Raw genomic sequence first — 57,671 nt, 5'->3', positions numbered from 1 at the left:
ATCAACACCTCGATTTCCTTGCCCACGCGGGCTTGCAGGCGCGCGGCGCTGATGGCCTGCTGGTGGGCCATGAAGCGCTCCCAGCGCTCCTGCTTGATGTCGTCCGGCACCGGCTCGGCCAGGAGATTGGCGGGTGCGCCCTCGACCGGCGAATACTGGAAGCAGCCGACACGATCCAGCTGGGCTTCGGTGAGCCAGTCGAGCAGATACTGGAAATCCTCCTCGGTTTCGCCTGGGAAGCCCACGATGAAGGTCGAACGAATGACCAGCTCCGGACAGATCTCTCGCCATTGCTTGATGCGGGCCAGGGTCTTGTCTTCGAAGGCCGGCCGCTTCATGGCCTTGAGCACCTTGGGGCTGGCGTGTTGGAAGGGGATGTCCAGGTACGGCAGGATCTTGCCAGCTGCCATCAGGGGGATCAGCTCATCCACATGAGGGTAGGGGTATACATAGTGAAGACGCACCCAGACACCCAGGGTCGAAAGGGCTTCGCACAGCTCGGTCATGCGGGTTTTCACCGGCTGGCCGTTCCAGAACCCGGTGCGGTACTTCACGTCCACGCCATAGGCGCTGGTGTCCTGGGAGATCACCAGCAGTTCCTTCACGCCCGCCTTGACCAGGCGCTGGGCCTCGTCCAGCACGTCACCCACGGGCCGGCTGACCAGCTTGCCGCGCATGGAAGGGATGATGCAGAAGCTGCAGCTGTGGTTGCAGCCTTCGGAAATCTTCAGGTACGCATAATGACGTGGAGTCAGCTTGATGCCCTGAGGCGGCACCAGGTCGATCAGCGGATTATGGTCCTGCCGGGGCGGCACCACTTCATGCACCGCGGTGACCACCTGCTCGTATTGCTGCGGCCCTGTCACCGCCAGCACACTGGGATGCACGTCACGGATGGCGCTTTCCTCCACGCCCATGCAGCCGGTGACGATCACGCGGCCATTCTCGGCGATGGCTTCGCCAATCACTTCGAGCGATTCGGCCTTGGCACTGTCTATAAAGCCACAGGTGTTGACCACCACCACGTCGGCGTCCTGGTAAGTGGGAACGACCTCGTAGCCTTCCATGCGCAGTTGGGTCAGGATCCGCTCCGAATCGACCAGGGCCTTGGGGCAGCCCAGTGAAACGAAGCCGACCTTTGGAGTGGCGGCGGGCGGAGTGACAGTAGACATGACTAACCTCGGTGTGGGGCAAGGCCGTGGCCGGGCCCAGGTGCGCGCTGAGCGCGTCTGATCAAAAAGTGCGCAATTCTAGCGATGCGCGCGCGGCAACGCCAGTGCTAAACCAGGGAAATATGACCAGCGCTGCGCTATGCTTCGCCCCCGCGCGCAGGCTGGCACCAGTCACGCTGCGCGCCAGGGTCATAACTACCGCACGGCCAGAAGGCCGGCTCAAAGGGCAGTAGGAGAGGTTGATGGTTCAGGCAAGCAATGAGGCTGGAGGCGGGCATGCCGCGAAGCCGCTGAGTTTGATCGTGGCGGCGGTCGGCGTGGTCTACGGGGATATCGGCACCAGCCCCTTGTATACCTTGAAGGAAGTCTTCATGGGCGGTTATGGCGTCAGCGTCAGCCATGAGGGCGTCCTGGGCGTGCTGTCGCTGATTTTCTGGGCACTGATCTGGGTGGTATCGATCAAGTACGTCCTGTTCGTGCTGCGCGCCGACAACCAGGGCGAAGGCGGCACCATGGCCCTGCTGTCCCTGGCCCGGCGCGCGGTGGCGGGCTATCCGCGCATCGGCGCGGTCATGGTGGGCTTCGGTCTGGTGGGGGCCGCGCTCTTCTACGGCGACAGCATGATCACCCCGGCCGTGTCAGTACTTTCGGCGGTAGAAGGGCTGGAATTGGCCTTCGACGGGGTAGAGCACTGGGTGATTCCCATTGCCTTGGTGATTTTGATCGGCCTGTTCGTATTGCAGAAACACGGCACCGCCCGAATCGGCAAGCTGTTCGGCCCGATCATGGTGTGCTGGTTCCTGGCCCTTGCCGCGCTTGGCATCTTGGGGATCTCCCACCATCCCGAAGTGCTGCAGGCGATCAACCCGCTGTGGATGGTGCGCTTCTTCATCAGCCATCCGGGTATCAGCGTCGCCGTGCTGGGAGCGGTGGTATTGGCCTTGACCGGCGCCGAGGCGCTCTACGCCGACATGGGCCATTTCGGTCGCAAGCCCATCGCCCGCGCCTGGTTCGCGCTGATCCTGCCCGCGCTGGTGCTTAACTACTTCGGCCAGGGCGGGCTGTTGCTGGAAAACCCGGAGGCGGCGCGCAACCCCTTCTTCCTGCTGGCGCCGAGCTGGGCGTTGATTCCCCTGGTAGGCCTGTCCACCCTGGCGACGGTGATTGCCTCCCAGGCGGTGATTTCCGGTGCCTTCTCCCTGACTCACCAGGCCATACAGCTGGGCTATATCCCGCGCATGCATATCCAGCACACGTCCAGCAGCGAGCAAGGCCAGATCTACATCAGCGCGGTGAACTGGTCTCTGATGGTGGGCGTTATCCTGCTGGTGCTGGGCTTCGAGTCGTCCAGCGCCCTGGCGTCCGCCTACGGCGTGGCTGTGACCGGCACCATGCTGTGCACGACCGTACTGGTGTCGGCCGTCATCCTGCGCCTGTGGAAGTGGCCGGCCATATTCGCCGTGCCACTGCTGTGCAGCTTCCTGCTGGTGGACATGCTGTTCTTCGCCGCCAACGTGCCGAAGATCTTCCAGGGCGGCGCCTTCCCAGTGCTGGCCGGGTCCGTGTTGTTCATCCTCATGACGACCTGGAAGCGGGGCAAGCAGTTGCTGGTGGAGCGCCTCGATGAAGGCAGCCTGCCGCTCCCTATCTTCATTGGCAGCATTCGGGTCCAGCCGCCCCATCGTGTGCAGGGCACTGCTGTATTCCTGACCGCGCGCCAGGACGCGGTACCTCATGCGCTGCTGCACAACATGCTCCACAACCAGGTGCTGCATGAGCAGATCGTACTGCTGACCGTGCTGAGCGAAGACAGGCCCCGGGTGCCGGCGCAGGAACGCGTCGAAGTCGAAGCGTTCGGCGAAGGCTTCTATCGGGTGATCCTTCATTATGGATTCATGGATGAGCCGGACGTGCCAGGGGCTCTGGCGCTCTGCCAGCTGGAAGACCTGGACTTCGGTCCCATGCGGACTACCTATTTCCTCAGCCGGGAAACCGTGATTCCGTCACGCTTGCCAGGCATGGCCCGCTGGCGGGAGGGGCTGTTCGCCTTCATGCTCAAGAATGCCAACGGCAACCTGCGGTTCTTCAGGTTGCCGCTGAACCGGGTGATCGAACTGGGTACCCAGGTAGAGATGTAAGGCTGTCCTGAACGTTCAACCGGTGGGAGCCAGCGCCAGCTGGCGAACGAGGCTCCCCCGGGCGGTCAGGAACCCTTGCGCTGGTTGATCGCCTGGATCAACCGCTGCGCCAGCGCGGGGTAGTTTTCGTCGAAGTGGTGGCCGCCCGGCAGTTGCAGCTTTTCACCGGTATGGGTGGCTGCGGTACAACCACTTTCATCGGCCTCTTCAGCGCCGTAGACACAGAACACCTTTGCGCTGGGCACCTTGGCCAATTCCTCTCCGGTGGGAGCTTCCTTGCCTTCCTGGCCCAGCCAGCCTTCCACCTGTATCTCGAAACTGCCGCTGCGGGCAAAGGCGAGCAGGATCATGCTGTCGACCCGGGCCTGGTCGGCGGCCGGAAGGCGGTTGTAGATGGCAGGCAGTACGTCGGCGCCGAAGGAATAACCGGCCAGCACGAAGCGCTTGGCGCCCCACTTCTGGCGGTAGTAGTGCATCAGCTCCATCAGGTCCTCGGCGCTTTCTTCAGGCGACTTGTGCTGCCAGTAGTAGCGCAAGGTATCGATACCCACCACTGGATAGCCGGACTTGGCCATGTCCTCGGCAACTTCCTTGTCCAGGTCGCGCCAGCCACCATCGCCCGAAAGGAACAGGGTCACGGTGTCGTTAGGCTTGCTGGGCACTTCCACCACCGGCATCTTCAAGCCCTTGTGGTCATCGCCCAGAATGGCTTGGGCCAGTTGCGTCTTGAGTAACTGCGGTAGCTTGACATCATAGTCGCTGATGCTGTTCTGGGCATTGGCCTGGCCACGTACGAAGCTCGCGCTGACGTCGTCCGGCCAGTCGTTCCAGGCCACGGACCATTTGCCATGGGGCGCGCTTTTAGGCACCTCTCTCTTGCAGCCGGGTTGTTCCACGGTGAAATCCACCGACACCGCCCGCGCCTTGTCATTGCTCTGTCCAGCCAGCCACTGCCAGGCCAGGGACGCTCCCGGGCCGATGCCGCCGACGACATCAGGCGTGGCATCGAGCTGCGCGAGCGCCGCTTCGAAGGCCTTGCCCTGGGCAATGCAATCATCCTTGGGCAGGGTCACCTGAAGAATGCGCACCGCGCCCGAGCGGCTCAGGTCTGTAAGCTGTCGCTGGGTCAATGCCTGGTCGGCCGGAACCGCCACTGCCATCACTACCTGGGCGCGCTGGCCCGGTGTCGCCAGGGTCGCGTCACTTCCATCGCTCATTTTCAAGGGTTGCACCGTGGCCGGCGGAACCGGGCGGTTGAGCCACCAGAACACCAGCCCGGCGGCCACTATCAAGATCAACAGCGCGATCAGCGCCAAGCGCCAGTAACGTCGAATCATCAGCGTTTCACCAATCCGGTCAGGCCACCCGCGATCAGGGCAGCGGTGTCAGCCAGGGCCACCAGCGGATCGAGACCCGCCGGTACGGCCATGTAGCGGGGTTCCCAATCCGGCTGGAATTTATCCTTGAACCGGCGAAGCCCCTGGAAGTTGTAGAGTTGCTCGCCACGACGGAACACCATCGAGCCCAGGCGTTGGGTCAGGGGCGCGCCGCGCCGGGGCTGCAGGCCTGAGAGCGGGACCATGCCCAGGCTGAAGCGCGCATAGCTTTGCTGTTTGTAATGCTGGATCAGGCCTACCATCATGAACTCCATGGTCAGCTTGGGTGCTTCCGGGTGGGAACGCATCAGGTCCAGGCTGGCCAGCTCGTGGCTGTGAGTTTCCAGCAGGTTGGCGAACGCGACCGGACGCCCCTGGAAGTGGATGATCACAATGCGGAAGTGCTTGAGATAATCAGGGCTGAAACGGCCGAGGGAGAAGCCTTTTTCCCGCACGTTCTTACCCGACAGCCAGGCATCCGATATCACCTTCAGTTCATCCAGCGGCGCCGTGCCGGGTTCGTAGATATCCATGCTCAGGCCATCCCGGGTGCCTCGATTCCAGGTATAGCGCAGGTCTTTCATTTCCTTGCCCTTGGCGTCCAGGTCGAAGCGGCGCAGGTCTACCCGGGCCTCCTCGCCCAGCTTGATGGCGGTGAGGCCGATATCCATGTAGAACGGCAGGTTTTCCGCGCGCACCTGATAGAACACCGGGCGTGCATGATGGAAGTCGCACAGGTCCCTGAACTGCCAGATCATTTCGGCCCGGGGCTGGGTCGGCCCAATGGGGTCGTACAGGGCTACCAGGCTGCGGCCCCGGCGTGCGTACATCAGGAAGGCCTTGTCCTCGGGATGGAAGAGAAGCGCCTTGTCACCTGTCAAGGACAGGCCGCCATCGGGCTGGTGAGAGGCCATGAGAATGCGATGAGCCCGCTCCAACTCTTCCTGGCTGGGCAGGTGGATCACCGGGCGCGCCGTGCGCAGCAGCCAGGTCAGCGCCACTATCACCAGCAATACCGCGCTGCCCAACGCCGAGCGCAGACCCCGAGGCGCATCGGCGTCCAGGGTGAACTGCCACCAGAGGCGATTGTTGTAAGGCACGTCCTGGTAGGCGAAGAACAGCAACCAGATGGACGCGCCCACCACGCAGGCGGCCGCCATGAGGTAGAAAGGCGACAGGGGCAGCTCCATCAGCCGGCTGGGGCGATAGAAAGCACGCCTGAACACCGCCAACAGGGAGGCGGTGAGGATCAGCACGGTGGCCTCTTCCCAATCGAAACCCTTGAGCAACGACAGCAGGGCACCCGTCAGCAGCAGCACCATGGTCAGCATCCAGGCCGCTGAAAGACGACGCCGCAAACCTTGAGCCAGCAGCAGGCAAAGCACCCCTACCAGGCTGGCTGCGAAGTGCGAAGCGTCGATGAGGCGGTGAGGAAGCAGGAAGCCCATGTGTCTCAGGCGGGTATCGATCTCAGGGGTGGCGCCGGAAAACAGCAGCACCATGCCTGAGAGAAATACCAGCACCGCCAGGATGGGGGCTGCCAGGCCGGACGCCACGCGTATTGCCTGGCGGGCGAAAAGCACACGTTTGGCCTCGGTTGCCAGCAACAGCAGGCAGGCAACGAGGAAGGGCAGCATCACATAGATCAGGCGATACAGCAGCAAGGCGGCGGCCAGGGGGGCGGCGCCCAGCTGATCGGCGAAGGCGGCCAGCAGGATGGCCTCGAACACCCCAACGCCACCTGGCACATGGCTCAATACCCCGGCGGCCAACGCTAGCAGATAGACCAGCAGGAAAGCGCCATACGGCGGCGCTTCGGGAAGCAGGCAATACAGCACAGCGGCCGCGATAGCGACGTCCAGGGCCGTGATCACCAGTTGCAGGAGGCACAACCGCAGGGAGGGCAGGCGCAGGGTGCCACGGCCGGCCCGCACGATCAGATTGTGCGGGAAAGGCTGAGCCGAGGCCCGGCGTCGATAGACGCCGACCGCCAGGCCTGTGGTCAATAGCAGTATGGCCGCGGCCAGCGCGCCGAGTGCTCCCGGTGACAGGCGCAGTGCGGTGGAGGCGGCCTGGAGGTCGCTTAGGCACGCCAGGGCAGCCAGTGGTGGCAGGGCGCATCCCAGCGAAAGGCTTGCAAAGAGGGTCATCCGCGCGACTTCCGCCGGCCCTGCGCCAAGGCGGGCATAGAGGCGATAGCGCACCGACCCACCCGACAACAGTGACAGGCCCACGGCATTGCCTATGGCAAAGGCCGTGAAGCCGCCCATGACCAAGGCTTTGGGCGCAAGATTGGCACCGGCGTAGCGGGCTGCCGACCATTCGTAGCCCAGCAACACCACAAAACCCAATGAGGTGAAGCCAAGCGCCGCCAGCAAGGCGCTCGTAGGCGTAGCGGCAATAGAGTCATGAAGGGCGTACAGGTCCATGTTCACCAGCATGCGGCGGCATGCAATGAGCGCGATGGCGAACAGGACGATGGTCAGGCCAATGCCGAGCGGCTGACGGTACTGGCTCAAGCGCTCTATCCAGCGTAGGCGAGCAGGCGGAACGGGAACGGGTGACGTTACGGTATCGTTTACTTCGGACATTTCAGGGCGCATCAATGACCTCGCCTATTGAGCGCGACAGGATGGAGGTATCCGGCCAACTTACCAATCCCCACAAAATGAAATTTTTGCGAATAATGGCGGTGTTCCGGATCTCGACCTCATGCTGAACGGCAGGCTGCAAGCAAACATTGTCCAGACAGCTGTGCACAGTAGGTTGGCACAGGCATAAAAAAAGGCCACTTTTTCAAGTGGCCTTTCTTCGATTGGTTGCGGGAGCCGGATTTGAACCGACGACCTTCGGGTTATGAGCCCGACGAGCTACCAGGCTGCTCCATCCCGCGTCTGTGGTTGCGCATTATAGGGGTATTCTTTTCCGTGTCAAGGCACTGGTATGGTTTTTTAACCTTCCACACCAAAGCCATGTTCGGTAGCCAAAAACAAGGCCACTTTTTCAAGTGGCCTTTTTCAATTGGTTGCGGGAGCCGGATTTGAACCGACGACCTTCGGGTTATGAGCCCGACGAGCTACCAGACTGCTCCATCCCGCGTCTGTGGGGCGCATTCTACGCACATGGACAAGCTTGTCAATCTTTACTTTGGAAAAAAAGCTTGTCACTCAACAATTTAGCCAGGTTGGGCATGTCGGAGCGCCGGCAGTACAAGCCGAGGAAGCCTGGATACTGTATATTCATTCACTGGTAACAACTGGTTTCGTTCGGTCATGGCGCAACGGAAAATCCTTCATATCGACTGCGACTGCTTCTATGCGGCCATCGAAATGCGCGACGACCCCCGCCTGGCAGGCAAGCCGCTGGCCGTGGGCGGGTCGGCGGACCGGCGCGGCGTCATCGCTACCTGTAATTACGAAGCGCGCGCTTACGGAGTGCGCTCGGCCATGTCCTCCCGCCATGCCCTTAAGCTGTGCCCGGACCTGACCATCGTGCGGCCGCGTTTCGATGCTTATAAAGAGGCGTCCCGAGAAATCCACGGGATCTTTCAGCAATACACTGACCTGATCGAGCCATTATCGCTCGACGAGGCCTATCTTGACGTTACCGACTCCACCCATTTCCAGGGCAGCGCCACCCGTGTCGCTCAGGCTATCCGTCAGGACGTCGCCAGGCGCCTGCATATCACGGTGTCTGCCGGGGTGGCGCCGAACAAGTTTCTTGCCAAGATCGCCAGCGACTGGCGCAAACCCAATGGGCTGTTCGTCATTACGCCGGATCAGGTCGAGGCATTCGTTGCCGAGTTGCCGGTCTCCAAGCTGCATGGGGTAGGGAAGGTGACTGCCGACAAGCTGGAGCGGCTCGGTATCCAACGTTGCTCGGATCTACTGCAATGGTCGCGCTTGAACCTGCTCCGCGAATTTGGCGGCTTCGGCGAGCGTCTGTATCAGCTGGCCCGAGGCGTTGACGAGCGCCCCGTGCACGTGGATAGCCGACGCCAGTCGGTCAGTGTGGAAAACACCTACGATGAAGATCTTCCGAGTCTGGACGCCTGCCTCGATAAGTTGCCAGCGCTGATGGAGACACTGGCCGGGCGCCTGCAGCGGCTGGATGACGGGTATCGCCTGGGCAAGCCCTTCGTGAAAGTGAAATTCCATGATTTCACCCAGACCACGCTGGAGCAGGCCAATGCCGCGCGCGACCTTGACAGCTACCGTAGCCTGGTCAGCCAGGCTTACGCCAGGGGCAGCAAGCCCGTTCGTCTGTTGGGAATAGGCGTGCGCCTGGAAGACCTGCGCGGCGCCCTGACGCAACTGGAGCTGTTCGACTTAGGCCTGTAGGTGGAAAAGCTGCCGAATTCAGTCTCTGTCACTTGCCTTTCGCTAGCTGGCGCGCGCTCCCACCAAGCGCCACGACCAGCCAGCGTTTACAGATCGACCGCGCGCCCGGCGTCCTTGGCTAGGGCCTTGATGAAGTCCCGTTGCAGCTCCGGGTCGTTGTGTGTCAGCTCTAGCAAGCTCTGTTGGAGGTCGTTGGCTTCATCTTCCAACCCCAGCTGTGAAAGCCGCTTGACCCTGTACACCCACTGGCTTACCTCGTCGTCCTCCAGGTCGTCGTAGATCAGCTTGTGGGCTTCCACCAGCTTGACGCGCAAGGCCGGGCTCAATTGCACAATGGCATCGGCGCGGGAGGTGCCGTCGTCATCCTTGGCTACCAACACGAGCCGCGTCACGTCATGCAACTCCTGGTCCGCGAAAGGGGCATCCAGCAGGTTAAGCCGCAGGTACCCCTTGCGGTCGGTGTTCAAGGCATACACCTCGGACCCGGCGGTGACCTCCAGGGGCTTTTCGGCCCAAGGCTCGATCGTGACTTCCTGGCGCTTGTCCTTCTGGATTTCCTGTGTGGCGGCCAGGTTCTGTTCGGCGCGGCCGTTGGATTGGGTGTTCATGAGCGGATTGAGCCCGGCGAACCCGTAGTTGATCCAGCCATGAGTGACGTTTTCAGGCAGCCGCCCCAACAGCACCACGTTGAGGGCGTTGGCCGCCACGCCGGCGACCACGGCCACCGCGCCCAAGGGTACTTCGTAGAGCTCGCGCCAGGGCTGGTAAGGGGTATAGCGGTCGTAACGGCGAGTGACCTCGAAGTCGGTGACCTCGAACGTAGCCTGTTCGGTAACCCGAATTCGCCGCTGGGGCTGCTCCAGCAGAGCATCCCCGGCATCGATGGCCAGGTGATGCTCGATGGGCTTGCGCTCGGTACGGGCTTCGAGCTCGCTGCGCTGGGACATCTGGTTGGCACAGCCGGCCAGCAGGCAGGCGCCGCACAGGGCGACGCCACCAAGCCACCGCATACTAGGTGTCGACATGAACGCGTTACCTGTAATCAGCGGCCCAGCCGTGCCTGCAGGAAGGGCAGGGTCTCGGCGATGTCCAGGCTCTGGGCTTCGCTTTCAGTCCGCTGCTTGTATTCCAGCTTGCCTTCGGCCAGGGAGCGATCACTGATCACGATACGGTGCGGGATGCCAATCAGTTCCATGTCCGCGAACTTGATGCCCGGGCTGGTCTTCTTGTCGCGATCGTCGAGCAGTACGTCGATCCCGGCGGCGGTCAGCTGCCGGTAGAGCGTATCGGTGGCTTCGCGCACCTGCTCGGTCTCATAGCGCAGCGGCACCAGGGCAACCTGGAAGGGCGCCAGGGTATCGCTCCAGATGATGCCACGCTCGTCGTGGTTCTGCTCGATGGCGGCGGCGACCACGCGGGATACCCCGATACCGTAGCAGCCCATGGTCATCGTGACTGGCTTGCCGCTTTCGCCGAGCACCTGAGCCTTCATGGCTTCGCTGTACTTGGTGCCGAGCTGGAAGATATGGCCCACCTCGATGCCGCGCTTGATCTCCAGGGTGCCTTGGCCGTCCGGGCTAGGGTCGCCTTCGACCACGTTGCGCAGGTCCGCCACTTCCGGCAGCGGCAGGTCACGCTCCCAGTTCACGCCGAAATAGTGCTTGTCATCGATGTTCGCGCCCACGGCGAAGTCGCTCATCATGGCCACGGAGCGGTCGACGATGCAGGGCAGGGGCATGTTCAGCGGGCCCAAGGAACCCGCGCCGGCACCGATGGCCTCGCGCAGTTCCGCTTCACCAGCCATTACCAGCGGGCTGGCTACCAGAGGATGGTTGGCGGCCTTGATCTCGTTGAGCTCGTGGTCCCCACGTACCACCAGGGCAATGAGCTTGCCCGCCTCGGCGGCATGCACCACCAGGGTCTTGACGGTTTTCTCGATGGGCAGCCCGAACTTCTCCACCAGCGCGGCGATGGTCTTGGTGTCCGGAGTGTCTACCAGGCTTAGCGCCTCGGTGGCCGCGCCGCGAGCGCTTTCCCGCGGCAGCGCCTCGGCCTTTTCGATATTGGCGGCATAGTCCGAGCCATTGCTGAACACGATGTCGTCCTCACCGGAGGAGGCCAGCACATGGAACTCGTGGGAGCCGGCGCCGCCGATGGAGCCGTTATCGGCCTCGACAGGGCGGAAATTGAGGCCCAGGCGGGTAAAGATGTTGCAGTACGCCTGGTGCATGCGGTCGTAGGTTTCCTGCAGGGAAGCCTGGTCCGCATGGAAGGAATAGGCGTCCTTCATGATGAATTCGCGACCGCGCATCAGGCCGAAGCGTGGGCGAATCTCGTCACGGAATTTGGTCTGGATCTGGTACAGGTTGATCGGCAACTGCTTGTAGCTGTTCAGTTCGTTGCGGGCGATGTCGGTGATGACCTCCTCATGGGTAGGGCCAGCGCAGAAATCACGGGCGTGACGGTCCTTGATGCGCAACAGTTCGGGGCCGTACTGTTCCCAGCGACCGGATTCCTGCCACAGTTCCGCCGGCTGGATGCCGGGCATCAGGACCTCCAGGGCGCCTGCCGCGTTCATTTCCTCGCGCACGATGGCTTCCACCTTGCGCATCACCCGCAGGCCCATCGGCAGCCAGGTGTACAGGCCGGAGGCGAGCTTGCGAATCATCCCCGCGCGCAGCATCAGCTGATGGCTGATGACCACCGCGTCGGACGGGGTTTCTTTCAGTGTGGCGAGCAGGAATTGACTGGTGCGCATGGTAGGCCGTGTCGGTTGCTGAATTCAGATATAGCTGGGCATTGTACGGAGCAAGCGGCGCCAAAGAAAAGCCCGGCGCGGAGGCCGGGCTCTTCAGGCGTAGCAGACCGCCGGGTCGATTACAGGATCGAGATCGGGTAGTCGACGATCAGGCGGAACTCGTCTACATCACCGTCGGCCTGGTCGTCATTGCCACGATGCCAGGCTTGGCGGATACGGAACGACAGGTCTTTGGCTGGGCCTGTCTGGACAACGTACTTGGCTTCGACGTTGGTTTCATGGTGCTTGCCGTCGTCGCCGTACAGACCGGCATATGCACCATCGACATCAGCGCCGCTACCATCGATATCATAGCCATAGGCGTAGCGGGCCATGAAGCTCAGGCCTGGAACGCCATAGGAAGCGAGGTCCAGGTTGTATTGCAGCTTCCAGGATTTCTCGCCCGGGGCGTTGAAGTCCGAGTACTGGATGGAGTTGGCCAGGAAGATCGAGTCGCCGCCCTTGTTGTTGTCACCCACGCCGATGTAGTCGAAGGGCGTGTCGCCGTTAACTTTCTGGAATGAAAGGGTCAGGGTTTGGCCAGGCAGGAAGGCGTAAGCGGTGGACAACGAGTAGGTATTGTTGTCGATGTCGCCAGCGTTGGCGCTGCCTTCGTCGGTTGTACGATAGTAGTTGACGTCGAAGGTCAGGGACTGATCGCCACTCAACGGCAGAACATAGTTCACGTTGCCGTAGTATTGATCCCAGATGTCTTCAAGCTTGGAGCCGTAAACGCCCACGCTCAGCTGGTCGTTGATGGCGTAGCGGCCACCGAGGTAGTCGGCGCTTTTGGCCGAGACACCGGCGTAGTTGGCCCAGAGTTCGCCGTCACGATTGTTGCTGTTCTGGCTGGTGGACGAGTAGAAGTGACCGGCTTCCACATCGAGACCCTGAAGCTCGCTGCTCATCAGGGTGATACCCGTTGCAGTCTGCGGGTTCAGACGGCTGCCGCCCACGGCGAATACCGGGCTGGTGCTCGGCTGTTGATCGCCGATCTTCAGCATGGTCTTGGAGATGCGGAACTTCGCGGCAACGCCAGCCTTGCTGTAGTTGCTATGGTTGTCGCCGTCGGAGTCCACGGTCAGGTTGCCCGACCCCGAGTAGCGATCCGGGCCCCAGAGCTTCAGGCCGCCGTAGGCGAACGCGTCGATGCCCACGCCGATGGTGCCGGTAGTGAAGCCGGAGCTGTAGACACCCTGGATGCCTTGGGTCCAGTCGCGCTGGTCCTGGCCCGCATTGTGGCCACGGTTGAAGTAATAGTTGCGAAGCAGCAGGTTCAGGGTGCTGTCTTCAACGAAGCCCTTGGCTTCGGCCTGATCGCTTACGAAAGCCTCGGCCATGGCCAGCTGCGAGGTCGCCGCCGCGGTAACTGCCAGTGCGATTGCGCTCCACTTCATCACTCTCATCGTGACTTGCTCCTTTGGTTTTAGTAGGTCCCGCCGGCCGCTTGGATTTTTATCAGGTCGGCTCTTGCTGTTCTCTCGGGCGCGAGTCGATCACGCCTGCCTGGTTGTTCTGCGATTCGGCCAGGGCGCCCGTTGTCGGGTCGAGGCCCATATGCCGTCGCGTTCAATCTGTTGCCTGTCGATTCGCCGGCCTGCGCTTGGCAGCCTGGCGGGCCTGACAACCCTTGCCCCTATGGCTTGGCAAAGAGATAGCAACATCTGTGCTCAAATCGGTCGCCGCCTCACATTTTTTTCACTTTTGGTCGTCGGCCACAGGAAAACCCTTGAAACCACGGGGTCTAAACCCCCTTGTTTGGCCCCTTGACAGCTTATGCGCTTTAAGATGGTGCTCTCTGATATCTCACAACAGTGTTACCAATGTCACGTTACTCGTTGATGGATAACGTTTCGCTCGCACTGATAAGTGCCGCTGTGTGCCTTTATGGTGCGAAAAGTAGCACGTGCTCCGAGAGGCTAGCCCAAAGTCCGAACAAGGCAAGGCAGTGCGCTATTACGAACCTCTGGAACCTCTGGCCAGCCGATATTCGGCATGTCTGCGGTATGCTGAAGAAGCGTCAGCCAGACGCGCCTACTAGGTAGAGGAGACCTGACCTTGTTCGAACTCGATGCCCGCTTGCAAGCCGATACCTGGGTGCTGGGGGACTTGCCCCTATGTCGCCTGCTGCTGAGCCGGGACGCCAATTACCCTTGGCTGATACTGGTGCCTCGCCGCGAAGGAATCAACGAAATCCATGAGCTTACCGCCGAAGACCAGCTGCAGCTGGCCCGCGAGACAGCGCTACTGGCACAGCGGCTCAAGGGCCTGCTAGGCGCGGACAAAATGAACGTGGCCGCACTCGGGAACGTGGTCCCCCAGCTTCATGTGCACGTAGTCGCCCGGTATGCCACCGATGTGGCATGGCCTGCCCCGATTTGGGGCAAGTCGCCCGCGCGGCCCTATGACGAAGCGGCGCTCGCGGCCCTGAAAGCGCGACTCAAGAGCATGAGCATCGAGGGTTTACAGTGGGAGGAGGGGGTATGACGCTGGAGAGCCGTGTGACCGAGCTGGAAACTCGCCTAGCCTTCCAGGACGATACCATCCAGGCCTTGAACGAGGTGGTAGTGGATCAACAGCGTCAGCTGGAGCGGCTGGCCCTGCAGATGGGGCAACTGATCGAGCGGTACAAGGAACTGGCTGGGCAGTTCGAGGAAGGGGGCGAGGAACCGCCGCCCCCTCATTACTGATGTGACATCAACGCCCGGGTGCGGCGGCGATGACGTCTTCGGCCTGCAGGCCCTTGTCGCGATTCATCACGGAGAACTCGACACGCTGCCCCTCGACCAGAACGCGATGACCTTCGCCCCGGATGGCCCGGAAGTGCACGAAGATATCATCCCCCGAGTCACGGGAGATGAAGCCGAAGCCCTTGGATGTGTTGAACCACTTCACGGTGCCGGTATCCCGGTTGGCCGGGTTGTAGCTGACCGGCGGCGCGGCCACGTGACGCTTGGGGCGGCTCGCCGCGAGCTGCAGCACCGCGGCGGCGAGCATGGACAGCAGTCCCAGCCAGGCGGCCGGCTCGCCGCCCACCAGTGGCATGGGCGCGTACAGCACCAGTGCCTGCAGTACCGCCGCCAGTACCAGCAAGGCACTGACGAAGCCTTGCAGCGTCTGTCGCGGCGTGTGTTTCCATTGAGGAATCAAGGGCGCGAACAGCAGGTTGCCCAGCCCGATGAACGCCAGGTGAAAGGCATCTGACTGGGACAGGTAGGGCAACGCATCCGGCAGGACGCCGGGAAGGGCAGCCAGCAGCAAAGCGCCGATGCCCGTGAGCAGATGAACGGTTTTCAACATGGTTATGACTCACAGTTTTCCAGAGGATCAAGAAGCGCCAGCCCCCGCAGCGTGCCGATGGCAACAGAACGGAAGACGACCGGGAGGGGTTGGGCCTATGCATCAGCGCACCGCCCGCAAGCCACCGCATGGAACGAGAAAAAAAGCGGCGACTCGAAGGGATTGGTAACGCGCTGGTGACACCGGGCTATTTAACAGGAAACTGGCCGCCAGACTCAATTCAATCTGGACTGGCCCGTGGCCCGCAGCCTGTCTTGGCCGCTTGTGACAAAAGCGCGCCGCAGCGAAGGGCTGCGGCCCGACGGACGGCTTGCTACAGTAGCCGGCGCACCGGTAGACATCTTTCCATACACAAGGGGAACCCCATGGCAATTGATATCGGCATCAGCGAAGAAAATCGCAAGTCCATCGTCGAGGGTCTGTCGCGCCTGCTGGCAGACACCTATGTGCTGTACCTGAAAACCCACAACTTCCACTGGAACGTGAGCGGGCCGATGTTCCGCACCCTGCACCTGATGTTCGAGGAGCAGTACAACGAGCTGGCCCTGGCCGTGGACTCCATCGCCGAGCGCATCCGCGCGCTGGGCTTCCCAGCGCCGGGCACCTACTCCACCTATGCGCGGCTTTCCTCCATCGAAGAGCCGGAAGGCGTGCCAGCCGCCGAGGACATGATCAAGCAGTTGGTGGCCGGCCAGGAAGCGGTAGTGCGCACCGCGCGCAGCCTGTTCCCCCTGCTGGACAAGGTGAGCGATGAGCCTACCGCCGACCTGCTGACCCAGCGCATGCAGGTGCATGAGAAAACCGCATGGATGCTGCGTGCCATGCTCGAACAGAAATAAGCAGCGGCTGCTGCCTGGCGGCCCTTGTGCCGCCAGGTGGCGAATTTTCAGCCCCTAGTTGCCGTCCTTTCCTACCCTTTTCTTTGCCGCTCTCTCTCCTTCCCGGCCTTCGCTAGCGCTTTCATAAGCCTGCGGTGCGCATGGCGCTGCGTGTCATACAGCCAAGGAAGGTGTCCTATGTTCATCAAGTGCTCCACGACTGGCGGCTGTCCGGCTGCCAAGCTCGCCCTCGATCCGTTCCGCAAGGATTTCGACATGGCGCTGGCCAGGCCCGTCGCTCGATCAGTGCGGCTCAATGGCTTCGCTACCTGCCTGCGCCTGGAGCGGGTGTACTGGAACATCCTGCAGAGCATGGCCGAGCGAAACCAGTGTACGGTGAGCCAGTTGCTTTCCTATCTCGACCGGGAGGTTCACCTGCGCCATGGTGGGGTCAAGAATTTCAGCGGTCTGGTCAGGGTGATCTGCGTTGCCTACGCGTTGGAACGGGCCGGCCTCCCGGCCGCCAGGCGGGAGCCGATAAACGTAGTCAGCGAATGAACCCGTAGCGAGGAGCTTGCAGGAGGGCGCGGTTAAGCAGATATAATTCCGGGTTTGAGCCACCCGCGCCACGTGCGCCACGTTCTAGCCGAGCAACCGCAAGATGCCCCTCTACAATTATCAATGCGAAAGCTGTGACCACTCGTTCGAGGCCATGCAGAAATTCAGCGACGCGCCCCTGGTCGACTGCCCCGCATGCGCGGCACCCAGCCTGAAGAAGGCAGTGTCCCGGGCGGGCTTCCGGCTCGGCGGCACGGGCTGGTACGAGACAGATTTCAAGACCGGCGCCAAGAAGAACCTGGCCGGCGCCGACAAGGCCGACTGAGTTGAACCCCTTGGCCGGGTGCTGCACACTGCCGGTGACGCGGCCCCGCCTGAACACGACTGACTATAAGTGAACCGACCATCATGATGCGCAGCCACTATTGCGGCCAACTGAACGAGAGCCTGGAAGGCCAGGAAATTACCCTCTGCGGCTGGGTGCACCGCCGTCGTGACCATGGCGGGGTGATCTTCCTCGATATCCGCGATCGCGAGGGAATGGCCCAGGTGGTCTTCGATCCGGATCGCGCGCAATCCTTCGCCGCCGCAGACCGCGTGCGCAGCGAATACGTGGTGCGCATCAGCGGCAAGGTGCGCCTGCGTCCGGCCGGCGCGGTCAACCCGAACATGGCCTCCGGCGCCATCGAGGTACTGGGCTATGAGCTGGAAGTCCTCAATGAATCGGAAACTCCTCCGTTCCCGCTGAACGAATATTCCGACGTTGGCGAGGAAACCCGCCTGCGCTATCGCTATATCGACCTGCGTCGCCCGGAAATGGCCGACAAGCTGCGCCTGCGCTCGCGCATCACCAGCTCCGTGCGCCGCTTCCTCGACGAGAACGGCTTCCTGGACGTGGAAACGCCGATCCTTACTCGCGCCACGCCTGAAGGCGCGCGCGACTATCTGGTGCCCAGCCGCACCCATGCGGGCAATTTCTTCGCCTTGCCTCAGTCGCCCCAACAGTTCAAGCAGCTGTTGATGGTCGCCGGCTTCGATCGCTATTACCAGATCGCCAAGTGCTTCCGTGATGAAGACCTGCGGGCCGACCGCCAGCCGGAATTCACTCAGATCGACATCGAAACCAGCTTCCTGGACGAATCGGAGATCATGGGCCTGACCGAAGCCATGATCCGCCAACTGTTCAAGGACGTGCTGAACGTCGAGTTCGGCGAATTCCCGCACATGACCTACGAGGAGGCGATGCGTCGCTACGGCTCGGACAAGCCGGACCTGCGCATTCCGCTGGAACTGGTGGACGTGGCCGACCAGCTCAAGGGCGTGGACTTCAAGGTGTTCAGTGGCCCGGCCAATGATCCCAAATGCCGAGTCGCTGCCCTGCGCCTGCCAGGCGGCGCGAGCATGCCGCGCAGCAAGATCGACGACTACACCAGGTTCGTCGGCATCTACGGTGCCAAGGGCCTGGCCTACATCAAGGTCAACGAGCGCGCCAAGGGCGTCGAGGGCCTGCAGTCGCCTATCGTCAAGAACATTCCGGAAGAAAACCTCAACGTGATCCTCGATCGCGTGGGCGCCGTCGATGGCGATATCGTCTTCTTCGGCGCGGACAAGGCCAAGATCGTCAGCGAGGCACTGGGCGCCTTGCGCATTCGCCTGGGCACCGACTTCCAGCTGCACACCTGCGAATGGGCACCGATGTGGGTCATCGATTTCCCCATGTTCGAAGAGAACGACGACGGCAGCGTCAGCGCCGTGCACCACCCGTTCACCGCGCCCAAATGCTCCCCGGCCGAGCTTGAGGCAAACCCGAGCGGCGCGTTGTCCCGGGCCTATGACATGGTGCTCAACGGCACCGAGCTGGGCGGTGGTTCCATCCGTATCCATCGCAAGGAAATGCAACAGGCGGTGTTCCGCCTGCTGGGTATCGACGCGGCGGAGCAGGAAGAGAAGTTCGGCTTCCTCCTCGATGCGCTCAAGTTCGGCGCACCGCCCCATGGCGGACTGGCCTTCGGCCTCGATCGCCTGGTGATGCTGATGACCGGCGCCCAGTCCATTCGAGAGGTGATCGCCTTCCCGAAAACCCAAAGTGCCGCCGACGTCATGACCCAGGCGCCTGGTGCGGTCGATGCCAAGGCACTGCGCGAGCTGCACATTCGCCTGCGCGAGCAGCCCAAGGCCGAGTAAATCGAGCAGGCGCCTCGGCGTCGCTGGCAGTACCCTCGCGCCCCCGCCGCGTCATACGCGCGGGGGCGGTTTTGTAATGAATACGTATCGGAGTCTTTATGGCAGGTCATTCCAAGTGGGCGAACATCAAGCACCGCAAAGAACGCCAGGATGCCAAGAGGGGCAAGATCTTCACCAAATGGATTCGCGAGCTGACCGTGGCGGCCAAGCAGGGTGGAGGTGACCCCGCGTCCAACCCGCGCCTGCGGCTGGCCCTGGACAAGGCCCTGGGCGCCAACATGAGCCGGGAGATCATCGACCGCGCCATCGCGCGCGGGGCGGGCTCCACCGAAGGCGAGAATGTCGAGGAACTGAGCTACGAAGGCTACGGCCCTGGCGGCGTGGCGGTCATGGTGGAAGCCATGAGCGACAACCGCAATCGCACCGCCGCGGCCGTTCGTCATGCATTCAGCAAGTGCGGCGGCAACCTGGGTACCGATGGTTCGGTGGCCTACCTGTTCGAGCGCAAGGGGCAGTTGAGCTTCGCCCCGGGCGTGGATGAAGAGGCCCTGACCGAGGCGGCCATCGAGGCCGAAGCGGACGACGTGGTCAGTCATGAAGATGGCTCGGTGGACGTGTTCACCTCCTTCGCCAGCTTCTATGCGGTACGTACCGCATTGGAAGCCGCCGGTTTCAAGGCCACCGATGCCGAGATCATCATGGCGCCGAGCACTCAGGCCGAGCTCGACCGCGAAGGGGCGGAAAAAGTGCTCAAGCTGCTCGACATGCTGGAGGACCTGGACGACGTTCAGAACGTCTACTCCAACGCCGCCATCGCCGATGACATCATGGAACAACTCGGTTGAGCCTGATCCTGGGCATCGACCCCGGTTCGCGGATCACCGGCTATGGCGTGGTGCTCGATCGCGGGCTCGGGCGCGGCTGCGAGTATGTCGCCTCCGGATGTATCCGAACCGGTAGCGGCGAGCTGCATGAGCGCCTGCAGGTGGTGTATCGCAGCGTGCGCGAGGTCATCAGCGTTCACGGGCCCGTCACCATGGGTATCGAGCGCGTATTCATGGCCCGCAACGCCGACTCGGCGCTCAAGCTGGGGCAGGCCCGTGGCGCTGCCATAGTCGCGGCGGCGGAGGAGGGGCTGGAAATTGCCGAATACTCCGCCACGCAGGTCAAGCAGGCCATCACCGGCACGGGCGGGGCCAGCAAGGAGCAGGTACAGCTGATGGTGATGCATTTGCTCAAGCTGACCACCAAGCCGCAGATCGATGCTTCCGATGCCCTGGCCATTGCGCTGTGCCACGCGCATACCCGCTCCAGCCTGGTGCCACACGGACTCAATACCGCGCGAAGCCGGGGCGGCCGTCTCAGGCTATAGCGGCAGCATTCGCTCAAACTTTTTCATTTGCCGATGCCTGCCATGCTGCGATCATGCGCGCAGGCTCGTTAACAGCCCCGGTTCCCTGCAGGGGCTCCGGTATCTCAGGACTCGATCGTGATCGGACGCTTGCGCGGCACCCTGGCGGAAAAACAACCGCCGCACCTTATTCTCGACGTCAACGGCCTCGGCTATGAACTCGAGGTGCCCATGACCACGCTTTATCGCCTGCCGCCGGTCGGCCAGGCGCTGACGCTGCACACCCATCTGGTGGTCCGCGAGGACGCCCAGTTGCTGTATGGTTTCTACGAGCGCCGGGAGCGCGAACTGTTTCGCGAGCTGATTCGTCTCAACGGCGTCGGCCCCAAGCTGGCCCTGGCCCTGATGTCCAGCCTGGAGGTGGACGAGCTGATCCGCTGCGTCCAGGCCCAGGACACCAGTGCCTTGGTCAAGGTGCCAGGGGTTGGCAAGAAAACCGCCGAGCGCCTGCTGGTCGAGCTCAAAGATCGCTTCAAGGCCTGGCAGACAGTGCCGGCGATGTTCGAGCTGGTGCCCGACGACGGGCCAATCGCCCGAGCGCCGGTGGCCACGGCGGAAACGGACGCGGTCAGCGCGCTCATTTCGCTGGGGTACAAGCCGCAGGAGGCCAGCAAGGCCGTGTCGGCGGTGAACGAGAAGGGCCTGTCCAGCGAAGACCTCATCCGCCGGGCGCTCAAGGGGATGATCTGACGTGATTGAAGCCGACCGCCTTATTTCCGCCAGCGGGCGCGACCGTGAAGAACAGCAGGACCGCGCGATCCGCCCGCTCAAGCTCGCCGAGTACATTGGCCAGCCTGTGGTGCGGGAACAGATGGAACTGTTCATCCAGGCCGCGCGCGGGCGGTCGGAGTCCCTGGACCATACCCTTATCTTCGGCCCGCCTGGGCTGGGCAAGACGACCCTGGCCAACATCATCGCCGAGGAGATGGGCGTTTCCATCAAGAGCACTTCCGGGCCTGTGCTCGAGCGGCCTGGTGACCTGGCGGCCATGCTGACCAACCTCGAACCCCATGATGTGCTCTTCATCGACGAGATCCATAGACTGTCGCCCATCGTGGAGGAAGTGCTCTACCCGGCCATGGAAGACTTCCAGCTGGATATCATGATCGGCGAGGGGCCGGCTGCGCGGTCCATCAAGCTGGACCTGCCTCCCTTCACCCTGGTAGGCGCCACCACTCGCGCCGGCATGCTGACCAACCCCCTGCGGGACCGTTTCGGGATCGTCCAGCGCCTGGAGTTCTACAGCGATGCGGACCTGGCCACCATCGTCGGCCGCTCCGGTCGTATCCTGGGCCTGAACATCGACCCTGACGGCGCTTTCGAGATCGCCCGGCGCGCCCGGGGCACGCCACGTATCGCCAATCGTCTCCTGCGTCGGGTCAGGGACTACGCCCAGGTGCGTGGCAAGGGTGAAATCAGCAAGGCGGTCGCGGACCTGGCCCTGAACATGCTCGACGTGGACGAGCGAGGCTTCGATCACCAGGACCGCCGCCTGCTGCTGACCATGATCGAGAAGTTCGACGGCGGCCCCGTCGGCGTGGACAACCTGGCCGCCGCCATCAGCGAGGAACGTCATACCATCGAGGATGTGCTCGAGCCTTACCTGATCCAGCAAGGCTACATCATGCGTACGCCCCGTGGGCGCGTGGTGACTCGGCATGCCTACCTGCATTTCGGGCTCAACCGCGCCGAGCGTTCCGAACCGGGCTTCGAGGACGAGAACCCATGAAAGGGCTCGGTGGCGCTGATCGAATCGGCGATTCCATGGTCCTAGGGGCAGATGTGACGGTTGCTTTGTCCAAGGCCTCCAAGTCATTGAAAAAACAATTGCCAGGCCGGATTGGCAACCCAGGGAGTTCGCACTAGAGTATGCGCGCGCAAAACGGGCTTGCGCCGTTCGTTCATCGTTGTCGCGTGTACTACGAGGACACCGATGCCGGCGGCATCGTTTATTACGTCAACTACCTCAAGTTCATGGAACGGGCACGCACCGAGCGTCTGCGCGAGCTGGGCTATGTGCAATCCGTGCTGGCGGCGGAAAACCTGCTGTTCGTCGTTCATTCCAGCGAGGCCCGCTACCACGAGCCGGCGCGACTGGACGACGAATTGCACGTCAGCGCCCAGGTGTGCGAACTGAACCGCGCCAGCCTGCGCTTCGTGCAGCAGGTCAGGCGGGCGTCGGACGATCGCCTTCTGTGCGAGGGCCGGTTCCTGGTGGCGTGCGTGCGCGCCGACAATTTCAAACCCCGAGCCATTCCACCCGCCATGCGCGCGGCATTCGCCGAAGACGATGGCTTGGGTACAACTAAAGAGCAGGAGAACCAGCGTGGAAGCTAACGCCGTCGACCATACCTCCATGTGGAGCCTGGTCAGTAACGCCAGTATCGTCGTTCAACTGGTGATGCTGATCCTGGTGGCCGCTTCGGTCACCTCGTGGGTCATCATCTTTCAGCGCAGCAACCTGATCAGGGCGGGGCGTCGCGCCCTGGATACCTTCGAGGAACGTTTCTGGTCGGGCATCGACCTTTCCAAGCTGTATCGCCAGGCCGGTAGCAACCCGGACCCTGACTCGGGCGTGGAGCAGATCTTCCGCGCCGGCTTCAAGGAATTTTCTCGCCTGCGGCAGCAACCAGGCGTGGACCCTGACGCGGTCATGGAAGGCGTAGGCCGGGCCATGCGCGTGGCCATCTCCCGCGAGGAAGAAAAGCTGGAGCAAACCCTGCCGTTCCTGGCGACCGTGGGTTCCACCAGCCCCTACATCGGCCTGTTCGGAACGGTCTGGGGCATCATGAACTCTTTCCGCGGCCTGGCCGCGGTGCAGCAAGCCACCCTTGCTACCGTGGCGCCGGGAATCGCGGAGGCGCTGATCGCCACCGCCATCGGCCTGTTCGCCGCCATCCCGGCGGTAATCGCCTACAACCGCTTCTCGGCGCGTAGCGAAACCCTGATCGGCCGCTACTACACCTTCGCCGACGAGTTCCAGGCGATCCTGCACCGCAAAGTGCACACCAGCGAAGAGTAAGCAGGTATTTCCCATGGCTCGAGTTCGGCAAAAACGCAAGCCGGTGGCCGAGATGAACGTAGTGCCCTACATCGACGTGATGCTGGTGCTGCTGGTCATCTTCATGGTTACCGCTCCCATGCTCAACCAGGGGGTGAAGGTTGACCTGCCCAAGGTGTCCAGCGAGGCCCTGCCCCAGGACAACAACACCCAGGTGCTGACCATCTCCATCAAGGCGGACAAAACCTACTATTGGAACCTGGGTAGCGAGGTCGATACCGACAAACAGATGGCCAAGGCCAATACCTTGCCGCAGATGACCCAGGCCGTGACCGCGATCATCAACCAGGGCAATGCCAACGGCAAGAAGACCCAGGTGTTCATCCGGGGCGACAAGTCGGTCGACTATGGCGCCGTCATGGGCGCCATGGGTGGGCTGCAGAAGGCCGGTGTCGGTAACGTCGGCCTGATCACCGAGGCCCCGTGATGCGACATCGAGAGCATTCCGCCTCGGAAAACTACTTCTGGCCCACTGTATGGGCCGTCGCGCTGCATGCGCTCATCTTCGGCATGCTGTTCGTCAGCTTCGCCATGACGCCGGAACTGCCTCCGGCCAAGCCTATCGTCCAGGCGACCCTCTACCAGCTCAAGTCCAAGAGCCAGGCCACCACCCAGACCAACCAGAAGCTTGCGGGCGAGGCGAAGAAATCCGCCGCGCGCCAGACCGAAGTCGAGCAGATGGAAACCAAGAAGGTGGAGCAGGAGGAGATAAAGGCGGCGGAACAAAAGAAAGCCGAGGCCGCTCAAAAAGCCGAAGCCGCCCGCCAGGCCGACGAAGCCAAGAAAGCCGAGGCCGCCGCCAAGGCCGCTGAAGCCGCCAAGGCCGCGGAAGCGGCGAAGGCTGCCGAAGCCGCCAAGGCCGCCGAGGCGAAGAAAGCCGAGCAGGCCGAGATCGCCAAGAAGAAGGCTGCGGAAGAAGCGAAGAAAGAGGCCGAGGAAGAGGCCAAGAAGCAGGCTGCCGAAGAGGCCAAGAAGAAAGCCGCCGCCGATGCCGCCAAGGCTGCCGAGGAAGCCAAGAAAAAAGCCGCGGATGATGCCAAGGCCAAGGCCGCCGAGGAAGCCAAGGCCAAGGCTGCGGAGGAGGCCAAGAAAAAGGCCGCCGCCGATGCCGCGAAGAAGAAGGCCCAGGAAGCGGCCCGCAAGGCTGCCGAAGACAAGAAAGCCCAGGCGCTGGCGGACTTGCTGTCCGACACGCCCCAGCGGCAGCAGGCGCTGGCCGATGAACAGGGAGACGAGGTCGCTGGCAATTTCGATGACCTGATTCGTTCGCGCGCCGCCGAGGGTTGGGCACGGCCACCATCGGCGCGCAAGGGCATGACGGTTGTGCTGCAGATCAACATGCTGCCTGATGGCACCATCACCAACGTCAGCGTGGCGAAGTCCAGTGGGGACGCCCCCTATGACAGCTCCGCGGTGGCGGCGGTGAAGAACATTGGTAGGTTGACGGAAATGCAGGGCATGAAACCCAGCGACTTCAACCAGTACCGCTCCTTCAAAATGACATTCACACCTGAGGATCTTGCGTTGTGATTAATCTTCTTCGAGGCCTGCTTGTCGTGCTCTGTTGCGCGGCGGGCCTGGCCCAGGCCGACGAAAAAAACATCATGGTCACCAGCGGCACCGACCGGGCGACGCCCATCGCCGTGGTGCCCTTCGGGTACCAGGGTGGTGCGCTGCCCGACGACATGGCGCAGATCATCGGCGACGACCTGCGCAACTCCGGCTACTACGCGCCCATTCCACGGCAGAACATGATCAGCCTGCCGTCCCAGCCCAGCGAAGTGATCTTCCGGGACTGGAAAGCCCTGGGCGCCCAGTACCTGATGGTGGGCAGCATCGTGCCAGCTGGCGGCCGTCTTCAGGTGCAATACACCCTGTTCAACGTGGCCACGGAACAGCAGGTCAGCACCGGTAGCGTAAGCGGTGGGGTAGACCAGCTGCGCGACATGGCTCACTACATCGCCGACCAGTCGTTCGAGAAGCTCACCGGCATCAAGGGCGCCTTTTCCACTCGCATGCTCTATGTCACCGCCGAGCGTCTGGGTGGCAACAACGTGCGCTATACCCTGCAGCGCTCGGACTACGACGGCGCACGCGCCGTGACCCTGCTGCAGTCCCGTGAGCCGATCCTGTCGCCGCGCTACGCGCCCGATGGCAAGCGTATCGCCTACGTTTCCTTCGAGCAGAAGCGTCCGCGCATCTTCATTCAATACGTGGACACCGGCCGTCGTGAGCAGCTGACCAACTTCGAAGGCCTGAACGGTGCGCCGGCGTTCTCTCCGGACGGCAATCGCCTGGCGTTCGTACTGTCCAAGGATGGCAATCCGGAAATCTACGTGATGGACCTGGGCAGCCGTGGCCTGACCCGAGTGACCAACAGCCCGGCCATCGACACCGAACCTTTCTGGGGCAAGGATGGCTCTACGCTGTACTTCACGTCCGACCGCGGTGGCAAGCCACAGATCTACAAGACCAGCGTGGGTAGCGGCAATGCCGAACGGGTGACCTTCGTTGGCAACTACAACGCGAACCCGAAACTGTCGGCGGATGAAAAGACGCTGGTGATGATCCATCGGCAGGACGGCTTCACCAATTTCAAGGTGGCTTCCCAGGACCTCGTCCGTGGTAACGTCAAGATTCTCACGGACTCCAGTCTTGATGAGTCGCCCACTGTTGCGCCCAACGGCACCATGGTAATCTACGCCACCCGCTCGCAGGGCCGGGGAGTCTTGATGCTCGTGTCGCTAAATGGCCGCGTGAGGCTCCCGCTTCCTACCGCTCAAGGCGAAGTCAGAGAACCGTCCTGGTCCCCTTACCTGAACTGACGCGGCGCACAACGTTACACTTAACACACTGGGGTTCATTAGGAGTTTCACGATGGAAATGCTGAAGTTTGGTAAATTCGCTGCGCTGGCCCTGGCCATGGCCGTGGCTGTAGGTTGCTCCTCCAAGGGCGGTGACAACGCTGGTGAAGGCGCTGGCGCCGGCGCCGTAGACCCGAACGCTGGCTACGGTGCAAACACCGGTGCCGTCGACGGCAGCCTGAGCGACGAAGCCGCTCTGCGCGCTATCACCACCTTCTACTTCGAATACGACAGCTCCGACCTGAAGCCGGAAGCCATGCGTGCCCTGGACGTCCACGCCAAGGACCTGAAAGCCAGCGGTGCTCGCGTCGTCCTGGAAGGTAACACCGACGAGCGCGGTACCCGCGAATACAACATGGCGCTGGGTGAGCGTCGTGCCAAGGCCGTTCAGCGTTACCTGGTTCTGCAGGGCGTTTCTCCTGCTCAGCTGGAAATCGTTTCCTACGGTGAAGAGCGTCCAGTCGCTACCGGCAACGACGAGCAGTCCTGGGCTCAAAACCGTCGCGTCGAACTGCGTAAGTAATTCGTCATGCGAGCGTGCCGTCGTGTTGTAACTGCCTTGGCGCTGTCCCTCCCGTTTTCGGTGTGGGCGGCGGTTCCCGTGGTCGATGGAAGCGGTGCCGGTAGCGGTACCAGCTATCCACCCTCCGGTTATGGCACGAGCGGCGCCTACGCCGGGTCAGGAGCCTCGTCGGCTCCTGTCTCGGCGCAGGGCGAGCTGTTCATGCAATTGCAACAAATGCAGGAAGATATCGCTCGGCTTCGCGGCCAGCTTGAAGTCCAGCAGAACCAGATCCAGCAGATGAAACAGGAAGCACTGGATCGCTACCAGGACCTCGACCGTCGAATCGGTACGGGTGCCCCGGTGCAACAATCGGCCCCGGCCGACGCTTCCCAGATTCCCGCCACTGGCGGCGCTCCAGGCGCCGACATGGCTCCGGCCGATCAGCCAGCCGCCAACGCTGAGCCAGCGGACCCGGCCAAGGAAAAGCTCTATTACGATGCTGCCTTCGACCTGATCAAGGCGAAGGATTTCGACAAGGCAAGCCAGGCATTTTCGGCTTTCCTGCGCAAATACCCCAATAGCCAGTACGCCGGCAACGCGCAGTACTGGCTGGGCGAAGTCAACCTGGCCAAGGGCGACCTTCAGGGCGCGGGCCAGGCCTTTGCCAAGGTCAGCCAGCTCTACCCCAAGCACCCGAAGGTGCCTGACGCCATGTACAAACTGGCCGATGTGGAACGTCGGCTGGGCCATACCGATCGGGTGAAGCCGATTCTGCAGCAGGTGGTCAGCCAGTTCCCGGGTACGGCGGCGGCGCAATTGGCGCAACGAGACCTGCAGCGGCTCTGAGCCACTTTGCAACGCTTGTGAATGAACCCGCGCATGACGCGGGTTTTTTCGCTAGAATCTGCGCCCTTTATCAACGACCTTCGTTCGCCCGGCCCCGCCGGTGGGCGCAGGTGCTAGCGGAGGCGGGTGGCCTGTTTAGCTGCCACGCCCGTGGCGATCATGTCTGACACTCTACGCATTACCGAAATCTTCCACTCGCTGCAGGGGGAGACACGGACCGCGGGCCTACCCACGGTTTTCGTACGGCTCACCGGCTGTCCGCTGCGCTGCCAATACTGCGACAGCGCCTACGCCTTCAGTGGCGGAACGCTCATGACCCTGGACAGCATCCTGGCGCAAGTAGCGGCGTTGCGTCCGCGCTATGTTTGCGTAACCGGTGGCGAGCCCTTGGCGCAGCCTAATGCTATCCCTTTGCTGCAAAGGCTCTGCGACGCGGGCTATGACGTATCCCTGGAGACGAGCGGGGCCCTGGATATTTCTGCTACCGATACGCGAGTGAGTCGGGTAGTGGACTTGAAGACGCCCGGCTCCAAGGAATCTCACCGCAATCGCTACGAGAACATGGCGCTGTTGACCAGGAACGACCAGGTCAAATTCGTGATCTGTTCCCGAGAGGATTATGACTGGGCCGTTTCCAAGATGATCGAATACAACCTGGGCGAGCGGGCCGGTGAAGTGCTGTTCTCGCCCAGCCATCATGACATCAGCGCGACAGCCCTCGCCGACTGGATAGTGGCGGATAACTTGCCGGTGCGCTTCCAGTTGCAGCTGCATAAGTTGCTATGGAACGACGAGCCAGGCCGCTGAACCAATCGCTGACCAAGGAGAAGCATTCATGTCTGAGAAGAGAGCCGTTATCCTGCTGTCCGGTGGCCTGGATTCTGCCACAGTGGTGGCCATGGCCCGCGCCGAGGGCTACGCCTGCTACACCATGAGCTTCGATTATGGTCAGCGTCACCGCGCCGAGCTCCAGGCCGCGGCGCGGGTCGCCAAGGACCTGGGCGCCGTGGCGCACAAGGTCATCGGGCTCGACCTGGACGGCATGGGTGGTTCGGCATTGACCGATACCAGCATCGATGTACCTGAAGCGCCCACCGAAGGCATTCCAGTAACCTACGTTCCCGCGCGCAATACCGTATTCCTCTCCCTGGCGTTGGGCTGGGCCGAAGTCCTGGGCGCGCGCGATATCTTTATCGGCGTGAATGCCGTCGACTATTCAGGTTACCCAGATTGCCGTCCGGAGTTCGTCGAAGCCTTCGAGCGTCTTGCCAACCTTGCCACCAAGGCGGGCGTGGAAGGGCAGGGCTTTAGAATCCAGGCACCGCTGCAGAACATGAGCAAGGCGCAGATCGTGCGCAGAGGCATTGCCGAGGGTGTGGACTACAGCCTCACCGTGTCGTGCTACCAGGCCGATGAAGACGGGCGCGCCTGTGGCAAGTGTGACAGTTGCCGCTTGCGTGCTGAAGGTTTTGCTGCCGCCGGTGTCGCTGACCCTACCCACTACCGGTAAAGTTTTTCCCATCGGGGGTTGATTACTGCTTAGAAATCAGTATGATGCGCACCACCAAGCGGGTCGTTAGCTCAGTTGGTAGAGCAGTTGGCTTTTAACCAATTGGTCGTAGGTTCGAATCCTACACGACCCACCATATTCGAAGGCACCGCCAAGGCGGTGCCTTTTCTTTTTTCGCGATTCAAGTTCATCCCGGCAAGCCCGATAAAGAGTTGCCCATGCCCGATGCCGAGCAAGCACGCGGCGGGCAATGCTCAGGCCGCCGTGGTTGAATGTCATGCAAATCGCCCCTCTACCTTTGAATGGAGCAGCGCGTCTACAGATGCTGCATCGTCTCGAGCTTCTGGATACGCCGGCCGAAGAAGGGTTCGACCGCGCCACCCGAGTGCTGGCCCAATTGCTGCAAGTCCCTATCGCCCTGGTATCGCTGGTCGATGACAAGCGCCAGTGGTTCAAGTCCAAGGTCGGCCTGGAGATATGCCAGACCGGCCGGGACCTAGCCTTCTGCGCACACGCATTGCATGCGTCCTCTATCCTGATCGTAGAGGACGCACTGCTGGACCCTCGCTTCGCTGACAACCCTCTGGTTACAGGCGCGCCGAATGTACGCTTTTACGCCGGAGTGCCGCTGGTTTGCGAAGACGACCTGGTACTGGGCACGCTTTGCGCGATTGACAGCCAGCCTCGCCAGTTGAGCGAAGGGGAAATCAGCGCGATGATCGACCTTGCCCGAATGGTGGAACGCGATATCCGCCAGCGCTGGGTCACCCAGGAGGCGCGCCAGGTGAACGAAGATGAGCGTCGCGCTCGCTCACTGATGGAAACGCACTTCGCTACCATCTTTCAGAAGGCGGCCACAGGCAAAGCCCTGGTGGATCTGCAAGGCCGGTTCACCGAGGTCAATGCCCGTTTGTGTACGCTTACCGGGTACAGCCGCGCGGAGTTGCTCGACCGTACCTTTGCTGACATCACCTATTGCGAAGATCTTGAGGCTGGGCTAAGGCTCCAGCGTGATGCCCTGGCCGGCCTGCGCGATACCTATTTCCTGGAGAAACGCTACGTACGCGCCGACGGCAGCCTGGTGTGGGTCGAGGTCAGTGTTGCCCTGGTGCGTGATGAAATCGGCGCGCCCCTGCATTGCATCGTGGATATCCTGGACATTGGCCAGCGCAAGCAGGATGAAGCCTTGCTCAAGGACTACCACGCGGAGCTCGAGCGTCGAGTGTCGGTACGTACCACGGAAGTGATGAACAGCCGGGCGACCCTGCAGGCGATCACGGACAACCTGCCCATTCTGATCTCCCATGTGGATAGAAACCTGCGCTACCTGTTCCTCAATGATGTCTATCGGCAGATTTTCGGGGTGGTTCCGGCTGAGCTCTTGGGGCGGGCGGTGAAAGACGTACTGGCGCCAGCGCTGTATGAGCAGCTTGAGCCCTATTTCAGACGCGCCTTGGCTGGCGAGCGGGTAGTGAACGATCACGTGCTCTACCAGGCCGATACGAACCGCATATGGGCAGCCAGCTATATCCCTGACATCCGTGATGGTCAGGTACAGGGCTTTTATGTCATGTCCCAGGATGTCACCGAGCGCAAGCAGGTCGAGCGCGCCCTGCGCGACAAGGCCATGCGTGACCCGCTGACAGGTCTGCCCAATCGCCGGGCCCTGAATGAAATGCTGCTCGAATCGGCAGGCTCGGATCAAGCGCGCTTCGCCGTGTTTTTCCTGGACCTTGATGGTTTCAAACAGGTCAATGATGCCCATGGGCATGACGTAGGCGACGAGCTGCTCAAGGCGGTGGCGTTGCGCTTGCAGAGAACCTTGCGCCGGGATGACTTCGTCTGTCGCCTGGCGGGCGATGAATTCGTGCTCGTGGCGCGTGGTGTAGCTGACAGCAAGGTGGCCGAGCGCATCGCCCAGAGCGTATGTGTGGCCCTGGGCGCACCCTTCGAGCTGGAAGGCGCGCTGGTGAACGTTGGGGTAAGCGTGGGTGTGGCTCTGCAGGCCGGTGCGCTGGACCGCCCGGTCGGTGACCTGCTCAGCGAAGCGGATGCTGCCATGTACGAGGTCAAGCGGCGCGGGCGCAACGGTTACAAGCTAGCGATCCCGGAAGGGGTCGCGGCGGTGTAGCCATTTACGCCGCGAAGGGTCACTGTCAGAAGACGAGCTTGAAGAGGGCGATGACCACGATCAGCCCGATCAAGAAAATGATGCCCACGGTGCCGCCGAGGAATTTCAGCATGGTCTTGCTCCTTCTCTGGTAGGTCACCTATAGACCACAGTGTCTGGCCAGGCGTTTCCTCCGATCGAAGCGGCCGCGGGAATCGTTACTCGGCGTGAGGTGCCCCAACGAAGGTCAGGGAGGCGAAGTAGTGCTCGGTGTCCACCGGACCTCCAGCCTTGCCCGGGATAGAGGTTTCCGCGGCTAGCACGTTCAGGCCTTCATTGCGGATGGTCACCTTCACGCGGCCCTGAGCGTCCGTTTTCTCGCCCAGGGTTCCGGGCGCGCCCCGGTAATCGGCATGAACAGCCACCCCCGCAGCGGGCTTGCCAGCGGCCAGTACCCTTACCGGCAAGGCTTGGCCTGGGCGCAGGGTGCTCGGATCTACCTCGGGAATGACCACCAGCCCCCAGCTGTCCAGGGTAGGCAACTGCTGGTAGGGCTGGTGAATGGCGAGGCTGTACTTGGTTGCCTGAATGGACTGCTTGGGGTTTTTCACCTCGGCCCGCGGCTTGTTGGCCCACTGGCCGTCGGCGGATTCGGTCCATACACCCGCGTCCAGTTGCACAGCGCTAAAGGCCGCCGGAGTCGCCGGTTTCAGGCGGGCATGATCGGCAAGCCGCTCCACGCTCAGGGGTACCGGCTTGCCTTCGGCCGTCCAGGCCCAACCGGCCTTGACGCTGGCGGCGTCGTAGGCGTCGTCTTCAGCGCCCTCCCCGAAAACCACCTCGGTATTGCCCCGTCGCTGTTCGGTCCACAAACCATGGGCGCTGGCGCTGGTGCTGACGAGCAAGGCAAGGGCAAGGGTGCAGAAGCGGAAGCGGCTCATAGCGGTTTCTCGGAAAATAAAGCAGGAGATGCTACCCAGCGGCGTCTCGTTTTGCGCGGCTCGGAATGTAACCGGATATTTAATAAACGCTGCCTTGCAAGCCCATAGGACCTCTGCTAGCTTGAGTAATGTTAACGATGACATTCTGTACAAAAACAATAAACACAGGGTCTAACGCATGAAATCCCTTCGGCTTCGTTCCGCCCGCACGCTCTTGTCCATCGCCTTTCTGGCCACGCTTCCATTGGCTGCGAATGCGGCCGCGGCGCCGTTGAAGATCGGCGCCTCGTTCCAGGAAATCAACAATCCCTACTTCGTGACCATGAAGGATGCGCTTACCGAAGCCACCAACAGCATAGGCGCAAGCTTGCTGGTCACTGATGCCCGCCATGATGTGTCCAAGCAGCTCAGCGACATCGAGGACATGCTGCAAAAGGGCATCGATATCCTGGTTCTCAACCCTACGGATTCGGTCGGGGTGCAATCGGCAGTGAAAATGGCCCACGACAAGGGCGTGATAGTGGTGGCCGTGGATGCCCAGGCCGAAGGGCCGCTGGATGCCTTCGTGGGCTCCAAGAACTTCGATGCCGGTGTGCAGGCATGCCAGTACCTTGGGGAGAAACTGGGGGGCAAGGGCGACGTCGGTATCCTCGATGGGATCGCGGTAGTACCTATCCTGGAGCGCGTGCGCGGCTGCAAGGAAGCGCTGGGCAAGTTCCCCGGCATCAAGGTGGTCAGCATCCAGAATGGCAAGCAGGAGCGTGACCAGGCCCTGACGGTCACTGAAAACATGCTCCAGGCCCAGCCCAGTCTCAAGGGCCTGTTCAGCGTCAATGACAACGGTTCCCTCGGTGCGCTGGCAGCCATCGAGGCCAGCGGCATGGACGTCAAGCTGGTAAGCGTCGATGGTTCTCCGGAAGCGATCAAGGAAATCCAGAAACCAGAGAGCAAATTCATCGCCACCTCCGCTCAATACCCGCGCGACCAGGTCCGTCTGGCGCTGGGCCTGGCACTGGCGCGCAAATGGGGCTCGCAAGTGCCCAAGGTCGTGCCGGTGGACATCCTGCTGGTGGACCGCGACAAGGCCAAGACCTTCAGCTGGTAACGCCGTCGGCAAGCAAGGAGGTATGCGATGGGCAGCCTGTTGCGATTGAAGGGTATCGCCAAGCGGTATCACGGCGTGCAAGCCCTCAAGGGCATCGACCTGGCCGTGGAGCGCGGGGAAATCCACGCGTTGCTGGGCGAGAACGGGGCCGGCAAGTCGACCCTGATGAAGATTCTGGTAGGCGTGGAGCGCCCCGACGCAGGCACCATCGAGTTCGATGGCCAGGCGAGACGCTTCGCCACTTACCACGAAGCCATCTCGGTGGGCATGGGCATCGTCTTTCAGGAGTTCAGCCTGATCCCCTATCTCAATGCCGTGGAGAATATCTTCCTCGGCCATGAGCAGGTCGGGCGCTTCGGCCTGCTGCGCAAGAAGGCGATGCGCGCCCGCGCCGAGGCGCTCTGTGCCCGCCTCGGAGTGATGATCGACCTGGATATTCCGGTGCATCGCCTCAGCGTGGCCCAGCAGCAGTTCGTGGAAATCGCCAAGGCCCTGGCCCTGGACGCACGCTTGCTCATCCTCGACGAGCCTACCGCTACCTTGACCCCTGGCGAGGCGGAACTGCTGTTCGATGTGATGCGCCAGCTCAAGCGCCAGGGCGTAGCCATGATCTTTATCTCCCATCATCTGGAAGAGATCTTCCAGGTGTGCGACCGCATCACTGTCTTGCGTGATGGCGCCAATGCCGGCGCGCTGGACACGGACGACGGCGACATCGAGCGCCTGGTGGAAATGATGGTGGGCCGCAAGCTGGCCTGCAGCTTTCCGCCCAAGTCGGCAGGGCCGCGCGGCAAGGTGGTGCTGGATGTCCGGCGCCTGCGCCGCGAGCGCAAGGGGCCAAGCAACAGCTTCACCTTGCATGAAGGCGAAATCCTTGGCTTCGCGGGCCTGGTGGGCGCGGGGCGGACCGAACTGGCCCTGGCCGTGATAGGCGCCCTGCCGAGCGTGGAGCGCGAGCTTTGGTTGCATGGCGAGCCGGTCAAGGTGGCCGACCCTGCCGCTGCCCTGGCCCAGGGCATCGGTTTGCTGCCGGAAAGTCGCAAGAGCGAAGGCCTGGTACTGGATTTCAGCATTCGCGAGAACATTTCCCTGAACAATCTGGGCAAATACGAGGGGGCTGGCAGGCTGATCGACCGCCACCGCGAACACGAGAGTGTGCGCGAACTGATGAAAGCGCTGGCCATCAAGGCACCGGGGCCGGAAAGCCGGGTGATCAACCTCAGCGGGGGAAATCAGCAAAAGGTGGTCATCGCTCGCTGGGTCAACCATCAGTGCAAGGTGCTGATCTTCGACGAGCCGACACGAGGGATCGACGTCGGCGCCAAGGCCGAGATCTATGCCCTGATGCGCAAGCTCACTGAGAAGGGCTACGCCATCATCCTCATCTCCAGCGAGCTGCCGGAAATCATCGGCATGAGCGATCGAGTAGCCGTGTTCAACAAGGGCGCCATAGTGGCAACCCTTGAAGGCGGCGCCATCAATCCCCAGGAGGTAATGCGTCATGCGACCGCAAGCCAGCGAATTGAACTCGCCCAGTGACCGTGCCGCGGCGCTCCCTGGCGCCGCGCGGCCCGACTGGGCCCGCCAGATGATCCGCTCACCGGCGTTCTATCCCTTCGTGGGGTTGCTGCTGGTGACCACCTTCATGATCTTCGCCAGCGACAATTTCCTGACCGCCGCCAACCTAGAGAACATCGTTCGCCAGGTATCGATCAATGCCATCATCGCCGTGGGCATGACCTGCGTGATATTGACCGCCGGCATCGATCTGTCCGTTGGCCCGGTAATGGCCTTGTCCGGTACCCTGAGCGCGGGCCTGCTGGTGGCCGGCGTACCGGCGCCCTTGGCCATCGGCGCCGGGCTGGCCGTAGGCGCCGCCTTCGGCCTGGGCAACGGTATCCTGGTGGCCTACCTGCAGATGCCGCCGATCATCGTGACCCTGGCGACCATGGGCATCGCCCGTGGCCTGGGCCTGCTGTATACCGACGGCTACCCTATATCCGGGCTGCCGGAATGGTTCGCCTTCTTCGGCCGTGGCAAGGTCCTGGGGGTACAGGTCCCGATCCTGATCATGCTGGCGACCTACCTGCTGGCCTGGGTCATGCTGCAGCACACCCGCATTGGCCGCTATCTGTACGCCATCGGCGGCAATGAGGAAGCCGTGCGGCTGTCCGGGATACGCGCGGCCCGCTTCAAGCTGCTGGTGTATGCCATCAGTGGCTTCACCGCCGCCCTTGCCGGCCTGGTGTTGTCCTCACGGCTGATGAGTGGCCAACCCAATGCCGGGGCTTCCTTCGAACTGGATGCCATCGCCGCGGTGGTCCTGGGTGGCGCCTCCATCGCCGGAGGGCGCGGGGTGATCCTTGGCACCCTGGTCGGCGCCATGTTGCTGGGCGTGCTCAACAACGGGCTGAACATGCTGGGTGTGTCCCCGTACGTCCAGAGCGTGATCAAGGGCGCGATCATTCTGCTCGCTATTTTCATCAGCCGTCAGCGCCGGCACTAAGCGTTCTCAAGTCTTTCTTCAAGGCGGCCCTGCCAGGCCGCCGGGATACCTTCGTCTCCAATAAAAGGAAAACCGCCATGCAAGACACCCTCGACACCACCATGCAAGCCGTGGTTTGCCATGCGCCCAAGGACTATCGCCTGGAACAGGTCGGCAAGCCCCAGGCTCGCCCGCTGGAGCTGATCCTGCGCATCGGCGCCTGTGGTATCTGCGCCAGTGACTGTAAATGTCACTCGGGCGCGGCCATGTTCTGGGGTGGCGAGAACCCCTGGGTCAAGGCACCGGTCATCCCCGGGCATGAGTTCTTCGGCTACGTGGAGCAGGCCGGGGAGGGGGCCGAAGAGCACTTCGGGGTCAAAGTCGGCGACAAGGTCATCGCCGAGCAGATCGTGCCGTGCGAGAAGTGCCGGTTCTGCAAGGGCGGCCAATACTGGATGTGCGAGGTACACAACATCTTCGGCTTCCAGCGCGAGGTCGCCGACGGCGGCATGGCCCAGTACATGCGCATTCCCCGTACAGCCATCGTGCATCGCATTCCGGATGCCATCGCGCTGGAGGATTGCGCCCTCATCGAACCCATGGCCTGTGCCATCCATACGGTAAACCGCGGCGACGTTCAGCTCGACGATGTGCTGGTGATCGCCGGGGCCGGCACCCTCGGCCTGTGCATGGTACAGGTGGCGCGCCTGAAGACGCCGCGCAAGCTGGTAGTGATCGACATGGTGGACGAGCGCCTGGAACTGGCTCGTCAATTCGGCGCCGACGTGGTCATCAATCCGGGGCGAGAGGATGCCAAGGCGGTGGTCGCTGGGCTTACCGGCGGTTACGGCTGTGACGTCTACATCGAAACCACGGGGGTGCCGGTAGGGGTGACCCAGGGCCTGGACCTGATCCGCAAGCTGGGGCGCTTCGTGGAGTTCAGTGTGTTCGGTGCCGAAACCAGCGCCGACTGGTCGATCATCGGCGACCGCAAGGAGCTGGATGTGCGCGGCGCTCACCTCGGGCCCTATTGCTACCCGATTGCCATCGATCTCTTCGAGCGTGGCTTGGTCACTTCCAAGGGCATCGTCACCCATAGCTATGGCCTGGAAGACTACGCCGAGGCGTTCGAGCTGGCCAACTCGACCCGCTCGATCAAGGTGTTGCTCAAGCCCGCCGGGCAGGCGTGAGGAGCGGGCCATGGCGTACGTGATCGGGGTCGATATCGGTACCCAGAGCACCAAGGCCCTGTTGGTGGACGCTCAGGGTCGGATAATCGCGCGGCATAGCCAAGGCTATCGGGTGGATACGCCCCGCTCGGGTTGGGCCGAGCAATGGCCAGGCGTCTGGCTGGACGCCGTGTTCGCCTGTGTCGCCGCCTGCACAGCCGAGGCGGCCCTGGCACCGAGGCAGATCAAGGCCCTCTGTATCAGCAGCTTGTATGGCGGCTCCGGGATACCGGTGAGCGCCGCCATGGAGCCGCTGCATCCCTGCCTGATCTGGATGGACCGCAGGGCCGAGGCCCAGGCAGCCCAGGTCAAGGCCGAACAGGATCTGGAGCAGCTGCAGGCTGTCACCGGCAATGGCGTGGACAGCTACTACGGCTTTACCAAGATGCTGTGGCTCAAGCAACAGCGGCCTGATATCTGGAAGAGCACGCGCTGGCTGCTGCCTCCGAACAGTTACATCAACTGGGTGCTGACGGGTGAACTGGCCATCGACCATAGCAGCGCGGGCAACCTCGGCGGCGTCTACGACCTGGATGGCCGTTGTTGGTCGCACGCTCTGCTCGAGGCGCTGGGCCTGGACGCTCGGCTGATGCCGGAGCGCCTGCTGTATCCAGGTGAAGTAGTGGGTGGCCTGCTGGCTGAACCTGCGGCCCGCCTGGGATTGGCCCCCGCTACCCCGGTATTGGCTGGAGGGGTGGATGCGGCCATGGCCACCTTCGCGGCGGGAGCGACCCGCCCTGGCAAGCATGTGGCCATGCTGGGGACCAGCATGTGCTGGGGGCACCTGAACGCTCGCGCCGATGCGCGTCACGGCCTCGTCAGCTTTCCCCATGTGTACCGGGGCGACCGGGACCTCTACAGCTTCGGTGGGGCGCTGACAGCGGGTGCGTCGGTCAGCTGGTTTCACGGCCTTTTCACTGGGGAGGACGACTGCGGGCCTGGCATCGAGGCAGAGTCTCACGCGGCCTTCGAGCACTTGGCCACGGCAGTTTCACCAGGCAGCGACGGCCTGCTGTTCCTGCCCTACCTGATGGGCGAGCGCAGCCCCATCTGGGACGCCAGGGCCAGCGGAGCCTTCATCGGCCTGGGCTTGCGGCATGGCAAGGGCCAGCTCTACCGCGCGGTGCTCGAAGGGGTGAGTTACGCCCTGCGCCATAACATTGAAGCGGGCCGCCAGGCGGTGCACGCCTTGGACGACACCCTGGTGGTGGTGGGCGGTGCCAGCCAGTCCGACCTATGGATGCAGATCATCGCCGATATCACCGGCTTCTCCGTGCTGACCATCGAGCAGGAGGTTGAAGCCGCTTACGGTGCGGCCTTGCTCGCCGCCTATGCCACAGGCTTGCAGACAGCCGAGCAGGTTGAACGAGGCTGGGTACGCCTGCGACGCAGGGCCGTCCCGGAACCTGCCAGGCAGGAACGCTATGAGCGTGGCTTCCAAGCCTATTGCCAGTGCTACCCGGCACTGAAACCGATTTTTCACCAGTTGCGGGATATGGACGATGCCTGACGTACAGTTCGATTTTCAAGGCCAGCAGGTGCTGGTGACCGGTGGCACCAGCGGAATTGGTCTGGAAGTGACCCGGCAGCTGTTGGCGTCCGAAGCTCGGGTACACGTGTTCGGACGCGATCACCAGGTGCTGGCGCGCCTGAGCGAGGAAGGCGCGACAACCTATGAAGTAGACCTGGCCGATCCCGAAGCCATTCTGCGGGCATGCGACCGGCTACCGCCACTGGATGGGCTGGTCAACTGTGCGGGCATCGCCTCGCTGCAATCGGCGGTAGCTCTGGACGCGGCCGCCTTCGATCAGGTGATGGCCGTGAATGTACGTGCCGCGGCGCTGGTGGCGGGGCAGGTGGCCAAGGGCATGATCGCCGCCGGCATAGCGGGGAGCATTGTCAATGTGTCCAGCCAGGCGTCAATGGTCGGGCTCGACGATCACCTGAGCTATTGCGCCTCCAAGGCAGCCATGGACGCCATGACCCGGGTGCAATGCGGCGAATGGGGGCGGTACGGCATCCGGGTCAACGCTGTAAACCCGACAGTCACCTTGACGCCCATGGCGGTCCAGGTATGGAGCGAGCCGGCCAAGCGGGCTCCGATGCTGGCGGCCATCCCCTTGGGGCGTTTCGCCGAGCCACAGGAAGTAGCGCTGCCGGTCCTGTTCCTGCTCGGTACAGCCGCCTCGATGATCAGCGGTGTCTGCCTGCCAGTGGATGGGGGTTATACCAGCCGCTGAAACCAGGCAAAGCCTAAGCGTTAACCAGCTCGCCCACCACCACCTCTCGAGCCCGTGGCCGCAGCGGGTCACGGATACGCTCCAGCAACAGCCGCATGGCCGTGGTACCGGCCCAGGTACCGTTATGAGCCACACAGGGTACCGGGAACTCGAAGATATCCGCGAACGGCAGGCGGTCAATACCACAGATGGCCAGGTCGCTACGATGAACGCCTCGCTCGCGCAGCGCCTTGAGCGCGCCCAGGGTGATCAGCTGGTTGAAGCCGAACAGCGCGTCGGGCAAGGGGTGATCGCGCAGGTAGGCCAGGGTCGCCTGGTAGGCTGGCTCGAGGGTGTAGTCGCCGGCCAGCACGTCCAGCTGAACCGGGTGACCAGCGTTAGCCAGGGCGGTCTTTACCCCTTGCAGACGGTCATGGCTGATCCTGGAGCCCGCCGGACCGGTCAGCACCAGCAATCGTTCAAGCCCTTGGGCTTTATCCAGCAGGTACTGGGCGCCTTTCAGGCCGCTATGGTAGTTGTCCAGAACCACCTGGCTGAAAGGCGCGTCGGCCAGGGCCCGGTCCAACTGCACCACCGGCAGCTCGCCGTTACGCAAGCGCCCCAGGTAACCGGGCTGGTAGCCAGGTTCATCGGAAACCGGTGACAGGATGATGCCGGCGACGCGATAACCCAGCAGGGTCTCGATGGCTTTCTCTTCTACGTCCGCCAGGCCGTCGGTATCGATCAGCATGATGGTGTAGCCGTGCTGTTTGGCCTCCCGGGAAATGGCCTTGATCATCTCACTGTAGAAAGGGTTGTCCACCGAGGCGGTGACCACGCCGACGATCATGCTTTCGCTGCGCTTGAGGCTGCGGGCAAAGGCGTTGGGCACGTAATTCAGTTCCCGCGCCGCGGCCAGGATGCGTTCCAGAGTATCTGGCTTGACCAGGTGAGGCTTGTTGAAGGCCCGAGACACGGTGATAGTGGTGACATTGACCCGGTGAGCCACATCGGTGATGGTCGCGGAAGCCTTTTTGCTCATGAGTCCGAGTGCCCTGATGATCCCTGTCGATGGCTCATGATCCGTACATCGATGCCAGGCCGCAACCCACGGCAGGTTCGCCGGGGCCAGTCTCCAGCGCTGGGCTCCGCGTGCGGGGAAAAAAACCGGAACCCCAGCGCCCTTGTTCCGTCTGAAGGAAAGATGATGCGCGCTTGGCGCGTCTGCCTGTCATTCACGAAAAGGACGATCCGTATGAACAACACGCTCAAAGCCGGCATCTGTGGCGCATTCCTTCTGCTGGGCGCTCACACCGCGTTCGCGGCCGATGCCGAGGACTTCGTCGATGACGCCTCTGCCAAAGGCATCGCGGAAATCGAAGCGGGTAAATCCGCGCTGCAGAAGAGCCAGTCCCAGGACGTGAAAACTTTTGCCCAGATGATGATCGATGATCACACCAAGGCGAACGAAAAGCTCAAGTCCATCGCTACCCAGAAGAAGCTTGAAGTCGCCTCTGACGCAGAGCTGATGGACAAGGCCAAGAAGATGATCCTGGACATCCGTGACGAGTCCTTCGATCGCTCCTACGCCAACAACCAGGTCAAGGCTCACGAGCAGACTATCGAGATCTTCAAGAAAGAAGCCAACGAAGGCAAAGATGCTGACCTCAAGGCCTTCGCCAAGGAAACCCTGCCTAAGCTCGAAGCGCACCTGCAAGCTGCCAAGAAGCTGGCCGCTGCCCATGGTGGCGACGCCAAGTAAGCTTCATCCACTGGCCGGGCAGTGCTCGGCCAGCTCCCTTCAGGCTCGGTTCAGAGCCACTCCTGCACTGCCCCCACCAACAGTTTCACATTCAAGACCACGATGACGGCGGAGATCAGCCAGGCCACGACGGCCAGTCCCCGTCCGGCCACGAGCGAGCCCATCTTGTTACGGTCAGTGACGAAGCGCACCAGCGGGATCACCGCCATGGGCAATTGCATCGACAGGATTACCTGACTGAAGACCAGCAGTTGGGAAGTGCCTCGCTCCCCATAAAGCGCGGTCACCACCACCACCGGCACCACCGCGATGCCGCGGGTGATCAGGCGCCGTGCCCAATCCGGAATACGCAGGTGCAGGAAGCCTTCCATCACGATCTGTCCCGCCAGGGTAGCGGTGACCGTGGAATTGACTCCCGAAGCCAGCAGCGCAACGGCGAACAGGGTCGAAGCGATGCCGATGCCCAGCATGGGCGATAGCAGCTCATGGGCCTTTTCGATATCGACCACATCCGTTCGCCCGCCGGCATGGAACACCGCCGCGGCGGTAATCAGAATGGCGGCGTTCACGAACAATGCCAGGCTCAGGGCGATGGTGCTGTCCGTCACGGCCCAGCGCAGGCCAAGGCGCTTGCCGGCTTCGGTGCGCTCGTAAGCGCGGGTCTGCACGATGGAAGAATGCAGGTAAAGATTGTGCGGCATCACCGTCGCCCCGATGATCCCGATGGCCAGATAGAGCGCTGCCGGGTTGGTGACGATCTCGGCCTTGGGCACGAACCCTTGGAGGATGTCCGCAATGACGGGTTGTGACATCACCATTTGCGCGCCGAAGCAAACGAAAATCAGGGTGAGCAGGGCCACTACGAACGCCTCCAGCCAGCGGAAGCCTCGGTTCATCAACAGCAGGATCAGGAATACATCCGCCGCGCACAGGATGGCCCCCCAGATCAGCGGTATATCGAACAGAAGCTTCAAGGCAATGGCCGTGCCTATTACTTCTGCGAGGTCACAGGCGATGATCGCCAGTTCGCAGGCCAGCCAGAGGAAAATACGCACTGGGCGGCTGTAATGAGCCCGGCAGGCCTGGGCCAGGTCCATACCGGTGGCGATACCCAGACGGGCGGCCAGGGCCTGGAGTACGATGGCCATCAGGTTGGACAGCAATATGACCGACAGCAACAGGTAGCCGAATTGCGAGCCGCCGGCCAGGTCCGTGGCCCAGTTGCCAGGGTCCATGTAACCCACAGCCACCATATAGCCAGGGCCGGCGAACGCCAGAAGGCGGCGAAGCCAACTGCCTGTCTGCGGCACCCTTACGCTGGAGTTGAGCGCGCCCAGGCTGGGCTGCGCGCCTACCCCAAAGCGGCTGAGCAAGGCCGGTTCGCCATCATCGGCTCGGAAATTCGGTCGGTCTTCGGGCTCCGCCACGGTTTTGCTCCACAAGATAGGAAAAAGCACTGGACGCCGCGCCACAGAGCACCCAGCCCTGCCTCGGAAGCGTTCAGGGTGCAACAGTGGCGGTAAGCGGCCAGGTCTGTCAAAGGCTCCGAGCAAACGCCACTGGCCAGCGCCAGGGCGAGGCAGCAGGGGTAAGAACCTCAGAGTACTGGTATCAGAGCTTCAGAAATGGCCAGCGTTCAAGCGCCGTGCTTCGCACACGACGATACGTACAAAAGACTGACGCTTTCGAAGGGCAAGCGCAACGTTGCAAGTAACTCCCTCATCCATATGGAAGTTTCGATTTCGATACCGACTAGTTTGATTTTCGCGGCCAACCGTTTGTCAGCTTGCCTCGGAGAATATAAAAACTAATTCAGTAGACTTGCTTCCATAACTATGTAGCGACCCACATCCAGGAGGATATCGCCATGGCAGCAAAAAGTAAGAATGCGGGTAACTTTGCAAACAACCCGGCGCGCGCGGCTGAAGCCGGCCGCAAGGGGGGGAGTGTGTCTGGTGGCAATTTCGCCAACGACCCGGCCAGGGCAGCCGAAGCGGGTCGCAAGGGAGGCCGTCGCAGCCATCGCGGCGCGGCCAAGAGCAGTACCACCACGGCGTCGAGCTGAAAGCAAAGCCTCAGCTTGATTGTACAAGCGCCTGAACTTGCACAACATCTACCTAGGCGATGTTGCTGCAAGTTCAGGCGTTTTCATTAGTATCGAATCTGCTGGTGCTTCACGCGCAGGCTTCCTACGAATTTTTCAAAATACCCATTCTTTGTTTATTTAATACTCCAATATTTCGGAGCGCCAGACCGTTCGGCGGTTCTTCGCAACTGCCAGCCACTTTCGGTATTCCAAGGTTGTGCAATCTCTCTTATAAGGGGTACAGCATGACCAATCATCACAAACCAACCTATGGCTCTTCCGATCAAGACAAGTCTGGCCATGGCCGAGGCGCGCCGGCCCCAGTAGATGTGAAGACCGATCGTGCGGAAAAGGCCCGGATTGGCGGCCAGCACAGTAACGGCGGGAACCGTCGGCGCGGTGAAGGCTGATTGAATCAGCACGGGAAGGCCGCTAGCCCCGGGTCTTCCCGGCCGACGAATGGTGCGGGAGATGACTCAACTGCCTTCACCGATCGGTGGCGGGTACAAGGGGTATAGAACTATCTTGTAGGTATCGGCTTTTACAAGGAGGTCGGTCAATGCAGCAGTTGACCAATGTAGTGGCCTTGAGGCCCCCGCAGGAAGCAGGGGATGAAGGTATCAACAGGGTTTTGCGGGCGTTGCGCACGCATTTGGACATGGATGTTGCCTTCGTTTCCCGCTTTCGCGAGAGGGATCGCGTTTTCACTCATGTGGACGCTCGCGCGGTTGCGCCGCTCAAGCCAGGCGACGTTTTGCCTCTGGAAGCGGGCTATTGCAAGAAGGTCGTCGATGGCCTGCTCCCCGAACTGATCCCCAATACGGCTCAGGTCCCTATGGCCATGAGCATTCCTGAAACCCGCGCCTTGCCTATCGGAGCGCACCTGAGCGTTCCAGTTCGTCTGAGCGATGGGCAAATCTACGGCACCCTTTGTTGCTTTTCCGCCCTGGCCGACACGACGCTTGGAACGCGCGATCTGGGCATGCTCAAGGTATTCGCCGAGCTGATCGCCGACCGCCTGGAAATGGACCAGCACGCCAAGGAAGAGCGCCTGCGCAAGCACCGGATAATCTGTGCTGCCCTGGCCCAGGCCCAGCCCAACGTCGTCTACCAACCCATCGTCAGCCTGGGCGACGGTACCATCGCGGGCTGGGAAGCCTTGTCCAGATTCAGTTCGCAACCCAAGCGAAGTCCGGACCTGTGGTTCCAGGAGGCCGCGGAGGCCGGCCTGGGCCTTGAGATGGAAGTAAGGGCAGTGGAAAAGGCCCTTGAAGGGCTTGGCCAGCTCCCTGCCTCGCACTACCTGACCCTCAATTGCTCTCCAGCGCTACTCCTGTCGGGGCGCCTGGCCAAGGTTATCAGTGATCATGATCCTGCCAGGCTGGTGCTGGAGCTTACCGAACATTGCGTGGTGCCCGACTACGACGCACTGAGCAATGCCTTGGTACCCTATCGCACGGCTGGAGTGCGCCTGGCCATCGACGACGCCGGGGCCGGGTATGCCAGCATGCGCCATATCCTGCAACTGCGACCTGACATCATCAAGCTCGACATGGCCCTGACCCAGGGCATAGAGCACGACGCACAGCGGCGGGCGATGGCTTCCGCCCTGATTGCCTTCGCCCGGGAAACCGACACCAGCGTCGTCGCCGAAGGTGTGGAAACCACAGCCGACCTGCTCACGCTACGCCGTCTGGGCGCACACAGAGTCCAGGGCTACCTGACCGGCCGTCCGATGCCCCTGGTGCTGGCGGCCAACTGGCAGGTGCCGCGCCTGGCGGAGCTGTTCGAGCCACCTTCCGGCTGATCGCGGCACCCCAAACGGCAAGATGGCTTTTGCCGGGCCGTCTTTCGGTATAGCCTGCGCGCGCCTGTACAACTGCCAGCGAGCCCAGCGCTGGTGGGTGTATAGTGCTCACCGCACACATCAGCGCTTGCAGGTCTGCCTCATGTCACATATTTCCGAACGCTTGCTGGTCCAGGCCCACCTGGACGCTCGTCAGCCCGTTGCGCTCACCGCCGCCGAAGAGGCCGAATACCGCCGCGCCATTGCCGCCGAACTCAAGGCCCGGGACGCGGTGCTGGTCGCCCATTACTACTGCGATCCGGTCATCCAGGCCCTGGCGGAGGAAACCGGCGGCTGCGTGTCAGACTCCTTGGAGATGGCGCGTTTCGGAAACCAGCACAGCGCCAGCACGGTGCTGGTAGCCGGGGTGCGCTTCATGGGTGAAACCGCGAAGATCCTTAACCCGGAAAAGCGCGTGCTCATGCCTACGCTGGATGCTACCTGCTCCCTGGACCTTGGTTGCCCGGTGGAAGCCTTTTCCGCTTTCTGCGATCAGCATCCGGACCGCACCGTGGTGGTGTACGCCAATACTTCGGCGGCAGTGAAGGCTCGCGCGGATTGGGTAGTCACCTCCAGCTGCGCCGTGGAGATCGTGGAAAGCCTGATGGACAATGGGGAGAAGATCCTCTGGGCGCCGGATCGCCATCTGGGCAGCTACATCCAGAAGCACACCGGGGCAGATATGCTGCTTTGGGACGGTGCCTGCATCGTTCACGAGGAATTCAAGTCGCGTCAGCTCGAGGACCTCAAGGCACTCTATCCGGAGGCGGCCGTACTGGTGCACCCCGAGTCGCCAGAATCCGTGATCGCCCTGGCGGATGCGGTAGGCTCCACCAGCCAGCTCATCGCCGCGGCCCAGCGCATGTCCAACCCCATCTTCATCGTGGCCACTGACCGCGGCATCTTCTACAAGATGCAGCAGTTGTGCCCGGACAAGACCTTCATCGAAGCACCTACGGCGGGCAACGGCGCGGCCTGTCGTAGTTGCGCCCATTGCCCCTGGATGGCCATGAACACCTTGCAGCGCACCCTGGAGTGCCTGCGCGAGGGCAGCAACGAGATATTCGTCGACCCGGCGCTTATCCCCCAGGCGATCCGCCCACTCAAGCGGATGCTGGATTTCACCCAGGCAGCGCGCCTGCGCCTGGCCGGCAACGCCTGACGAGCTATCCGGCGGGCTACCAGAACGCCTTGCGCACCAGCGCCTCGTGCAGGGCGACGTCCTGCTCGGTCCAATACACCGGTTTGCCGCCAATCATCGCCGCGACGGGAATGCCATCGCGGTAGACCAGACGGTTGGCGGCCACGGAAGGCACCCGGGTTCCGGGTAGCAGCGTGCCCACCAGGTTCAGCGGGTCCGCCCCGCAGACACTGACCAGGCTGCCGTCCAGGGGCCTGCGGCGGACCTCTCGCAACAGAGGGATGGCTTCGGGCAGGGCGAACTGTTCGCCCGGCAAACCGGCGATGAAACGCCCCCCGCGAATCTCCCCCCGGGCCTCCAGCCGGTGCAGGGCGCGCAACAGCTCGCGCCAGCTGGGCAGCCAGTCGGCCTCGCGCTCCAGCAGGCGCCAGAACACGACGCCGTAGCGGCGCAGCAGGGTGCGCGCCAGATACTCCAGTTGCTCCGCGCGCTCGGGAGGCGTGCCGGGACGACGCAGCAGGGCCCAACGCCCGGCGTCCTGCATGCCGCCGATAAAAGCGCCCATGCCCCGGCGATGACTGCGTTGCTGGCGGCTCGAGGCTGGCGTCACCAAGGCCCGCAGGCCAGCGAAGCTGTCGGCGTTTACCCGTCCGCTGGCTACCAGCTCGGCCAAGGCATTTTCCAGTTCGCTGCGCAGCAGCCGTGCTTCGTCCAGCAGTTCATCGAAGAACAGGGCGCCGTGCTCGCGCAGTGCGTCCAGGACTCTCTGCGCCCGAGGGCCAGGCTCGGCCACCGGTACCTCCTCGGCCAAGGCTTGCCACAAGGCCAGTTGCGCCCTGGGCAGCAACATGATGGGGGTGGCCTTGAGGGTTGCGCTGCTTCCCTTGCCGCTCCCGGCCCGCCTCAGCCATAGGGTTTTCCCGGAGCGACAGGCTTCATCGAGCCAGGCTCCGCTGTACCCCTTCACCCGTGCCGGCAGCAAGTCGCTCTCCCAGGCGCTCACAGGCGCGCTATACCCTTCGAACTGAGTGATCACCTGGGTCAGGGCTGCGCTGCCCTGCATTCGTGTCTGTGTCGACAGGTGCTGCCAATCGAAAAGGAAACGGGTGAAATCCTGCAAGGATACCGGTTCGATTTCACGGCGCAGGCGCTTGACCGTGTAGCGATGAATGCGCGCCAGCAAGTGACGCTCGCACCACTGCATATCTTCCATATCGGATCGGAAGCGGCCTCGCATCACATAGCCCTGGCCTTCCAGGCGCGCCAGGGCCTGGTTCACACTGCTATCAGGCAGGCCGAGGGGCGCGGCGAGTTCCGCTGCAGACAAGGGACCGAAACCGGCGAGGCGGCAGCGAATCAGCTCCAGCCGGGCGTCTTCCTGTTCCCACGATTGCTCGAAGCCAGGCAGGTTGGCCAAGGCGGGGGCGATAGTCGCGTCGGGGTAGGCTGCACCTATGCAGGCCAGCCGCTCCCGGGGAAACCACAGCACCGTTTCCAGCCCCACAAGCACCTGGCCAGCCCGGCCGCTGGCGGCCAGGCGCGCCAGCCAGCCTGGCCAGTGTTCGTTGGCCTGAGCCTCGCTTGCCGTGATCACTGCCAAGGTCATCAAGGCCTCGTGCATTTCATCCTCGCCCCGGGGTCGCGGCCAGGCCTCTTCGCTCACGGCGGCGATGGCTTCAGGCGCCAGGGCGCCCATGTCGTCGACGCTGGCCGGGTCGTTCCAGCGGCGACTCAACACGGCCTGGGTACGTCGTTCCTCCAGTGGTGCATCGTCCAGGAACGCGTAGGGGCGGGCATTGAGAATGGCCGCGGCCAAGGGGGATGGCGCAGGCAGGTCCCTGCTGAGCAGACGCACCTGCCCGGCTTCGATCCGCTGCAACAGGCGGAGCCAGGCTTCACTGTCCAGGGCGTCGTGCAGACAGTCGTCGAGGGTTTGTCGCACCAGTGGGTGATCAGGGATTTCCCGTTCGCCCGCGAGGTTTTCCAGGCAAGCGATCTGGTCCGGAAAGACCTTGGCGATCAGGTCTTCACTTTTCATCCGCTGCAACTGGGGCGCCACCTTGCGACCACCGGCATAGCGGGGCAGGGCAAGGGCGGTTGCCGCGTTCCAGCGCCAGCGCACGCCGAACAGGGGGGCATCGAGCAACGCCTGGATCAGTACGGACTCCGCCGTTTCGCTATTCAGGTAATGCCATACCTCATCCAGGGCGAAGCTATGACTGGTGGATAGGGAAAGGACAATGGCGTCTTCGCTGGCCGCTGCCTGCAGTTCGAAGTTGAAGGTGCGGCAGAAGCGTTTGCGCAAGGCCAGCCCCCAGGCGCGGTTCACGCGGCTCCCGAAAGGGCTGTGTATGACCAGTTGCGTACCGCCGGATGCATCGAAGAAGCGTTCCATCACCAGGGTCTCCTGGGACGGTAGCGCGCCCAGCGCCTGGCGCGTGCGGGCGAGGTATTCCAGTATCTGCTCGGCGCTGGCGACGTCGAGCCTCACATCCGTGGTGAGCCAGGCCAGCACCGGTTCGAGCTGTCCTTGACTGACACCCAAGGCATGGTCGATGGCGCCTTGCAGTCGCCCTACCGAGCGAGACAGCTCATCGCTGCGCCCCGGTGTCTCGCCCAACCAGAACGGGATGTTGGGCGGCATGCCCTTGGCATCTTCCACCCGCACCCGGCCACTCTCCACGCGCAGGATGCGGTAGGCGGCATTGCCAAGCTGGAACACATCGCCGGCCAGGCTTTCCACGGCAAAGTCCTCGTTGACACTGCCGATGTTCAGCCCTTGCGGGTCGAGGATCACGCTGTAGTCGGCGTTGTCGGCGATGGTGCCGCCGCTTGTGACGGCAGTGAGCCTGCTTCCTCGTCGACCACGCAGCGTGCCGCTGACCGTATCCCGATGCAGGTAGGCGCCGCGGATCCCTTGGCGGGTGCTGTAGCCTTGGGCAAGTGTGGCCAGCAGCTCATGGTAGTCCGCTTCAGAGAGCTGTTCATACGGCATGGCCTGACGCATAAGGGCCAATAGGCTGGCTTCATGCCACTCCTGGCAACTCACTTCGGCGATGATCTGCTGCGCCAGCACATCCAGCGGTGCTTTCGGGATCATCACTTCGTCCAGTTCGCCACGCTGGACACAATCGAGCAGTGCCGCGCATTCGATCAGATCCTCCATCGAGGTGGGAAATAGCCGGCCTTTGGGGGTGCCCCCTACCTGATGGCCGGAACGGCCGACCCGTTGCAGGAAGGCGGCGATGGAACGTGGCGAGCCGATCTGGCAGACCAGCTCCACTTCACCGATATCGATGCCCAGCTCCAGCGATGCGGTGGCAACCAACACACGGAGCTCGCCGGCCTTTAGTCGCTGTTCTGCGCCCAGTCGCTGTTCTCGCGCCAGGCTGCCGTGATGGGCCGCCACCCGATCGCGTCCCAGGCGGTCGCTCAGGTGCCGGGTCACGCGTTCGGCCAGCCGTCGAGTGTTGACGAAAACCAGCGTGGTCCGGTGCTCCCGGGCGAGCACTGCGAGGCGCTCGTAGACCAGCTCCCATACGTCGTTGGCCATGACGGGGCCAAGGGGAACCGGCGGTACTTCCAGAGCCAGGTCGCGAGGGCGCGCATGGCCCACATCGACGATCGCGCAGGTACGTTGATGGCCCACCAGGAACCTGGCCACGCGCTCGATGGGCTTTTGCGTGGCGGATAGGCCAATGCGCCGCAGCGGCGCAGCAGTCAACGCCTGCAAGCGTTCAAGGCTCAAGGCCAGGTGGCTGCCGCGCTTGCTACCAGCCACGGCATGAATTTCATCGACGATCACGCTACTGACATTGCCCAGCAATTGCCGACCACCCTCGGAGCCCAGCAATACATAGAGCGATTCGGGAGTAGTGACCAGGATATGCGGCGGCGTTCGGCGCATGGCTGCGCGTTCTTTTTGTGGCGTATCGCCTGTGCGTACCGCGGTACGCAGGCGCAATGGCGGCGAGCCCATGGCTTCCAGCTGCTCGCTGATCCCGGCCAGGGGGCGTTGCAGGTTGATCTGGATGTCGTTGGACAATGCCTTCAACGGTGACACATAGACCACCTGGGTCTGCTCCGGCAGCCCTTCGGGGCCGAGCGCGCGGCGCACCAGTTCGTCCAGTACGGCCAAGAAGGCGGTAAGCGTCTTGCCCGAGCCGGTAGGCGCAGCCACCAGCACCGATTGCCCAGCCGCGATCAGCGGCCAGGCGGCCGCCTGGGCTGGCGTGATAGTGGGAAAACTCTGCCGAAACCAGCGCTGCACGGCAGGGTGGAAGGCATCGAGAATGAGGTCTGAAGGCGGCAGGTTCATGCCACCTTTATGGCGCCTCGAGGCAAGGCTTGCAAGGGCCGCTGGGCAGGGTAGGCTTCAGCGAACCGCGCTGACGCCATCCAGGGTGGCGAAGGACGTGTCCTTGGCCGTGAGCAGGAAATCCCGCATGAAGGGCGCATCGAGCATGTCCGTGCGGATGCCGGCATAGAGGGTGGCGAACAGGCCTTTCTCGCCCAGGCGCCGCGCCTTGACGTAGCCGCGTGAGCTGTATTCATGCAGTGCCCAATGAGGCATGCCGCAGACACCGCGCCCGCTGGCGACCAGCTGCATCATCATCACCGACAGTTCGGCGGTGCGCACGGCTGCCGGTTCAACCTCGGCCGGTTCAAGGAACCGGGTGAAGATATCCAGGCGATCGCGTTCCACCGGGTAAGTGATGAGCGTCTGATCTTCCAGGTCTTCCGGTTCGATCCAGGGCTTGCTTGCCAAGGGATGCTGGTTGGCCACGGCAAGCATGGCCTCGAACGTGAACAGCGGCACATAGGTGATGCCAGGCAGGTCCACGGGGTCGGAAGTGACCACCAGGTCCAGGTCGCCGCGGGCAAGGGCCGGCAAGGGCGCGAAGGCGAAACCGGAGGCCAGGTCCAGTTCCACTTCCGGCCAGGCGTCGCGGAACTGATCGATGGTAGGCATCAGCCACTGGAAGCAGCTGTGACACTCGATCGCCATGTGCAGTCGCCCGGCCGTACCTCCAGCCAGCCGGGCGATATCGCGCTCCGCGCCGCGCATGAGCGGCAGGGTAGCGTCGGCCAGTTGCAACAGCCGCAAGCCAGCGCTGGTGAAACGTACCGGCTTGGTCTTGCGAATGAAGAGGGCAAGGCCAAGTCGGTCCTCCAATTCCTTGAATTGATGGGAGAGGGCTGACTGCGTCAGGTGCAGCCGCTCGGCAGCTTCTACCAGGCTATCGGCTTCGCGCAGGGCATGAAGGGTTTTGAGATGACGTATTTCAAGCACATTGCACCGTGAAAAAAACTCCGCATGGCGGGAATCGAGTTGAGATTGCCTCATGATGGAGCCGATGTCGAGACTGCTATTCAACGGGCGCGGTGCTGGACATGGTTGCCAGGATCACCCCAGCGCCGAGCTGAACAAACGCTCTGCCAAGGGGCGACTGATTTCACCTCGCCAGATTGGCGCCTGTCCGGAGGCAGCGGCTCCCAGCCTGCGCTGGGCTGGGGTCTTCAGGTGAGCAACGACAAATTCTTCGAACGCGGACTGTTCCTGCCTGTAATGGAAGTGGGCATAGGACAATGGCCTGCCGCTACGGCTGTCCAGTACCTCGTATTCCTGCAGCCAGTTGCTTCTGCTCGCGGTACCGGAGCGCTGGCGCCCGCCGAGCTTGCGAATCCGCACCTCACCCTGCTCCGCCAGGTATTGGAGCTGCGCAGCGGTTGGCCTGGTTGAGGCCTTGCAAGTGTCGATCCGGGCTTGTCGGCCTTCGGCGCGGAGTTGCGCTGCCTGCTCGCGCGACTGCCGCACTAATGCGGCATAGCGCTGACTCTGGTCACTTTGGGCCAGTTGACTGGCTCGGAATTCCAGCTCTTGGCTTTCTCCAAGGAAAAGGTCTTCGAGGTCCGCGGGAAGCATTTGCTGGCGGGCGTAACGTTGCATTCTGTTGCGAAAGACGGGCAGTTGATCAAGCCGGTATTGGGCGATCCGCGCGATCTCGACCGGGGGCAGCACTGGCGGAGCCTCGGTGGCCGTTTCGGCGGGCTCATAGGTGTTATCGACGCGGCGTAGCCAGCGTTCGGTGCGGTTGTTGACGTTGTGCACGGCAAGCACGGATGGCTGGCCCTGCACTGGTTCACCGACCAGCAACAAGCCATCGCCTTCGAATACCTCGGCTTGAGGCTTATGAGGCTTATGAGGCTTATGAGGCTTGGCCTCGGCGACGGGTCTGTGGCCAAGCCCGTCACGAAGCCTGCCCAGCTCATCGAGCAGCCGCTCGGCATAGTCCGCATCGAACTGCTCCGGGTAACTGGCCAAGAGACGCCGAATGACCCTGATCAGGGCTTGGCTGTTTTCCCTGAGCTGAATTTTCAAGCGCTCGCGTTGCGGAAGTGGCAGGTTGAGCCTTCCTCCGTGGTAGCTGGCCTGGGCCACCCGGTCGAAACGAACCCGAGCCGGCGTATACAGCCTGCGCATATACAGCCACGAGGGATCAGCCAGGTTATCGTGCGGTGCCAGGTCCAGAAGAAGCCCGATCCGGGCCAAGGCCGTCGCAGCGGTATCGAAGACCTGGAACGAGGTCTCGTTATCGGTATGGAGCGCCCGTCGATGCTCCGCCAGGGTGATGCGACGTTGCCACTGGGTGAGGCGATCCAGTCCACGCTGGATAAGATCATATTGCGCGAGTATCTGGGCGATGGTCTGGCGGATAGCGCGCTGCCGCTCTAACAGGTCAGGGCCTACAGGTGTCAATGGGCCCTGTTCGCGATAGCGCTGGAGTATGGTTTCCTGGATCTCCCGCCGCTGCGCCTGAGCCAGTTCGCTGAGGCGATCGCTTTCCAGGAACGCGAGGTGGATCTGCAGGTTGGTTCGGGCAGCGAGGGTAGCGGCCGCGCGGCTTTGGTCGGTTCTGATTTCGCCTTGCCGCCGCCCTTGCAACAGGGGTCGATAACGTTCGAGGGTGTCGTAATAAAGGCTGACGGCTTCGATCACTCGATCGCACCCCTCGATAACCGGGCCCGCCGGGGCCTCCGCCCCCTGAGCACGGTAGCCTTCCAAGCGCTGCTGCAAGACAGCGTCGTGGCTCACAAAGGTTCTAAGCCGAGAATGCGCTTCGCTGGCCAGTTGCTGCTGGCGACGATATTGGGCATCGGTCCACCAGCGCGGGAGCAATCGCCGAAGGGCGTCAGGCCACAGGGGGTCGAGCCGATCGGCCAGATAACTTTGTACAGCACCGCCGCCGCGTAGCCCTCCATCCACTAGGGCGCCATAAAGGTGTCCGTGGGTTTGCCAGTTGCCGGCTTCGTCCAGGGCGACGGGCTGGCGGTAATGGCGGGTCTGGGTGGGTGACAGACGCCAGGTGTTCAGGCTGCTATCCCATTCCACGGCATACACGTAGCTACCGCGAGTGATAAAGGTCCCTTCCGCTTGCTGATGCACGTTACGCCAACGACCATCCGTACCAGGCGCGCCACGCAGAATCACCGGCCGCTCATAGCCATTGAAGGCTTCTTCGACACGCCGATGGCTCCAGGAGCACAGTTCCCTAAAACGACCATAGCCTCTTGGCGCCTGGCGCAGTTGGCGCGCTCGCGCCATGGCCATCAGGCTGGAGTGACTGGCAGCCAGCGCGCCAGGACCAAAGTCCATCATGGCGTCGACCAGGGACACCAGTACCGATTCGACGGCTTCCACGCCTGCGATACTTTCCCCTTGAGCGAACGCCTGCCCGGCGACGATGCCGGCTTCCAGCGCATCGACCATGGCCAGGACGCTACCGACGAAGGGCACGAACCCCAGCGCCATACGAATGTACCTCAGCACGTCACCGCGACTGTCTTGCGCGGCCTCGAACATCTTGTCCGCATTGGACGTGGAGCTGGCGCGATGGTCGCGCATGCGCAATCCCCAGTCGGCCAGGTATTGAACGCGGGCCAGGGAAAGATGGGCTGGCCAGGGGGCGCGTGCTTCGATGAACGTGCGAAAGCCTTTTGCCAAGCCTTGCCTCACCACGCTGTCCAGGTACTCGACATTCCCTTCAAGCGCCCGCTCGCACAGGTAACGACGCAAGCGATCATTGAGTAAAAGCCGCTCCACTGCCTCCACGGCCGTGGCCAGGTCAGGGTACTGGCTGAACCCATGGCCGTCGGGCGCGTCTGGCAGGTACAACAGCGTCGTGCCACTGGCCCGATCTTCGATGAAGCTGACGCCCGCAAGAATGCTGCCGCTGCTGTGGATCTTCTCATCGAACACTTTCAAGGCAGCCGGGCGTACAGTCAGGTCAAGGCCATCTGCTCCCCAGGCTTCGCTATGCGGGGCCTGGCGCGCCCGTTCAGCCATGCGCACCCCTGAAGGTTCCAACCGTCCCAAGGCTTGGGCTACCACGCCATGGAGCTGCAGCGCGAGGTCATAGGGGGCCAGGAGAGTCGCCGTGTCTTCGTCCGCGTTGGCTTCGAATCGGCCTGCCTGTAGATAGGCATCGGCCATCAGCCGTTCGTAGTTACCGGCCACATCCAGATGCTCTGCCATTTGGCGAATCCAGGCGGCGTCAATGCCTGTTTCCAGCCGTGTATGCGCGGGATGGTTCGAGGGGCTGATGTCGACCTTCAAGAATTGAAGCCGCTCGGCCATGGAATCGTCGACCTGTGTCAGGGCCAGGGCTTCCAGGGTAAGCCGCTGACGTTCCGCGCTTGGCCGGGCAACGCGCCTGACCGGCATGCCAGGCGCGCCGCTTCCCACGACCGGCTCGCGCACCCATTGCACAGACAAGGGAACGTCCAGGCGAACCCGACAGGGCTGGGTCAAGGCAAACTGGGTGCTCAAGTAGTCATGGACCCTGGCCGCGACATAGGCGTCCCGAACGGGGATGGCCCGGCGCAGCAAGCGCTCGCTGGCCACGAACGCTTCAGCGTACTGGACCAGCAATTGGGCCAGCCGCGCCAGCACAGGGCCCGACAGCCGAGCCATCCAGGGTCGGGCCGCCTCGCTCAAACGCAAGCTGCGCCAGGTTTCGTCAATGCTTGCGAAAGCGAGCGCGCGTGCCGGGTTGATAGGCACACTGAGTGCGCGCAGGGCTTCAAGCGTGAGGCGTTCACGCGCCTCCGGGCTATCCATGGAGCTACCGCTAGCCGCCTCGGTCAGTGTCACCAGGGCCAGGTCCATCAGGTCTATCAGGCGGGGCCAGCGGGCTTCTTGTGAGCTCACCGAGAAGGGCGACTGCGCGCCCAGCAGGTCCGCGAGTGAACGTTCGAGGGCGGGCATTGACGGATGGGATGTCCACCCCCCGTCCTCGCCAAAGCGATACAGCAGGAAAGCAGGAGGCGGGGCGTCGGGAAGTTCAGGGAGGGTACTGAGCGCGAACGCGCCTGGCCAGGTTGCCTGTTCGTCCGGGCCTCGCAGAACGAAGCTCCACAACCGGTAGGCCTGGCGCGGCTCGGCGTCGCTCAGCAGTGCCTGCGCACACTCGTTAATGGTTTCGAAGGCCTCCTGGGGCAAGCTGCCGAGCGCCTGTTGTACCTGAGCTTCAGCGACCAGGCCATTGAGGCAGGCCTGGCGGTAAGGAAGGTAAAGGTGTCCGATGGATCGCGGCAGCGTGAGCATCGCTGTCGCAATCAGTTCACGGCTTCGCTCATGCCAGTCCTGAAGCGTTCGCATCGCTTGGGCAAGCGCTACCCATGGCTGAGCCTGACCCTGCAGGGCATCGGTCAGGTGTCGCTCCATGGCGGCCTGGTAGTGCTGCACGTTGATCCATTGCAGCGCCTCCGGGGGGGCAGGGTATGGGGTTTCGGAATCGCCGAGGAAGCGGGGGAATGACAGCGAGGCGTCGAGCGTGTTGGCGTTAGGCATCCGGATGCCCTCCTGACTGAAGGAGAGCTCATTCAAGCCGACAGGCGAAGCACGGCGTCGCTATTTAACGCTGCCGGGCCAAGCATTACCCCGGCTGGCCTGTAAGCCGGTATTTCCTGACTTTATCGAAGAGCGTGGTCTTGGCCATGCCCAGTTCCTGGCTGGCCTGGCTCAGGTTGCCCCCGGTGCGGGCCAGTGCCTCCAGCAACAGGCCACGCTCGAAGACTTCCACCGCCTCGTTGAAGGTCGGGCGGGCGTGCTCGACACTTGAATCACCGAAGGGCGTCAGCCCCAAGGCGAATCGCTCCGCGACATTGCGCAGCTCACGCACATTGCCTGGCCAGGGGTGGCTCAGTAATCGGGCGCGTATGGTAGAGTCCAGCGCAGGCTGGGGGCGGTCGAATCGTGCGGACGCAACGGCAAGGAAATGCTCGAACAGGTCGAGGATGTCGTCGCGTCGATCCCGCAGGGGCGGAACCCGCAGTGTAACCACGTTCAGGCGATAGAAAAAATCGCTACGCATTCCCGCCGGCGGCGTCTGCGCGGCCTCGAGTGACTTGGTCGCGGCAATGACGCGTATGTCCACAGGCAAAGGCGAATTGGACCCTAGCCGCTCCAGGGTGCGCTCCTGCAGTACACGCAGCATCTTGATTTGCATGGGCTCGGGCAGGCTTTGCACTTCATCGAGAAAAAGCGTTCCGCCCTGGGCGTACTCTATCTTGCCAATACGCTGAGCATCCGCGCCGCTGAAGGCATGGGCTTCATGGCCGAAGATTTCATAATGGAATTCGCTGTCGGGCAGGGCGCCGCAATTGAGTGCAACGAAAGGCTGCGGCTGACGTCGGCTAAAGTCATGAAGGCAACGGGCAACCAGTTCCTTGCCGGTGCCCGTTTCGCCGATGATAAGCACATTGGCCGGCGTGTCCGCCACGTTGCGCAACGTTTCGCGCAACGTTTGCATGGCCCGGGATTGGCCCAGCAGACGTTCTTCCAGCAGGCCGCGCCCCGCCAGCTGGCGTCTCAGCGCCTGCACTTCCAAGGTCAGCGATCGCTGCGTCAGGGCCCGACGCACGACGTCGACGAGCTGCTCCGGCGAAAAGGGCTTTTCCATGAAGTCATAAGCGCCCTGGCGCATCGCGCTCACCGCCAGGGCAATGTCGCCATGCCCTGTGATGAGAATCACCGGCAGCGCCGGGTCAAGGGTCCGCAGATGGCTCAACAGGGTAAGCCCGTCCATGCCGGGAAGGCGGATATCACTGATCACGACGCCTGGAAAGCCCGCTTCGACGCGCGCCAGTGCCGCTTCCGCGCTGGCTACGCCTTCGCTGTGAATATCTTCCAGCGCCAGGGCTTGCTGGCAACCTAGCAGAACGTGTGGATCGTCTTCGATCACCAGCACAGGCAAGGATGACATCATGGGGAGGTGCTCCTGTTGCTGACGGCACTCAATGGCAAGGTAAGTAGAAAACTGGCCCCGCTGCCCGCCTGTTCATCAAGGCTCAGCTGACCCTTGGCCGCGGCTGCCAGTTGCGCTGAAAGGGTCAGGCCGAGCCCAAGTCCATGCCCGCCGAGTTTGGTGGTGAAAAAAGGCTCGAACAGACGCTGCCGCCCATGAGTGTCGATACCCGTGCCGTTGTCGGACACGCGAAGCCGATAACTGTCGTCGATTACCTGACCCCTCACTTCGATCACAGGCTGCGCGCTACTCTCGACGGCATCGAGGGCATTGCTCAGCAGATTCACCAGGATCTGCTCCAGGCGGGTCTGCTCGATCTCCACGCAGCCTGGCGTGACCTGGCAGTCCAGCCTGATCGGCCGGTTTTCGAATCGCTGTTGCAACACGCCGCGAGCCGCACCGAGCGCGCTGGCGACCTCCGCCTGGCCGCCGCGGTCGCCGCCCCGCGCGAAGGCACGCAAGGTCGCGATGATGCGGCCCATGCGGTCCACCAGATCATTGATGGTACGCAGATTGGTGTCAGCCACCTCGAGGTGGCCTCTTTCCAGGAAGCGTATC

Annotated in this window: 47 protein-coding genes, 3 tRNA genes and 2 pseudogenes (2 of these 52 running past the window's edge); 33 read left to right on the top strand and 19 right to left on the bottom strand. The window is 62.6% G+C overall.

Annotated features, from left to right (window positions below):
- On the bottom strand, positions 1-1,172 hold the 5' portion of the coding sequence (gene rimO / locus BN1188_RS09165) for a 30S ribosomal protein S12 methylthiotransferase RimO (RefSeq protein WP_040261090.1). It extends 166 nt beyond the left edge of the window; 1,172 of the gene's 1,338 nt are visible here — the first part of the coding sequence; its start codon is at positions 1,170-1,172; its stop codon lies beyond the left edge, outside the window.
- A gap of 242 nt (positions 1,173-1,414) precedes the next feature.
- On the opposite strand from rimO, the gene BN1188_RS09160 reads away from it, so the two are divergent.
- Positions 1,415-3,310: a potassium transporter Kup gene (locus BN1188_RS09160; protein WP_040261089.1), complete on the top strand. Its 1,896-nt coding sequence runs from the start codon at positions 1,415-1,417 to the stop codon at positions 3,308-3,310.
- Positions 3,311-3,375: 65 nt separating this feature from the next.
- Here BN1188_RS09160 and BN1188_RS09155 read toward each other — a convergent pair whose 3' ends face one another.
- From BN1188_RS09155 to BN1188_RS09140, 4 genes are all read right to left on the bottom strand, one after another.
- Positions 3,376-4,647, bottom strand: a complete 1,272-nt coding sequence (locus BN1188_RS09155; protein ID WP_040261088.1) for a virulence factor family protein — start codon at positions 4,645-4,647, stop codon at positions 3,376-3,378.
- Positions 4,647-7,277: a bifunctional lysylphosphatidylglycerol flippase/synthetase MprF gene (mprF, locus tag BN1188_RS09150; protein WP_408633594.1), complete on the bottom strand. Its 2,631-nt coding sequence runs from the start codon at positions 7,275-7,277 to the stop codon at positions 4,647-4,649. The genes BN1188_RS09155 and mprF overlap by 1 nt, the downstream gene beginning before the upstream one ends.
- Positions 7,278-7,502: 225 nt before the next feature.
- Positions 7,503-7,579, bottom strand: a tRNA-Met gene (locus tag BN1188_RS09145).
- A gap of 129 nt (positions 7,580-7,708) precedes the next feature.
- Positions 7,709-7,785 (bottom strand) — tRNA-Met (locus tag BN1188_RS09140).
- A gap of 173 nt (positions 7,786-7,958) precedes the next feature.
- On the opposite strand from BN1188_RS09140, the gene dinB reads away from it, so the two are divergent.
- A complete protein-coding gene (dinB, locus tag BN1188_RS09135; protein WP_040261085.1) occupies positions 7,959-9,026 on the top strand; it encodes a DNA polymerase IV in 1,068 nt (355 codons plus the stop codon).
- A gap of 86 nt (positions 9,027-9,112) precedes the next feature.
- On the opposite strand, the gene BN1188_RS09130 is transcribed toward dinB, so the two are convergent.
- From BN1188_RS09130 to BN1188_RS09120, 3 genes are all read right to left on the bottom strand, one after another.
- Positions 9,113-10,051 carry a hypothetical protein gene (locus BN1188_RS09130; RefSeq protein WP_040261084.1) on the bottom strand — a complete coding sequence of 313 codons (939 nt, stop codon included), beginning with the start codon at positions 10,049-10,051 and terminating at the stop codon, positions 9,113-9,115.
- A 17-nt stretch (positions 10,052-10,068) separates the two neighbouring features.
- Positions 10,069-11,784: a proline--tRNA ligase gene (locus BN1188_RS09125; RefSeq protein ID WP_040261083.1), complete on the bottom strand. Its 1,716-nt coding sequence runs from the start codon at positions 11,782-11,784 to the stop codon at positions 10,069-10,071.
- Positions 11,785-11,903: 119 nt separating this feature from the next.
- Positions 11,904-13,229: an OprD family porin gene (locus BN1188_RS09120; RefSeq protein ID WP_040261082.1), complete on the bottom strand. Its 1,326-nt coding sequence runs from the start codon at positions 13,227-13,229 to the stop codon at positions 11,904-11,906.
- Between the two features lie 652 nt (positions 13,230-13,881).
- Between BN1188_RS09120 and BN1188_RS09115 the strand changes: the two genes are divergently transcribed.
- Complete coding sequence (locus BN1188_RS09115) at positions 13,882-14,310, top strand: HIT domain-containing protein (RefSeq protein WP_040261081.1); 429 nt, start codon at positions 13,882-13,884, stop codon at positions 14,308-14,310.
- Positions 14,307-14,513, top strand: coding sequence for a SlyX family protein (locus BN1188_RS09110; RefSeq protein ID WP_040261080.1), 207 nt, complete (start codon positions 14,307-14,309; stop codon positions 14,511-14,513). The genes BN1188_RS09115 and BN1188_RS09110 overlap by 4 nt, the downstream gene beginning before the upstream one ends.
- Positions 14,514-14,520: 7 nt before the next feature.
- On the opposite strand, the gene BN1188_RS21920 is transcribed toward BN1188_RS09110, so the two are convergent.
- A complete protein-coding gene (locus BN1188_RS21920) occupies positions 14,521-14,769 on the bottom strand; it encodes a cold-shock protein (protein ID WP_232430914.1) in 249 nt (82 codons plus the stop codon).
- Between the two features lie 33 nt (positions 14,770-14,802).
- Positions 14,803-15,123: pseudogene (locus BN1188_RS22170) on the bottom strand (cold shock domain-containing protein membrane protein); the annotation flags it as partial.
- A gap of 365 nt (positions 15,124-15,488) precedes the next feature.
- Here BN1188_RS22170 and BN1188_RS09100 point away from each other — a divergent pair.
- The 19 genes from BN1188_RS09100 to BN1188_RS09010 all read left to right on the top strand — a co-directional run bounded on the left by BN1188_RS09100 (position 15,489) and on the right by BN1188_RS09010 (position 31,011).
- Positions 15,489-15,962 (top strand): Dps family protein, encoded by a 474-nt coding sequence (locus tag BN1188_RS09100; RefSeq protein WP_040261078.1) that lies wholly within the window; start codon positions 15,489-15,491, stop codon positions 15,960-15,962.
- Between the two features lie 177 nt (positions 15,963-16,139).
- Complete coding sequence (locus BN1188_RS09095; RefSeq protein WP_052469219.1) at positions 16,140-16,499, top strand: ribbon-helix-helix domain-containing protein; 360 nt, start codon at positions 16,140-16,142, stop codon at positions 16,497-16,499.
- A gap of 103 nt (positions 16,500-16,602) precedes the next feature.
- Entirely contained in the window at positions 16,603-16,824 is a 222-nt protein-coding gene (locus BN1188_RS09090; protein WP_040261076.1) for an FmdB family zinc ribbon protein, read from the top strand.
- A gap of 83 nt (positions 16,825-16,907) precedes the next feature.
- Entirely contained in the window at positions 16,908-18,683 is a 1,776-nt protein-coding gene (gene aspS, locus BN1188_RS09085) for an aspartate--tRNA ligase (RefSeq protein ID WP_040261074.1), read from the top strand.
- Between the two features lie 98 nt (positions 18,684-18,781).
- Positions 18,782-19,528 (top strand): YebC/PmpR family DNA-binding transcriptional regulator, encoded by a 747-nt coding sequence (locus BN1188_RS09080; RefSeq protein WP_040261072.1) that lies wholly within the window; start codon positions 18,782-18,784, stop codon positions 19,526-19,528.
- Entirely contained in the window at positions 19,525-20,055 is a 531-nt protein-coding gene (gene ruvC / locus BN1188_RS09075) for a crossover junction endodeoxyribonuclease RuvC (RefSeq protein WP_040261071.1), read from the top strand. Before BN1188_RS09080 ends, ruvC begins: the two co-directional genes overlap by 4 nt.
- Positions 20,056-20,172: 117 nt before the next feature.
- Positions 20,173-20,784 (top strand): Holliday junction branch migration protein RuvA, encoded by a 612-nt coding sequence (gene ruvA / locus BN1188_RS09070; protein WP_040261070.1) that lies wholly within the window; start codon positions 20,173-20,175, stop codon positions 20,782-20,784.
- A gap of 1 nt (position 20,785) precedes the next feature.
- A complete protein-coding gene (gene ruvB / locus BN1188_RS09065) occupies positions 20,786-21,823 on the top strand; it encodes a Holliday junction branch migration DNA helicase RuvB (protein ID WP_052469218.1) in 1,038 nt (345 codons plus the stop codon).
- A 140-nt stretch (positions 21,824-21,963) separates the two neighbouring features.
- Entirely contained in the window at positions 21,964-22,431 is a 468-nt protein-coding gene (gene ybgC / locus BN1188_RS09060; RefSeq protein WP_040261069.1) for a tol-pal system-associated acyl-CoA thioesterase, read from the top strand.
- Complete coding sequence (tolQ, locus tag BN1188_RS09055; RefSeq protein ID WP_040261067.1) at positions 22,421-23,116, top strand: protein TolQ; 696 nt, start codon at positions 22,421-22,423, stop codon at positions 23,114-23,116. Before ybgC ends, tolQ begins: the two co-directional genes overlap by 11 nt.
- A 13-nt stretch (positions 23,117-23,129) precedes the next feature.
- The gene (gene tolR, locus BN1188_RS09050) at positions 23,130-23,582 is read left to right on the top strand and encodes a protein TolR (RefSeq protein WP_040261066.1); all 453 of its coding nucleotides are present in this window, start codon (positions 23,130-23,132) and stop codon (positions 23,580-23,582) included.
- Complete coding sequence (tolA, locus tag BN1188_RS09045) at positions 23,582-24,685, top strand: cell envelope integrity protein TolA (RefSeq protein ID WP_040261064.1); 1,104 nt, start codon at positions 23,582-23,584, stop codon at positions 24,683-24,685. The genes tolR and tolA overlap by 1 nt, the downstream gene beginning before the upstream one ends.
- A complete protein-coding gene (tolB, locus tag BN1188_RS09040) occupies positions 24,682-25,980 on the top strand; it encodes a Tol-Pal system beta propeller repeat protein TolB (protein ID WP_040261063.1) in 1,299 nt (432 codons plus the stop codon). Before tolA ends, tolB begins: the two co-directional genes overlap by 4 nt.
- Positions 25,981-26,032: 52 nt before the next feature.
- Complete coding sequence (gene pal, locus BN1188_RS09035; protein WP_040261062.1) at positions 26,033-26,542, top strand: peptidoglycan-associated lipoprotein Pal; 510 nt, start codon at positions 26,033-26,035, stop codon at positions 26,540-26,542.
- Positions 26,543-26,548: 6 nt separating this feature from the next.
- On the top strand, positions 26,549-27,370 hold the full coding sequence (gene ybgF, locus BN1188_RS09030; protein WP_040261061.1) for a tol-pal system protein YbgF: 822 nt from the start codon (positions 26,549-26,551) through the stop codon (positions 27,368-27,370).
- 159 nt (positions 27,371-27,529) lie between these two features.
- Positions 27,530-28,177 (top strand): 7-carboxy-7-deazaguanine synthase QueE, encoded by a 648-nt coding sequence (gene queE / locus BN1188_RS09025; RefSeq protein WP_040261060.1) that lies wholly within the window; start codon positions 27,530-27,532, stop codon positions 28,175-28,177.
- A gap of 28 nt (positions 28,178-28,205) precedes the next feature.
- Entirely contained in the window at positions 28,206-28,880 is a 675-nt protein-coding gene (queC, locus tag BN1188_RS09020) for a 7-cyano-7-deazaguanine synthase QueC (protein ID WP_040261059.1), read from the top strand.
- A 60-nt stretch (positions 28,881-28,940) separates the two neighbouring features.
- Positions 28,941-29,016, top strand: a tRNA-Lys gene (locus BN1188_RS09015).
- A gap of 186 nt (positions 29,017-29,202) precedes the next feature.
- Complete coding sequence (locus BN1188_RS09010; protein WP_187375318.1) at positions 29,203-31,011, top strand: bifunctional diguanylate cyclase/phosphodiesterase; 1,809 nt, start codon at positions 29,203-29,205, stop codon at positions 31,009-31,011.
- Between the two features lie 25 nt (positions 31,012-31,036).
- Here BN1188_RS09010 and BN1188_RS22450 read toward each other — a convergent pair whose 3' ends face one another.
- On the bottom strand, positions 31,037-31,150 hold the full coding sequence (locus BN1188_RS22450) for a small membrane protein YohP (protein WP_456300027.1): 114 nt from the start codon (positions 31,148-31,150) through the stop codon (positions 31,037-31,039).
- Positions 31,151-31,208: 58 nt separating this feature from the next.
- On the bottom strand, positions 31,209-31,931 hold the full coding sequence (locus tag BN1188_RS09005) for a DUF4198 domain-containing protein (RefSeq protein ID WP_040261057.1): 723 nt from the start codon (positions 31,929-31,931) through the stop codon (positions 31,209-31,211).
- Between the two features lie 178 nt (positions 31,932-32,109).
- Between BN1188_RS09005 and BN1188_RS09000 the strand changes: the two genes are divergently transcribed.
- From BN1188_RS09000 to BN1188_RS08975, 6 genes are all read left to right on the top strand, one after another.
- Entirely contained in the window at positions 32,110-33,036 is a 927-nt protein-coding gene (locus BN1188_RS09000) for an ABC transporter substrate-binding protein (RefSeq protein WP_040261056.1), read from the top strand.
- 27 nt (positions 33,037-33,063) lie between these two features.
- Positions 33,064-34,575, top strand: coding sequence for a sugar ABC transporter ATP-binding protein (locus BN1188_RS08995; RefSeq protein ID WP_040261055.1), 1,512 nt, complete (start codon positions 33,064-33,066; stop codon positions 34,573-34,575).
- 49 nt (positions 34,576-34,624) lie between these two features.
- Positions 34,625-35,542, top strand: a complete 918-nt coding sequence (locus BN1188_RS08990) for an ABC transporter permease (RefSeq protein WP_408633599.1) — start codon at positions 34,625-34,627, stop codon at positions 35,540-35,542.
- 77 nt (positions 35,543-35,619) lie between these two features.
- On the top strand, positions 35,620-36,711 hold the full coding sequence (locus BN1188_RS08985) for an alcohol dehydrogenase catalytic domain-containing protein (protein WP_040261053.1): 1,092 nt from the start codon (positions 35,620-35,622) through the stop codon (positions 36,709-36,711).
- 10 nt (positions 36,712-36,721) lie between these two features.
- Complete coding sequence (locus tag BN1188_RS08980) at positions 36,722-38,260, top strand: FGGY-family carbohydrate kinase (protein WP_040261052.1); 1,539 nt, start codon at positions 36,722-36,724, stop codon at positions 38,258-38,260.
- Entirely contained in the window at positions 38,253-38,990 is a 738-nt protein-coding gene (locus BN1188_RS08975; protein WP_040261051.1) for an SDR family oxidoreductase, read from the top strand. Before BN1188_RS08980 ends, BN1188_RS08975 begins: the two co-directional genes overlap by 8 nt.
- A 13-nt stretch (positions 38,991-39,003) precedes the next feature.
- Here the strand turns inward: BN1188_RS08975 and BN1188_RS08970 are convergent, their stop codons facing one another.
- Positions 39,004-40,011, bottom strand: a complete 1,008-nt coding sequence (locus BN1188_RS08970) for a LacI family DNA-binding transcriptional regulator (RefSeq protein ID WP_040261050.1) — start codon at positions 40,009-40,011, stop codon at positions 39,004-39,006.
- A gap of 213 nt (positions 40,012-40,224) precedes the next feature.
- Here BN1188_RS08970 and BN1188_RS08965 point away from each other — a divergent pair, with 213 nt between their 5' ends.
- Entirely contained in the window at positions 40,225-40,731 is a 507-nt protein-coding gene (locus BN1188_RS08965; RefSeq protein ID WP_040261049.1) for a DUF4142 domain-containing protein, read from the top strand.
- Between the two features lie 50 nt (positions 40,732-40,781).
- On the opposite strand, the gene BN1188_RS08960 is transcribed toward BN1188_RS08965, so the two are convergent.
- Positions 40,782-42,068, bottom strand: coding sequence for an Nramp family divalent metal transporter (locus BN1188_RS08960; RefSeq protein WP_408633598.1), 1,287 nt, complete (start codon positions 42,066-42,068; stop codon positions 40,782-40,784).
- 551 nt (positions 42,069-42,619) lie between these two features.
- On the opposite strand from BN1188_RS08960, the pseudogene BN1188_RS08955 reads away from it, so the two are divergent.
- The 3 genes and pseudogenes from BN1188_RS08955 to nadA all read left to right on the top strand — a co-directional run.
- Positions 42,620-42,751 (top strand): annotated as a pseudogene (locus BN1188_RS08955) (general stress protein); the annotation flags it as partial.
- A 625-nt stretch (positions 42,752-43,376) separates the two neighbouring features.
- Positions 43,377-44,624 (top strand): sensor domain-containing phosphodiesterase, encoded by a 1,248-nt coding sequence (locus tag BN1188_RS08950; protein WP_040261047.1) that lies wholly within the window; start codon positions 43,377-43,379, stop codon positions 44,622-44,624.
- A gap of 142 nt (positions 44,625-44,766) precedes the next feature.
- Positions 44,767-45,825, top strand: coding sequence for a quinolinate synthase NadA (gene nadA, locus BN1188_RS08945; protein WP_040261046.1), 1,059 nt, complete (start codon positions 44,767-44,769; stop codon positions 45,823-45,825).
- A 16-nt stretch (positions 45,826-45,841) separates the two neighbouring features.
- Here nadA and BN1188_RS08940 read toward each other — a convergent pair whose 3' ends face one another.
- From BN1188_RS08940 to BN1188_RS08920, 5 genes are all read right to left on the bottom strand, one after another.
- Entirely contained in the window at positions 45,842-50,122 is a 4,281-nt protein-coding gene (locus tag BN1188_RS08940) for a DNA glycosylase AlkZ-like family protein (protein ID WP_040261045.1), read from the bottom strand.
- Positions 50,123-50,179: 57 nt separating this feature from the next.
- Positions 50,180-51,097: a transcriptional regulator MetR gene (gene metR, locus BN1188_RS08935; protein WP_040261044.1), complete on the bottom strand. Its 918-nt coding sequence runs from the start codon at positions 51,095-51,097 to the stop codon at positions 50,180-50,182.
- A 114-nt stretch (positions 51,098-51,211) separates the two neighbouring features.
- A complete protein-coding gene (locus BN1188_RS08930) occupies positions 51,212-55,657 on the bottom strand; it encodes a hypothetical protein (protein ID WP_040261043.1) in 4,446 nt (1,481 codons plus the stop codon).
- Between the two features lie 85 nt (positions 55,658-55,742).
- Entirely contained in the window at positions 55,743-57,074 is a 1,332-nt protein-coding gene (locus BN1188_RS08925; protein WP_040261042.1) for a sigma-54-dependent transcriptional regulator, read from the bottom strand.
- Positions 57,071-57,671, bottom strand: partial view of a sensor histidine kinase gene (locus tag BN1188_RS08920; RefSeq protein WP_040261041.1) — the end only. Its footprint extends 1,253 nt past the window's final position; only the last 601 of its 1,854 coding nucleotides appear in the window; its start codon lies off the right edge, out of view — the gene reads right to left on this strand; it ends in the stop codon at positions 57,071-57,073. Before BN1188_RS08920 ends, BN1188_RS08925 begins: the two co-directional genes overlap by 4 nt.

This window comes from Pseudomonas massiliensis, from assembly GCF_000826105.1.
In the GTDB taxonomy this organism is placed as follows: domain Bacteria; phylum Pseudomonadota; class Gammaproteobacteria; order Pseudomonadales; family Pseudomonadaceae; genus Aquipseudomonas; species Aquipseudomonas massiliensis.
This window is presented reverse-complemented; position numbering and strand designations above follow the sequence as displayed.

What these genes read in the sequence shown, in the direction of transcription:
- BN1188_RS09160 (WP_040261089.1), top strand. Translation starts at nt 1,415, where the DNA reads ATGGTTCAGGCAAGCAATGAGGCTGGAGGCGGGCATGCCGCGAAGCCG.
- BN1188_RS09155 (WP_040261088.1), bottom strand. Translation starts at nt 4,647, where the DNA reads ATGATTCGACGTTACTGGCGCTTGGCGCTGATCGCGCTGTTGATCTTG.
- mprF (WP_408633594.1), bottom strand. Translation starts at nt 7,277, where the DNA reads ATGTCCGAAGTAAACGATACCGTAACGTCACCCGTTCCCGTTCCGCCT.
- dinB (WP_040261085.1), top strand. Translation starts at nt 7,959, where the DNA reads ATGGCGCAACGGAAAATCCTTCATATCGACTGCGACTGCTTCTATGCG.
- BN1188_RS09130 (WP_040261084.1), bottom strand. Translation starts at nt 10,051, where the DNA reads ATGTCGACACCTAGTATGCGGTGGCTTGGTGGCGTCGCCCTGTGCGGC.
- BN1188_RS09125 (WP_040261083.1), bottom strand. Translation starts at nt 11,784, where the DNA reads ATGCGCACCAGTCAATTCCTGCTCGCCACACTGAAAGAAACCCCGTCC.
- BN1188_RS09120 (WP_040261082.1), bottom strand. Translation starts at nt 13,229, where the DNA reads ATGAGAGTGATGAAGTGGAGCGCAATCGCACTGGCAGTTACCGCGGCG.
- BN1188_RS09110 (WP_040261080.1), top strand. Translation starts at nt 14,307, where the DNA reads ATGACGCTGGAGAGCCGTGTGACCGAGCTGGAAACTCGCCTAGCCTTC.
- BN1188_RS09100 (WP_040261078.1), top strand. Translation starts at nt 15,489, where the DNA reads ATGGCAATTGATATCGGCATCAGCGAAGAAAATCGCAAGTCCATCGTC.
- BN1188_RS09095 (WP_052469219.1), top strand. Translation starts at nt 16,140, where the DNA reads ATGTTCATCAAGTGCTCCACGACTGGCGGCTGTCCGGCTGCCAAGCTC.
- BN1188_RS09090 (WP_040261076.1), top strand. Translation starts at nt 16,603, where the DNA reads ATGCCCCTCTACAATTATCAATGCGAAAGCTGTGACCACTCGTTCGAG.
- aspS (WP_040261074.1), top strand. Translation starts at nt 16,908, where the DNA reads ATGATGCGCAGCCACTATTGCGGCCAACTGAACGAGAGCCTGGAAGGC.
- BN1188_RS09080 (WP_040261072.1), top strand. Translation starts at nt 18,782, where the DNA reads ATGGCAGGTCATTCCAAGTGGGCGAACATCAAGCACCGCAAAGAACGC.
- ybgC (WP_040261069.1), top strand. Translation starts at nt 21,964, where the DNA reads ATGCGCGCGCAAAACGGGCTTGCGCCGTTCGTTCATCGTTGTCGCGTG.
- tolR (WP_040261066.1), top strand. Translation starts at nt 23,130, where the DNA reads ATGGCTCGAGTTCGGCAAAAACGCAAGCCGGTGGCCGAGATGAACGTA.
- tolA (WP_040261064.1), top strand. Translation starts at nt 23,582, where the DNA reads ATGCGACATCGAGAGCATTCCGCCTCGGAAAACTACTTCTGGCCCACT.
- pal (WP_040261062.1), top strand. Translation starts at nt 26,033, where the DNA reads ATGGAAATGCTGAAGTTTGGTAAATTCGCTGCGCTGGCCCTGGCCATG.
- ybgF (WP_040261061.1), top strand. Translation starts at nt 26,549, where the DNA reads ATGCGAGCGTGCCGTCGTGTTGTAACTGCCTTGGCGCTGTCCCTCCCG.
- queE (WP_040261060.1), top strand. Translation starts at nt 27,530, where the DNA reads ATGTCTGACACTCTACGCATTACCGAAATCTTCCACTCGCTGCAGGGG.
- queC (WP_040261059.1), top strand. Translation starts at nt 28,206, where the DNA reads ATGTCTGAGAAGAGAGCCGTTATCCTGCTGTCCGGTGGCCTGGATTCT.
- BN1188_RS09010 (WP_187375318.1), top strand. Translation starts at nt 29,203, where the DNA reads ATGCTGCATCGTCTCGAGCTTCTGGATACGCCGGCCGAAGAAGGGTTC.
- BN1188_RS09005 (WP_040261057.1), bottom strand. Translation starts at nt 31,931, where the DNA reads ATGAGCCGCTTCCGCTTCTGCACCCTTGCCCTTGCCTTGCTCGTCAGC.
- BN1188_RS09000 (WP_040261056.1), top strand. Translation starts at nt 32,110, where the DNA reads ATGAAATCCCTTCGGCTTCGTTCCGCCCGCACGCTCTTGTCCATCGCC.
- BN1188_RS08995 (WP_040261055.1), top strand. Translation starts at nt 33,064, where the DNA reads ATGGGCAGCCTGTTGCGATTGAAGGGTATCGCCAAGCGGTATCACGGC.
- BN1188_RS08990 (WP_408633599.1), top strand. Translation starts at nt 34,625, where the DNA reads ATGATCCGCTCACCGGCGTTCTATCCCTTCGTGGGGTTGCTGCTGGTG.
- BN1188_RS08985 (WP_040261053.1), top strand. Translation starts at nt 35,620, where the DNA reads ATGCAAGACACCCTCGACACCACCATGCAAGCCGTGGTTTGCCATGCG.
- BN1188_RS08980 (WP_040261052.1), top strand. Translation starts at nt 36,722, where the DNA reads ATGGCGTACGTGATCGGGGTCGATATCGGTACCCAGAGCACCAAGGCC.
- BN1188_RS08975 (WP_040261051.1), top strand. Translation starts at nt 38,253, where the DNA reads ATGCCTGACGTACAGTTCGATTTTCAAGGCCAGCAGGTGCTGGTGACC.
- BN1188_RS08970 (WP_040261050.1), bottom strand. Translation starts at nt 40,011, where the DNA reads ATGAGCAAAAAGGCTTCCGCGACCATCACCGATGTGGCTCACCGGGTC.
- BN1188_RS08965 (WP_040261049.1), top strand. Translation starts at nt 40,225, where the DNA reads ATGAACAACACGCTCAAAGCCGGCATCTGTGGCGCATTCCTTCTGCTG.
- BN1188_RS08950 (WP_040261047.1), top strand. Translation starts at nt 43,377, where the DNA reads ATGCAGCAGTTGACCAATGTAGTGGCCTTGAGGCCCCCGCAGGAAGCA.
- nadA (WP_040261046.1), top strand. Translation starts at nt 44,767, where the DNA reads ATGTCACATATTTCCGAACGCTTGCTGGTCCAGGCCCACCTGGACGCT.
- BN1188_RS08940 (WP_040261045.1), bottom strand. Translation starts at nt 50,122, where the DNA reads ATGAACCTGCCGCCTTCAGACCTCATTCTCGATGCCTTCCACCCTGCC.
- BN1188_RS08930 (WP_040261043.1), bottom strand. Translation starts at nt 55,657, where the DNA reads ATGCCTAACGCCAACACGCTCGACGCCTCGCTGTCATTCCCCCGCTTC.
- BN1188_RS08925 (WP_040261042.1), bottom strand. Translation starts at nt 57,074, where the DNA reads ATGATGTCATCCTTGCCTGTGCTGGTGATCGAAGACGATCCACACGTT.